Below are 55812 nucleotides of genomic sequence, written 5' to 3'. Positions count from 1 at the left end.
GGAAGCTATCACGGCCCTGACTCATCTGGCTGCAGTGCTATGTAAAGAGTACTCCTTTAGTTGGTTGGGAACTTGGAAGGAGCATCGAGCTGAGCTAAAAGTTAAAAAATATTTGAAATGAGGGTGCGCTTTGGAAAGAGAACAATTGGTCGCTGAGGCAAGAGAAGCGGGTCAGCATGCAGCTCATAACCTACAGATGATCCGGAAGAATCCGGATGTGATGCTACCAGGAAGGATTGAGGATGCTGAAGACTATCTGAAAAATATGATCCGCATCGCTGAAGTAGAAATGAAAAATGACCGCCTGGCAGGGCAGTCACTTGGTTTGAAATCTCGGTTAGAGAATCTCTTGATGTCCATTCTAAACCCGAAGCGTGAAAAGCACAAGGTTACCCTTTGAGATTCAAATGCATTAATAAACTCTTAAAAATCATCTTACGGAGGCTAATAATATGAAATCAACTGGAATTGTACGTAAATTGGACGAGCTTGGACGGATCGTTATTCCTATTGAATTACGTCGCACTATGAATTTGGAGATCAAAGACCCTGTAGAGATCTTCGTTGACGACGACAAGATCATCTTCCGCAAGTATGCGCCTGGCTGTGCGATCACTGGTAGCCAGGAAGATTTGGTTCCGTTTGAAGGGAAACTGTACAGCCGTTCAGTTATTCAAAAAATGGCAGCAGCAGCAAAGATTTAAGAAGGACGGGCACGGGCTTCGGCCCCTGTCTTGGGATGTCGGACCTTAGAAATAACCTTTCCTCCGTCCGGGATTCCAAGATGCGGCTGACGCATCCAAGGTGGTGGCGGATCACATAGGTCAAGGGAGCTGAAAAGGCCGTCTTTATTGGTGCAGTTACTCCCTCGCTCACCTTGCAAATACATAGAAAGGAGGCAGCTTATGCAAATCATTCAAAAGTTAACAGTGGTTAGTAATCCTACACGAGTATTTGAAGTTGGAACCGAGATTGATAGCCATGAAGTAATTGAGATTAAGCAGGTTGGTTCTGAGTATGAGGACCATGTTCATTCTGAGTATGTCGTTCTGGACGAAGATGGCCACATGATAGCCAGTGTCGAGAACGCTCCTGTAATCGTGGAATACAAAGAAATTGCTGAACACGATAACGAAAAATAGCCCACTGGCATGGGCTATCTCAGTTCATTGAAAATCAAATTTTCTTGCCCCCACTATATCATGCTGGGGGCGCACTACACAAGAGGGGGAGTTCATCCATGCGTGGAACGCACACATTTCTCTTACATGAGGGAATCGTTGACTTCATCATCGATGCGGAGACCTACTTTAATCCTCCGGTTCTAAATATCCAGCAAGGCGGGGAATCCATTCAGCATCATTTTAGCAATGAGCAATTGGCTGAGCTGGAATACAAAATCCGGACTTATTTGGATGGTATCCGCTATCCAGAAACACCTGATCAACAATTACTGCTGCACGATGAATGCATTGCAGCCATCGAGGAGGGAATCGCTTGAAACGTATCGTTTTGGAGCGCCTAACGCTCCGTAATTTCAAAGGTATTAAAGAACTTGTCCTCGCCGCTAATGGCGGGGATGCTGATGTCTATGGTGACAATGCTACTGGGAAGACCACTATGTTCGACGGCTTTGTCTGGCTCTTGTTCGGTAAGGACAGCCAGAACAAGGCTGACTTCGAGATTAAAGGTTTGGATGGAGTGGGAAAGGTTCTTCAGCACAAGTTGGAGCACGAGGTGGAGGGAATTTTCTTGATCGATGGCCGCCGTCGTACTTTCCGCCGAGTATTTACTGAAAAGTGGACTAAGAAACGTGGTTCCGCGACGGATGCGTTCGAAGGACATGAAACAAATTACTTCATTGATGGTGTTCCTGTGAAAAAAGGAGAGTACACCGCCGAAGTTGATTCCATCATCAAAGAGGATTTATTCAAGCTCCTGACTTCACCTTCTTACTTCAATGAACAGCTAAAGAAAGAAGAACGCCGGAAGACGTTACTGGAAGTATGCGGTGATCTTACAGACGCCGAGGTCATTTACGGTAACAAGGAACTTGTTTCATTACCAGGTATCCTGGGAGATCGCGACCTTGAGTCACATAAAAAGGTTATTTCTTCCCGATGCGCTGTGATTAACAAGGAGATCAAGGAACTGCCGGTGCGGATCAGTGAAGTGCAGCGCCAAATGCCGGATGTTGCGGAGCTGGATGAAGAGCTCCTCAAGGAAGATATCGCAATGCTTCGCCGCCGGGTTGAATCCAGCGAGGCAGAATTGTCCCGCATCCTTTCTGGCGGGGAAGTGGCAGTTCAGGAGAAGCGGCTTCGTGAAATTGAAGGCGAGCTTATCGATATCAAGAGTCGGATGCAGTCCAATGTGTTGGATAAGTTGGCTCTCAAACGTGATGAAGTGAACCGGATGCATAACGAGCTGGATAAGTACCGCCGTACAGTAGAGGACAAAGAGCAACGTATCAAGCAGAATGAGCGCTTAGTTTCTGATCGTCGGCAAGAAGCAGATCGCTTGAGAACAGAATTTGCTGAGCTGAAGAGTCTTACCTTCGAACATCCTGAAGGTCATGATGCAAATTGCCCAGCCTGCGGTCAGTCACTCCCAGAAGACCAAATTAAGGCAGCTCACGACAAAGCAGAGGCTGAATTTAATCGTCGGCTAGCAGAGCGTAAGGAGCGTATCAATAATTCCGGTAAAGCAGCGGTGGCAGAAGCTCAGAAATTCGAGGAGGAAATCATTCGGCTACGGGAAGAAATTGAAGGTTTAACCAGTACCCTGAAAACCCTGCAGGCTGAGGTCACATCCGCTGATGATCAGCTAACCGTCCTTCGAGCAGGTGTAAAAGATCCTGCCTCAGATCCGGAATATGCGAGCAAGCAGGCTGAAGCTACTCAAGTTAAACAGCAGATTGAAGTATTGAGAACTTCAGGTGAGGATGCTGCTGCAATAGCTCGTTCCGAAATTCGCCGGCAACGTGCTGAGATCGAAGAAATGGAACGCGATCTAGTCAAATTCGATAGTGTCCGCCGGGCGCAAATGCGGGTGATGGAGCTAGAGAAACAAGAGCGGGAACTTGCATCAGAGTACGAACGCCTGCAGCATGAATTGTTCCTCTGCGAGGAGTTCACTAAGACCAAGGTCAGCATGCTGGATACCAAGATCAACAGCAAATTCAATCTCGCACGGTTTCGACTATTTGAGGATCAAATCAACGGCGGGATCAAGGAAGTCTGCGACACGCTTTATAGAGGAGTTCCTTATGATGGTGGGCTCAACAATGCGGCTCGAATTAATGTTGGTTTGGACATCATCAACACATTAGGTGAGCATTACGGATTCTCGGCTCCAATCTTCGTAGATAATGCCGAGGCCGTGACGCAGCTGATCGCAACTGACGCTCAGGTGATCCGACTGGTAGTAAGTGAAGCAGATAAACGGCTGCGCATTGAGACGGCAGCTATACAGGAGGCGATTTGAATGTACGACGTTCAGGAAAGCATTAAGGCACAGAAAAATTACTGTGAGGAGCATCAAGATCCTCACTTCGCGCCAAACGATGGCCGCTGTTGGTCTTGTAATCAAAATATATATGCACTTGGTCATCATGTGTGGAAGGGAAAGTCCGATGGACGTGAGTCATCGGGGATTACTGTTGAAAAAGCAGGTCGGGAGCTTGTTACCGGATGCCCGCACTGCTTCCGATCTTACTGCGATTAAATTTAGGAGGCGATTTAATGAGTACCACTGATCAAACAAAGCAACATATGACACTTGCAGAGATTGAAAAGAAAGAACCGACACAATCAGAACGCTTTATGACCAAAGTCATTTCTGAGTTTGGTTCCAGCGTTGGAGAAGTAGCCCTTACCAACTTTCAGAAACGTCTCGCTCAGAATTACTTTGTCGCTCTGGATGCCATTCTTAAGACAACTGAAGAAAAGCGGTTGAAGAAGTCTGAGAAGTTCCGTGATGCTGTGCCGGTAACTTGGCAACACGTAAACATGGAGAAGCTTGCTCGTGATGTGGTGGCTATGGCAAGGGTTGGATTTGACCCTTCTCAACCTAACCATATTAATCCAATCCCCTATAAAAATAAGCATACTGGAAAATATGATATCACCTTTATTGAAGGGTACCGTGGGATTGAGCTTAAGGCTACGAAATACGGTCTTGAAGTTCCAGATCACGTAACCGTTGAACTGGTTTATTCGAGCGATAAGTTCAAACCGATCAAGAAGGATTCAAAGAATCAGTTTGAAGGCTATGAGTTCGAGATCGTAAATGCATTTGACCGTGGAAATATCATTGGGGGCTTTTATTATCATAGTTTTTCCAAGGTTCCGGAAAAAAACAAACTTGTCGTCATGACAAAAAAAGATATCGAAAAGAGAAAGCCTGATCATGCTTCTGCGGAATTCTGGGGCGGAGAAAAGGACAAATGGGAAAATAACAAAAAGGTTGGCACGGAAACAGTTGAAGGCTGGTATGACAAGATGGCCTGGAAGACTATTTACCGCGCCGCCTATGGCGACATTACTATCGACTCTCAGAAGATTGACGACGACTACCTGCGCCTTAAGCAAATGGAAAGTGATTTTGCAGAGGCGGAAGTCGAAGAGGAAATTCGGGCGAATGCAAACGGACCGATTATTGATATTACTCCGAATGGTTCACCGGCGGATGCAGCTAATAGCTCGCCTGCGAATGATAATTCCACAGGTGAAACTGATCCTGATAATTTCTCTGGTGATGTACCTCCTGTGGAACAAGAGATGGAATTTTAATGATTGACATCCAATGTCTCGGCTCTAGCAGCGCTGGTAACGCCTATCGCATATCTGACGGGCATACCGTGCTTCTGCTGGAAGCCGGTTTTCCTTATAAGTCGATACAACGGGCGCTTAATTTTAGAATGTCGGACATTGCCGGTTGCCTCATTACACACGAGCACCTGGACCATAGCAAGGCTGCTCCTGACATTATGCGAGCAGGTATAAACATTTATACCAGTCAAGGAACGGCGGATGCCAGAGGGTTGTCAGGACATCGCCTGAAGGTCATTAAGGCGCTGGAGCAATTCACGATAGGCACATGGACAATCCTACCATTTGATATTCAGCACGATGTCGAGGAGCCGCTAGGCTTCCTGCTTGCCAATACAGTGGGAGATAAACTAGTCTTCCTGACTGATACCTACTATTGCCGTCATCGTTTCAAAGACCTTACTCACATCATGGTGGAGTGCAATTATTCCTTAGATATCGTTAACAAGCGGGTGGCTGCGGGGCACTTGCATCCTGCCCAAAAGAAACGGCTGCTTCGTTCTCACTTCGGATTGGAGAACGTGAAAGAATTCTTGAAAGCCAATGATACCCGTAATGTTGAGGAGATTTGGTTACTGCATCTGTCTGACGGTAATAGTGACGCAGAGCGCTTTAAGAGAGAGATTCAGGAGACTACTGGCGCACTTGTGAGGGTGGCAGATCGATGATCAACGATAAACCTGTGATGCAGAGCATGATGGGGGAGCGGATCTGGAAGTTGATGAAGGTAGATCAAGAAGAGTTTAAGCGGGAGACACGAGAATACTTCGCGCGAGTTTACCCGGGCTGGACGGTGAAGCGGGTGAGATATCCGATCGTTTACCTCCAGGATGATAGAGATTGATATGAATGATTTATAGGGGATGATTGAATGCCCGAAGGCAGTTACCCGTTTCCGACATACTCAGGGCTTTTGAAGCCACAACATTACAAACAAATAGGCAGCGCGATATGGCTTTTCCTGTGGTGTATCAGCTCCACGACATCGGAGAAGGAAAGAGAGGGAACTGTCTGGGGTATCGTCCTCGGGAACAAGCCGATCCGCAGCAGTGAGTTGGAGGAAACTTTCGGAGTGACCGGAAGAACAATCCGCGATTGGATTAAAAGATTAGAGGAGCATGGTTACATACGAGTGACCCGCGCTCCATATGGACTTATTTTCAGTGTTCGGAACTCAAAAAAGTATCAAAATAGACCGGAAGTAAACTTCCACTCTGACGATGGAGATAGGAAAAAAACTTCCGATCTGGAGGATGGAGATAGGAAGAAAACTTCCGATCACCCGGAAGAAAACTTCCGATCTAATAAAGATATTATAAAGATTTTGATTGATAGATGGATTAATGGTTTGGAAGAAGATGATCAAAAAGAGTTGAGTTCAAGATCCGGGGTGCTGACCGCCGCTGTGGGTGCCGTCTCCACAGGCCAAATAGATCTTGATAAACCGTCAGTCGAACAGCGTGTCCTTAAAATCGAACAGTATTACATGCAACGTAATGGGCTACTCAGTTCCGTTACTGCCGATTGGGAACATGTTCGTGAGATTGCGAACGAGGCCATGCCGCTGGATCTCGTATACTTTTTCATCGATCTGGCAATTGCCCGGAAGAAAGCTAAACGGAGGAGACCTTCGGACAAGATTCGGACGTTCTCGTATTGCAAAACCGTGATTTATGGCTGCTGGGATGAATTGTCCTCATTTCTTGAGCGGTACCTAACTCCCCCTGCATCTTTAAAGCAGGGAACAGTCGCCCTGGGAGCCTCAAGAGAGCGTCGGAAAAGCCAACGACAACAAGAAATTGACGAGCTTGAACAGTTCATCGAGGAGGAGAGGAAGCGTGGAAGTGGTTGAAGTTGCTCAGCTTTATCGAGAGATTAAGAAGCATTTCCCGTTTTTTGATGCTTCCGTCGAAAAGGTAAAGGCAGATTATAAATATCTCAAAGATTTTCCGGCGGAAACAGCCCAAGAGAATATTGATCGCTATATTCTGACTGAAACGGTAGAGCCAAAGATTGCAAACATCCGTGGCCGCCTGGGCGATTTGCAAGATAGCCAGCGCAGCAAGGAAGCTGCTGCAGAACATTTTGCCAATCTCGATGAGTGGGTGTCTAGTCATAAACCACCACCTGAAGGTTACTGGGAAACAGTAATGCGGAAGCTTCGAGGTGAAACGAATGCTTGATCGTGAGGTTTTTTTAGCAGCAGTGGGAATTGAAATGCCAGTTGACCTTCAAGCCGAGCAAGCGGTACTAGGTGCGTCCTTGATAGATCAGTCGGCTTATGAAGCTTCGGCAGATATATTGCAAGGCGGGGAATTTAGCGACGAAGGACATGCACGGATATACAGAGCGATGCGTCGTCTCAGCAATGCGGAACAGCCTATAGATTTGATCAGCCTGACTTCACAATTGCAGGACAGCGAGGAAATCGACAAGGTTGGTGGGGTTAGTTACCTGTCGAAGTTGGCTCATGCAGTGCCGACAACAGCGAACGCAGCCTACTATGTTGAGCGAGTACAGGAGATGTTCCTTCGTCGTCAAGCGATTGATACGGCCCTAGATCTGCTTCGCAATGCTGGGGAGGAGCAGGATGTTAAAGGGTTCGTTGCAATGGCTGAGACTGCTGTATCTAAACTCTCAGACCAGACGGTTCCGGTACGTGAGTTTATTGGGATCAAAGATGCATTGATGCAGGTCTGGGAAGAGGCAGAGCAGCGGTACAACGTCCGTGATATAAACCGCGGAATCACAGGGATTGAGTCTGGGTTTACTGATCTCGATAAGATGACTGCCGGATTCCAGAAAAATGACTTAATTATCGTAGCGGCAAGGCCATCGGTCGGTAAAACGGCTTTTGCACTGAACATTGCTCAAAATGTCGGAGTACGAGCGAAGGAGACCGTCGCTATCTTCAGTTTGGAGATGAGTGCCGCGCAGCTTGTACAAAGAATGATCTGTGCTGAAGCCCAAATCGATGCTAGTCGTATGCGAACAGGGAAGTTTGAAGGTGATGATTGGGAACGTATGGCGATGGCCGTTGGGCTATTGTCGGAGGCAGATATTCACATTGACGATACCCCTGGTATAACGGTGAATGAGATTCGTGCCAAGTGCCGGCGGTTGAAGAAAGAAGGCAAGCTGGGAATGATCGTGATCGATTATCTGCAGCTCATCCAGGGTAGAGGGCGCAGCGGTGCGAACCGGCAGGAAGAGGTATCACAGATTAGCCGAACCTTGAAGCAAATAGCCCGGGAACTTGAAGTGCCAGTTATCGCCTTATCCCAACTCAGCCGAGGTGTTGAGCAGCGACAGGACAAGCGTCCAATGATGAGTGACCTTCGCGAATCGGGAGCAATTGAACAGGATGCAGACATTGTAGCGTTCCTTTATCGCGACGATTATTACGACAAAGAAACTGAGAAAAAGAACATCATTGAAATCATTATTGCCAAGCAGCGTAACGGCCCGGTGGGGACCGTCGAACTTGTCTTCATGAAGAATTTCAATAAATTTGCTAATTACGAATATGTGCATGAGGGAAAAACGCCGGCAGGGAATGCGAAGAACATTGAAAAGCGCAAATGGGCGCAGTAAAGGAGCCAATATGGAAGAACAATTTTACGGGTTTTGCTTCCCGGAACCGGGCGGCTGGCATACACCTTCGGTGACACTGAACACTCCGGAGGAAGTTTATCGCTATACACAGCTTCACGGTAAGGCAGGGATGTTCCGCGAGGTACGGGTGACAGATGGCGGTGATTCTATCGTCGTACAGATGATTGACGGGCAGTATGTGTGGCCTGAAGAGTGGAAGCAGCTGAATAAGGGGGATGGAGATTATGAAGCAGGGAAAGCGGCCGACGCGCCGACAGAAGGAATCGATCCGGGCCAGTCGGCTTAATCCGGATAATTGGCTGGTTGAGCGGGAGACGCCAGCGGAACTGGTGTTGATCCCCAAGATCAGCGTCGAAGGGAAGACGAAGAAGCGGACGATCCGCAAGGGTGCCTAATGAGTGGGCGGAATTACTGGCACGTGTATAACCAGATGCGTCGTCATTATATAGATACTGGAGTTGCTCAGGGACATGCGGATCTGCTAGCTGAGTTTTCGGATATGGATCCAGCGGAAGTGGACGAGGGTATTGCTGAGTTTGAGTTAGCAATCGGTATACGAATGAGGGGAGTCGATCTTAATGTTTGTAAAGAAGCGCAAGTCAATTGATCCGTTCTTCCAGCAGCAAAATTACTTCGTTGTTATGGATGAGACTGGGGCGATGGCAGGTATGGTGTATGTGCTTGATACAGCGATGATGCCGGTTAAGCAACGAGGGGGGAAACGTAATGATTCAGTTTACGGTTTACGGAGAACCGGTCGCCCAGGGCCGGCCTAAATTTAGCACTGCCGGTGGATTCCCGAGAGCCTATGATCCCGCTAAATCAAGAGATTATAAGGATTACGTCCGATTGGCTGCTAGTGAACATGCGCCAGCAGCACTGCTGGAAGGACCTCTCGGAATTGCGGTTACTGCCTTCCGCTCAACACCTAAGAGCTTTAGTCAGAAAAAAGCAGCGGCTGCAGAGCGTGGTGATATTCTCCCAGTGACTAAGCCTGATGCGGACAACTATCTGAAGGGTGTTAAGGATGCGCTGAAGGGCATCATCTGGAAGGATGATAGCCAGGTAGTGGACGCTTTTGTCCGTAAGCGATACAGCGCTAGACCGCGCATTGAAGTGAAAATCAAGCAACTCCAATAAAAAACCGAGGGGGAATGATTCGAATGATGAAGGATCACGCGAAATTTACAGGAGAAATTGCTAAGGGCATTAAAATTGGAGAGTCCAGTGTTGAGGTTAAACTACTAATTCCACTGAAGGCAGCACTGCCGCACTTGCTCTTCCTGAGCAGTAATCAAGGGGAAGAAGTTAACGTATTCCTTGGCGACCCACAGGCTGCCTTTGATTTCAGCGAAGAAGATGAGGTCTATCGTGAGGTTACAGGCCGCCGTGTAACCACTGATGCTTCTGGTGTCGTGATGAGCACAGATAAGATCGGTGAAGAAGATCCCGATCAAGGTAATCTCTTCGAGCAGCAAGAAGGTGCATCGAGCGGCGAGCAGAAGGATGAAAATTTTGAAATTGCTGATCCGAATGCAGAAGAAGACACTAATGGTGTTCAATCATCTGAAGAAGATAATAATGATGGCGGTTCTGATAAGCATTCAGAGGGCCCAGAACTCGAACCGAATTGGATGAATGATGGAGCTGGAACTGACAGCCAAGATAACGAGGGTGATCCAGATGAATCAAGGGAACAAGTCTTGAAAGGTGAAAACTCTGATCTTGGTGAAGCTGCTGCAGATGAGACAAGTAAGGAAGAACTGGACGCTTTTATCCTTGCTGAACGCCCAATCTTTCCTGAAGTCGAATATGAAGGACAGCCAATCCCGTTCCCTGTTCTTCTGGAGAAACGTATCAATGAAGATAAGACTTGGCGCGAAATCGCTAATGAGAATGGCATGACCAGTGGGCAATTGTCAACCAGATGGACGGCATATCGCAAGCTGGCAGCAAAGAAAATGAAGGGTGGCGGGGGAGCAGCGTAAGCTGCTTTTCTCTTGCAGGGGCAGATCGGTTAGATGGTAATTACTATGATTAAAAAATAAAAAAAGACACCATAAGGTGTCTTAGTACAGATACTTTTCGCTCGAATTTCACGAGCTCGTCAGTGAACTGAGTTCATAAGCAAGACTGGCTACGGCTAACAGATGAAGAGATAAAGTAATATCAATGTTAAAATGTGCGGTAATATTAATTTTCATAGATAACCACGCTCCTAAAGTATAAATACACATAAAGAAAACTTTATAAAGCGCTTGGCCTGCCATCATCAGTGCCAGGTAGCCATCCTGTACAGACGCCTTAGCGTTTCGACAATAACATTATACTTAATATTTTGTGTTTTGCAAACCAAAGACCCCCATATCCTTGGTCGGGGCGGGGGTTCAATCTAATACCTTCATTCGAATTATACCACGAGTGAGGGGATTATCATGGGGAAAAGCGACAAATTAGCAATCCAACTGGCTTTTGACATCCTCCCGATCGACGAAAAGGAAACCCGTCGTAGAGTGGAGGAATATTTGGAAACGGTTCGTGTGTACCGGCAGATTGGCTTCGTGCGGCGCCAGGCGGCGCTCACGGCCAGCCCGGAGCCGCGATATCATGGATCAACCAATGCAATTAGTCGGACGACTGAGAATATTGCGGTATGGAATACGGATAGGGAAATTGAGCTTGAGCGGCAGTCTAAGCTCTTAGATTTGGCAATGGTGCGACTAAAAAAGGCAGAGCGAGAGATCATACAACTACGTTATCTGGAGCATGAAGATGAGTATGATTCCATTCTGTGTGGAGAACTGGGTATGAGCGATAGGAAATATCGGCGGGTGAAGTCGAGGGCGATTTATGTGCTGGCGTGTGCCCTGAGTTTGGAAGTTTTAGTTGATAGTTGTTCAGTAGCGACTACTATTTAGTAGTCGCTTTTTGAATTTGGTTTAAAAAGGGGAAAGTCGAACTTTAGCGAATATAGATCTATAGAATACTAATTAGGTGGATTGAGAGAGAGGTCTAACATGGTCAAATATGGGAAGGGTTTAAACCTAGAGATAGTAGATGCTGTGAATCGAGGAGAAATACCTGAAATCTTCAATACTTCGAACATCCGAGAATTCATAGAAAAAAAAGGGTGGGAGCCTTCTGATAATTACATAAATGCAACTTTACCAAATGCAGCTACTGATTCACATAGCCCCACAATAAAGAATTACTTTGTCTCTAAAAACAACGGGTATTATGAGTTACTCGATCATTACAAAAGACCAAAGTCTATAGGTGAGCTTACAATCGGCAAGATCATAGACAATACTACATTATGTAATATATTTAAGTGTTCCCCTCAAGGTGGGATGAGAAGATCGCTTAAAACGAATTCTCTTGTATTAGTCTCTGATCATACTACCGGAACGTATGATGATTTTTGGGATGGACCAGTGCTTAACTATACCGGTATGGGGCTTATAGGAGATCAAGATATTAATTTCATGCAAAATAAAACTCTAAATATATCAAGGGGTACTAATGTTGAATTGCATCTTTTTGAAGTTTATATAGAAAAACAATACATATATCGAGGGCGGGTTAAATTAAATAGTGATCCCTTCGAAGATTATCAATATGATCAGGAAGATAATTATAGAAAGGTATGGATCTTCCCTCTTTCTTTATTAGAGAATAGTGAATTTAAATTTGATGAGGGTATCATTGAACAGAATCAATTGGAGAAAGAAAAGAGAGTTAGGAAATTAACTGATGAGCAATTATGGTTAAGAGCTAAGAAAGATAAGTCAAAGAACAGAACTGTCACCAGTGAATCAACGGTTTACTATAGAGATCCTTTGGTCTCGGAGTTGGCAAAACGTCTTGCTAATGGAGTTTGTCAGTTATGCGAGAGCAATGGACCTTTTAAAGATAAGACGGGAAGATATTTCTTGGAAACGCACCATATTGATTGGCTTGCAAGAGGCGGATTAGATTCAATTGAGAATACCGTGGGTTTATGTCCAAACTGTCACAGAAAAATGCACTTGGTAGATGATAAAAGGGATGTTCAAATACTTAAAAGAAAAGCAGTTGGACAAAAATCAACTTCCTGAAGGGGAAATCACCACTTATGATCAATTTAAATAGTATGAGAATTAGAAATTATAAAAGTATAGTGGACTCTGGAACTATAAGCGTAGGATCGAAATTCACTGTTCTTGCAGGGAAAAACAATGCTGGCAAAACTGCGTTTATTGAAGCGTTAAGCAAAGTATTTTTTCATAGTTACCATAATGACTACTCTAGTATATTAGACCAGGGATTTAAACTTGACATGCGTATTAATCTACAAAATTCTCAATCTGTAATCCATAAAATATTTGGACAAACTTCCACAGGTGATTTATTAATCAGTTTTTATATTGAAAGGGGTTTATTGTTGTTTTCTATCGAAGACATTATCTCCGGTTCAAAATGTACACCAATACTTCAAGTAGGAAATGATATGAATTTAAAAGTTGAGAATTGTAAAAATGCTTCAACACATATGGGGCACAGTTCATATGATTTGTTTTTTACAGAACTCTCTCAGTATTTTATATTTATTAGTGGATCTAGAAATACACCAGGACTAGAAGTAATTTCAGATAGCGAGGTTCTTTCTAATAATGCAAGTAATTTAAATAGTCATCTGTTATTTTTACATAATAATAGTGAAAAGATATTCGATTTAATCGCAACGGACTTCTCGAAGGTATTTCCAGATGTATCAGGTCTGAAAACAATTTTTTTTAATAACCAAACCAGAATTGAACTTCAATTTAAAGATTTAGATTATGCTATTCCTCTTAGTGAATGTGGAAGTGGATACACACAAACGCTTATATTATTATCAGTTCTACATTCAGAAGAAAATAAAGTTGTTTTTTATGATGAACCTCAAACCTTTTTACATCCTTCTGCAGAAAAAGCAATTTATGACTTATCATCACTACATCCTATGCACCAGTTTGTATTCACCACTCATTCTTCGATCCTGATTAATTATCCTGTCGAAAAGCAGCTTTTTCTCGTTAAGAAGGAAAACAGACAGTCAACGTATACCTCTTTAAACAAGTACAAAGATGTTTTAAATGAGATAGGCCTATTTAACAGTGATTTTTCTTTTGCTGATAAAATTATTTTTGTTGAAGGAGAAACTGAGGAATTAATATTACCCATTTTGCTAAAAGAATTCGGGATGAGACAACTAGGATATAATTACATTATTTTAAACATGAAGGGTACAGGCAAGGATTTTACAAAAAGAGGAGCTATGAACAATAATGCTGCTAAATTAAAATTAATTATGGAGGGACTGTCGAAAGAAGCACCTATACCTTACCTAATTGTTATTGATAAGGATGAAAGAAACGAGGAGCAAATAAGTGCTCTTCATGATGCTTATGGTGAGCATATATATATCCTAGAAAGACGGGAAATCGAGAATTATTTTTTAGATTGTTATGACGAAATTTGCAGTGTGATAAATGGAATTAAACCAGAACTACAAATAAATAATGAGATAATTGAAGAACATCTAAACGTTATAATGCAGAATAATGAAGACAGAACCCTATACCCAAAAACAAGTGAGTTGCCATTAAGAGATGTAAAGGGTAGCAAAGTCTTGGAATTTCTTTTCGAAAAATATGAATTAGTATATTCTAAAGTTTACCATGGAGAAATCATAGCAACACAAATTCTAAAAAATTCTCCGAAGAAACTGAAACCCATAGCTGATCAGATTTCTCTTTTCTTGTCAAAATAATGTATGGCCGATTTTTGACCGAAAATTGACCGCACAATGGCCGTTCATTTGGCTTTAAACATGATATATTTGTACTGTGGAGATCAGGCGAGAGTGACTCGTACGGCTGCACCCCGGACGTACCTCCTCTCGCTTTTTCTTTAACTGATCATTGGGTTGACTTCTTCGCCATTAATTAAAAGTAGTTCAAATGATTCTTTAGTTCGATCCATGTCCATTGCACACGTCAGATCTACTGTTCTTCCATCTGGATGAACAAATTCCAAGTGGTGCAACTTATAATCATATTGGAGAGCGAGCTGGTAGTACTCTGGAAAATGCTCAGCCCCATGAATGGCATGGCTTTTAGAATTGCAGACTTCTATTGAAGTACTCCATTCTCTGTCTCTAAACATAAAACGAACGTCGAACTGTTCACCTATTGGAATTACAGCAATGCTATAATTAATTCCTTCATAGCGATATAGAACATTTGCCATTTTACTCGCCGCCTCCCTTTATAGGTCTAAAGTTCGACACCAATAGAGGAAAATCCTTCCTTTATAGCGAATGTTGAACTATACGATGATTTTAGCGGAGGGGTTTCAGATGGCAAGAAGAAAGAGTAAGGCAAAACAAGAAGAAGAGTTTTTTCAAGGGGTGGCTGGCTTAGCAGCAATGGGGTTAGCACTTGGAGGATACTATTTAACCAAAACCTTACAGGGGGCTATAATTGGAGCGGTTGTTGGCGTGGCTGTTGTAGTTTCATTAATGATTGTGATAGGGCAAAAGCGTGCTGAACGCTTAAAGAAATCCGGTATCGCTGAAATTGATAAAATGGAAGGTGTTCAGTTCGAGAAATACCTTGGTCATCTCTTTCGATCTCAAGGATACAAAGCTGAAGTTACACAAGCAGCGGGTGACTACGGTGCTGATCTGGTTTTATCCAAAGACGGCAAAAAAATTGTTGTCCAAGCCAAACGCTACAGTAAAAATGTCGGGCTGAAGGCAGTGCAAGAGGTTCGTGGGGCAGTTTCACATTACGGTGCTTCAGCTGCTTGGGTTGTAACGAACAGAGATTATACTGAACAGGCTTATAAGCTAGCAAAGTCAAATAATGTGCGTCTCATCGGCCGTGAAGAGCTTATTGAAATGCTTCTGCAAATGAGAGAGAAGATGACGGCTGCTAAAAAAGTCAATAATGCTAAGACAAGCGCTTAAGCGAAATAGTGAGCAAAAAAAAGAATGATATGTGAATAGACGTGCTCAAGCCTTATTTTCATTGTCGGTGGTTTTGACTCTTATTTCATTGGCTCAGTAAAATGGTCTTGTCCTCCTTTGTAACAAAGTCCGTAAAGATTTTGAGCAAAGAGCGCAGCGCATTTGCTGCGGATGCGGAGCGGACGCCGTTCTTATAAGGAGTGTGAATTTTGCTCAAAGCGTAATTTTATCGCTGAAAAGCGTACATATCAAAGCTGAAGTCGCTCATTAATGGGCGGCTTTTTTTATTGGGGGAATTAATTTGAAGAAGAAGAAGCAACAGCAGCGGCGGTTAAAAGATCCGCCCCAGCAGCCGACTAAGTGTAAAAGCTGCATATGGGGCCGTTGGGAAGGAACAGCACAGTTTTGTGGCAGAATGAAATGTCAGAAGGGAAAACCTTCCTAGCGTCGAAATTATGATGTCGAAGGGAGGTGGAAAAGATGTCGGGGATTGCAATAGATTATTTTGTTAATTCAGCCTATCAATTAAATCAGAAGGCTCAGAAGCTACTATTCGCAGTGAATAAAGAACATTCTAAGGACTCAATAGCTTTCTTTTACCCTAAAAATTTATTTTCTACAGCAGAAGGTGATGAGGAAGAAATAATTATTCTTTCAAAGAATAAGAAAATTTGGAGAGCCTCATGTGTCGAAAACAGCTATATATATAAATTTGAGGTATGGGATATTAAGGAAATAGCTAAATTAGAGCTGTATCCAGATTCAGAGAGGGAAAGTGTTGAGTTGAGGATTATTCTTAGGGATAACACTGAACTTGTACTCAATAGTGAAAAGGATGGAAATATCCATTGGGCGTACCGGTACCGAGAACATATAAAGGAAATGTTTGCTACTTTAAGCACCTGATAATAGGTGCTTTTTTCATGCCTCTATGTAGCCTTCTGTGAGCCGTTCTGAGAGCTTAAATGTGAGAATATATGTTCGCAGTAGTGAGGGCGGAAAAGAGCAGGACGGGCCGTTTCTATTCGTCTCCTGCTGAGTTTCCGTATACCTAAAGATGAAAAACCAACTCAACTCAAAGAGCTACCGATCGGATGATCATTGTTGGGTGATGGAAGATGTTGTATGATCTTGTCAGGAGGGGATTGTACTGATTGACAAGGAGATGTTTATTACAGAACTTCGTACCCAGATTCAACAAGAAATGATGGGAGCTGCTGAAGCTCTTGATCAAAGAAGAAAAGATGCCAGAATGTCAAACGCCTTTATGCTAGTGTTGTCAGCTGCTATAACTATAGTTCTTGGAATAAAGGAACTACCTGGAGCTAACACTATTGCCGTTGTACTTGGCGCAATTTTAACAGCTTCTGGTGGGGTTAGAGCATTCCATAAATATGAGGATCAAATCTCGCATCTTAGCAGAACCTTTTTTGACTTGAGACTTCTTGAGAGTGAAATATTGTTTTATATTAATTCTGTTCCACTCATTAATGTGACCGAAGAATCACTTCTTAATCTTAAAAATAGATTGCAAATAATAATCCGTAATCATGCGGAGAGCGTAATTAACTTTAAAAAATGATAAAACACCGAAAGGTGTTTTTTTATATGAGGAGGCAAAATGGACATCAGAATCATACCGATCGAGCAGCTTAATGCAGCCGTCTATAATCCCCGCGTAGACCTTCAACCAGGCGATCCGGAGTATGAAAAGCTTCGCCACAGCCTGGACGAATTCGGCTACGTTGACCCAATCGTCTGGAATGAGCAGACTGGTAACATGGTCGGGGGCCATCAGCGGTACAAGGTGCTGGTCAATGAGAAAGGTTGTACGGAGCTAGCCGTATCGGTCGTTAACCTTGACCCAGAGAGGGAGCGGCTCCTGAATCTTGCGTTGAACAAGGTATCTGGCCGCTGGGATGATGAAGCGCTGGCGCAGCTGTTGAATGAGCTGCAGGAAGGCGGGGCGGATCTGGCACTGTCCGGTTTTGATTCAGAGGAGATTGGGGAGTTGATAGCTGAGTTTGTCGGTGTTCCTGATACTGAGATCGATCAACCGATTGTTGAAGATGATTTCGACGTCCAGGGAGCTCTCGATCAGATCAAAGAGCCGGAAACATGCCGCGGTGATGTGTGGCAGCTTGGTCGGCATATCCTTATGTGTGGTGACTCTACAGATGCTGAAGATGTTGCCAGGCTGATGGACGGGGTGAAGGCATCACTGGTTGTGACGGACCCGCCTTATAATGTTGCGGTAAAGAGTGATTCGGCTCGGCTGGCTGAAGCAGGTACCAGCTCAATAATGAACGACGATATGCCCGCAGAGGAGTTTGCGGGCTTTTTACATGCTGTTTTTCAACAGTACGCCGTGGCCATGGAACCGACTGCAGCCATCTATGTCTTCCATCCCTCTTCGTATCAGCGTGAATTTGAGGAAGCTATGAACGCTGCAGGGATTACGGTGCGCTGCCAGTGTGTGTGGGTTAAAAACGTGGCCACCTTCGGCTGGGCGCAATACCGTTGGAAGCATGAGCCGGTTTTTTATGGCCACATGAAGGGCAAGGCTCCGGCGTGGTACGGCGATCGCACTCAGACGACAGTTTGGCGGTCCGGCTTACCAGCGGAAGATCCTCTCCCGGAGACGGTCTGGGAGGTTTCGAAAGGGGATGTAACCAAGTATGTTCACCCTACACAGAAGCCATTGGAGCTGCTGGCCATACCGATCAGGAACAGCAGTCGGCGAGGAGACATGATTGCTGATTTCTTTGGAGGCAGCGGCTCTACCATGATGACCTGTGAGCAGCTTGATCGCACTTGCAGGACAATGGAGCTGGACCCGATATTTTGTGATGTTATTAAAATACGTTACCAGACGGTATTTGGTTTTAAGCCAGTATTACTTAATAAAATAGGTTAGAAAGAGATTAAGGTTTCAGACATTTCACTTTTTCAAGTAAGTAGTCTGGTTCTTGGATAAGTGGACTATTGTTCTGAGTGCAGGCTGGTCGATTTCTTTTTTCTCCTTGCTGAAAAGCAATCTTGTCTATTATTATGAATTTAGTAAAATTTATACTATAAGACTGGATGGGTGAAATTGAATAAGTTAGAAGTGGAGAACACAACTTCCAAGCAAGAGCCAAGGGTACATTATTCAAATCGGTTTATTAAAGTGCTTATATTATTAGCTGTACTATGTACTGTTTTAGGTATGATAAGTCCCTTCGTTATTAAGGAGAAGTTTATTAGAGATGTTGTTATTAACGATGTGTATGAGAAAAGTGTCACAGAGGTAGATAACAGTGAAGCAGCAGAGGTTTATCCGTACACACAACTAAGTGACTTAGGGCCTATTGGAGATTGGTTAGGCGGATCTTCAACGCCGCTATTTACGCTTGCAAGTTTTTTTATCCTCGTTGCTGCACTTTTAGCACAGATGGTAGAACTAAGGGCTACTCGTGACGAGTTTAGCAAGCAGAATGAAACTTTTATAGAACAAAATAAACTAATAAGTATTCAGAGATTTGAAAGTACATTCTTTCAAATGACTTCTCTTTACAACGAGATTATTAGTACATTTTCCGATAAAACATCCGAAAATGAAATTTCTGGAAGAGAGATGTTGGGGAAAGTAAATAATTCATTTAACGAAAAATTATTGGAAAATATAAGGAAATATTTGCACCCGAAAAAATATGGACTTGTTACTAATCAGGACTTGATTAATATTGGAAGGGAGACTGAATTATTATATGAAATATTTATAGCTACTTATAACGATTTCTATAATGGGGACGATTATACTACCGGAGCAGAAGAAACAATCGGACATTATTTACGAAATTTGTACAACATTTTAAGATGGGTACATTTCGCTAAGTCATTAAAAACTCATGATGAGAAAATGGATTATATAAGAATCATACGTGCACAACTATCATCCCATGAGCTGAAATTAATATACTACAACTGCATACATCCGTATGGGTACAGAATGAAAGAACTGGCTGACCAATATAACCTGTTTGATAACTTAAATCTGAATTCGTTATTAATACCTGACCTTAAATTGATACATGAAAATATTGAAAAACTAGATTCAAATTATACAGAAATGGTTAAGGATCTGAAATAATTTGTCGATCTTAATTAAAGGCTGTGTTAAATCGTGTTGCTGAAAATTAAAGTTTACGACCTAGAGAAGGCGGTTTTCCTTTAGAGAATAACCAACATCATAATTTAATATAGCCAAAAAGTTAAGAACCGTTCCTTTTATGGACGGCTCTTTTTTTATTAACATACAGTTTTCTTCTTAAAACAGGCATTTATCTATACGCGTTAGCCTTGGGGGGCATATGTTTAATAATCAATTCAATTAACCACAAGGAGTCGATAAAATACAATGTCAGAAGGTAGAAGAAATACCACGGGAACCGTACTTGTCTTGTTCATCTTACTGGTCATCATCACTTCGATGTGTTGCTCCCCTAGTTACATTCAAGCTAAACCGTTACCAAAACCAATGCCTCTGAGCACTTCGGTAGGCAACGGCTTTATGCCAACTAAGGGTGGAGCTGATGCAATGTTTGAAATCTGCAACTCTCCGAGCTGCCCATGGACTGTAATGGGCGTTGAAGGCTGCTATACCCCCGGCACCCAGCATTATCACAGTGGGGTAATGAATACCTGCATAAACGGTAGTTGGAAACCAAACAGATAACTACTCTCATCGTCCCCATCGAGCTTTGAACGTTAGTTCATGAAAAACCGCTCTTTTGCACAAAAATCAACAATCAAGTATAATGCGCCTAATTAAAAAAAGATTTTTTAAACAAATAGATATAATAGGTTAAAAAACCGCCTGATGCGGTTTTTTTATTGCTCAAATTTAAGGGAGGACGCGCTAACGTCCTCCCAACAACTAGGGTATCCCCCGGCTGAGACAGCGGCGCGCCACGCGTGGCATTTTCGGACATCCGCTGTCTCGCATTCCATCATAACGGAAAGTCGAGGGGTACGTAAATGGGAACACAAGATGAAATTTTATTGCAGCATGAACTTGAGGTCATGGCCGGTATCCTGGAAAGCAAGACGCAGTACCGTAAAATTGTTAAGGCCGGCATAGCCAAGTGGGTAAAGGACTTCCAGGACGGCCGAATTGAAATCAAGACGGTGGATGACCTGAAGAAGTTGATCGAGATAGATATTGAGTTACAGAAAGATGAGTTATAGGGTTAGTCTTTCAGTACCAACCAACTTACCCAAGATCCTTTCTCTCCACATTCCTGGCAGTGTCCTGTCACTTTTCGTTCGCCGTGACGGGGTCCTGTGCTATGGATTATGTCAATAACATGCGGGGTGACTTTGCCACAACCTTTGCATTGTTGTTCAACGTCAATCATTATTATTTTCACCTCCCTATTTTCATCTATAAAGTAATATCAAAAAATGCATACGTCTACTATTATTTTTAGAAAATATTTTACACTTCGGAAGTTTATATGTGGGGGTGGTGAAATGTAGCATGGCTAGAGAACGTAGTCCGGAAAGATTCAAAGCAAAACAGATGTGGCTGGAGAGTAGCAGTACGATGAAGCTTAAGGACATCGCCGCTGCTCTTTCTATTACGGATAGCAAAGTCCGAAAGTGGAAGACGATGGATTGTTGGGAAGAAGAGCTCAAAGGGAGCGTTCCATCTGAATCCAAAGGGAACGCTCCACATCGCGGCGCTCCCAAAGGGAACAAAAACGCGTTAGGTAACCGTGGCGGCGCTCCCCCGGGCAATCAAAATGCAAAGGGAAACAGCGGTGGAGCTGGTGGACCGACTGGCAATAAGAAGGCAGTAACCACCGGTGAGCATGAAACCATTTGGTTGGATGCGTTAACCGAAACCGAGCAGCAGCTCATCGATCAGGTGGACACTGACCCGATCATCCAGGCGAATGAATCCCTTTACCTTCTAACGATCCGTGAGCGCCGCATGATGCACCGGATCAAATCCCTGATGGAGGGGTTATCCGAGACCGAGCGCAGCGTGCTCTACGAGATGAAGGCCATCAAGGAAGTCGCGGAGATCCATGATGAGAAGACCGGCATTACGAAGAAAATCCCGCATAGCCGTAATGAAATGATGGAGTCTAAGATTGAGGAGAAGGGCTTCCGCAAACTGGACGACATCGTGAAGTTGGAAGAGGCTCTGACTCGCATACAAGATAAGAAGATCAGAGCTATCGAGCTCAAGAACCGCCTAACTGATGACGAGAAGCGTATTCGCATCGAAACCATGGAGTATGAGTTACAGATGCTTCGTGGCGGGGGTAAGGAAGACTTCGAAGATGATGGCTTTATGGATGCGCTGAAAGGTAGGGCAGCGGAGGTGTGGAACGATGGCGAAGCTTAAACTCAAGCCGCCGGCATTCAAATGGGCTCCATTCTCCAACAAGCAGCTTAAAGTTCTGACTTGGTGGATGCCAGAGAGCCCGCACCACGATAAAGATGCAATCATCTGTGATGGTTCCGTACGGGCCGGCAAGACGGTCTGCATGTCATTCTCCTATATAGCCTGGGCAATGGACACCTTCCGAGGAGAACAGTTCGGCATGTCAGGAAAGACCATTGGTGCGCTACGACGTAACGTGGTCGGTCCGCTGAAACGCATGTTGGCCAGCCGTGGGTATCATGTTCATGACAATCGATCTGAAAATGTTTTGACTGTGACCCGGGGCTTAATAAGCAACCGGTTCTTTTTATTTGGTGGACGAGATGAAAGTTCTCAGGATCTGATTGCCGGGATAACGTTGGCCGGTATGTTTTTCGATGAGGTTGCCTTGATGCCGAAGTCCTTCGTTGACCAAGCGACTGCTCGTTGTTCCGTAGATGGTGCCAAGCTCTGGTTCAACTGCAACCCGGCAGGCCCGTATCACTGGTTCAAAAAGGAGTGGTTGGACCAGCTGCAGAAGAAGCACGCACTGCACCTACACTTTACAATGGAGGATAACCTGTCTCTCTCCGAGCGTGTGCGGGAGCGGTACCGACGGATGTACAGTGGGATATTCTATCAGAGGTACATCCTGGGGCTTTGGGTAATGGCAGAGGGAGTGATTTTCTCTAAGTTTAATGATGCAGTTCATAAGAAACCCAGAGACTGGTTCCCGGCCAAGTTTGATCGCAAGTTCATTTGTATCGACTACGGGGCTAATAACCCGACGGCATTTCTGAAGTATGGAGTCCGAGGGAACGTCTATTATGAACTGGATGAGTATTATCACAATATCCGCCATAAGGGTGAGAAAACGAATGGTGAATATGCGGATGATCTGGAAGCCTTTCTTGATGGCGATGAGTATTCAATCTTCATCGACCCGTCAGCAAAGGCTTTTATTATTGAGCTGAAGAAGCGGGGGATCAACAATATTCGGGCTGCTGTGAATACTGTATTAGATGGTATTCAGACGGTATCTAACCGATTTCAGAATAATGAACTATATATCTGTGATGATAACACCAATTCGCTTCAGGAGTTGGTGTCTTACGTATGGGATGAAAAGGCTGCTGAACGGGGCGAAGACAAGCCTATTAAGCAAAACGACCATACCTGTGATGCACGCCGATACGGTATCCATACGGATTATCTGCTACAGCGTGTGAAGCAGCGTAAAAAAGAGAGAGAGGAGCGATCTGATCATGATGTGGGGTGGGTGTAAGGCATGAGTGGCGAGGCACAGTGGTTTCAAATATCAAAAGCAGAGGAAAGGCATATCCCATCGAGTGCACAGCTACCGGATAGCTTTGAAAACCTATATGATCAGCACGGGCTGCTGCCGTTTCCACCAGGCAATGACCCTGCCTCCTGTAAACTTCTGGTTAAGAACAGTAACATCATTCCGCAGTGCATCGAGGCGTACAAGCGAAACATTGCTGGATATGGTATTGCTTTGGAGTACCTCCCTGGTGAGAGTGATCAGACCGCGCAGGAGGAGTGGAACAAGGCTGATAAGTTCTTGGAGACCTGTAACCTGGAGGATACGCCGGATGAGATTATCGGCTCCTTGATTGAGGACATCGAGAGCAGCGGGAATGCAAATGTGGAGGTCGCCTGGCCTGCCGGCAGTGAGTTCCCGACACTCTACCGAATCAATCCGAAATTCGTTCGTTGTACCCGGGAGACGGATAAGGTGACGATCAAACGTAAGCGACTGATCCGCTCAACAAAGAAGATCGAGGAATTCTCCCAAGATATCTATGCCCGGAAGTATGCCATGAAGAGAGGGCAGTCCGTTGTATGGTTCCGTCCATTTGGAGCTGAGGGTCGAGGCAATCAAATCATTCCCTTAAAACTTGGTAATGATGGTCCTTATGGTGAACCGCGCTGGTTTGGAAATGCACCAGGAGTGGTCGGTAGTCGAGAGGCGGAGGAACTCAACGTTTCTTATTTCAGCAATGGTCGAATGCTCTCCATGTTGTTGACTGTGACTAACGGCCGACTGACCAAGCAATCGATGGAGCTGCTGAAGAATGTAAAAGGTTCACAGTCCCAAGGAGGCATTCTTTATCTGGAAGCCATCGGGGAAGAGACTGGTGGACCACTAGATGAGAAAGTCGAGAAGGTATCTATTAAGCTGGACAAACTGAATGATCTATTGCAGCAGGATGCCTTGTTTCTAGAATACGGGAAGGACAAGAAAGCAGATATCCTCTCCGCTTTTCGGCTGCCACCTATACTGGTTGGCCAGAGTTCTGATTACAACAGGGCGACTGCGCAAGCCGCGCTGCGATTTGCAGAAGAACAGGTCTTTGAACCATACCGCAAGTGGATCATGGATGAGATCTTTAATAAACGCTTATTCCCGGCCATGGGCATCTTTCGCGTACGGGCGACTTTACGTGGACCGCGTATTATTGATCCGGAAGACCGGAAGTCATTGCTGGACTTTATCGCAGACCGCGGCATTATGTTGGTCCGTGATCTGATTCCAATTGCTGAGGAAGTGCTGGACACTACTATCGATGAGTCTAAGTACAGCACAGAATATCTGGATACCCCGATCGCGCAGCTCGTGAGTAGTCAGCCGGCTTTAACCGTACCTGAACCTGACTCCGATGTGAACGATCTGCAAGAGCAGGTATCCACCATTGCCAAGCGTCTGCTGCGTCAGAGTCATGATGAGGTAGTTGACCATGTGTAAGGAATGCTGGGAGCGCATCGCAAAAGCAGATGATACAGAGTTTCTGGATAGTTTGGAGCTGACCCATGCGGAGCGGGCAGTGCTGGAAGAGTTGTACAAGCAGGGTGAAACCCGAATAGTTGAAATCCTTGAGCTGCAAGGGAAGGCATTGCATGATGCCATTGAGGAGCTCAGCGAGGAGCTGCTAATTGATATCGGGGAACTGGGCAAGGTTATACAGTCCGTACAGTCCGGTGATTTGTTCACTGTCCAGTTTGAACAGGCGGTATATGATTCCTTCACGCCGCTGTTTCACTTGGCAGGTGAATCTGAGCTGACAGTGCTGAACAACGACAAGACCTGGTCCACCAAGAACAAAGCTGCATCCCGTTTTGCGAAGAACCTGCAGAAACTTGTTCCGGATATGAATGGTACCAGTGCGGATGTTATGACCCGAGCCTTTCAGAAAGCTATTAAGGAGGGAAAAACACCCTCCGAGCGGGCGTTGCTAGTACGTGAGATTAGCGCGGCAGCCCCCAAAGGTGATGCTGGTCCATTCAATATGGAAAGGGCCATTACCGTTTCTCGAACCATGAGCACGGCAGCGGCCAATGGCGGTAAGCTTGAAGGCTGGAAGCAATCCGAGGTGGTCACCGGCAAGAAATGGCGTTCTTCTAAAGGCGACAGGACCCGAAAGACACATAAGAAGGCCAACGGCCAGGAGCAACCATTGGACAAGCCCTTTGAAGTCGGTAAAAGCAAGCTGATGTTCCCCGGAGATCCATCTGGACGTGCCGAGGAAATTATCAAATGTCGATGCACGATGCAATCTGTATTGGCATGAAAAGGTGATTTCCTGACTAATCTTCTTCTTTTAGTTAATATGAATAACAAAAAAAGTGGAGGGGATTATTTTGAATGAGGAATAGAAGAGTGAGTAAATCGAGTGATAGACTGATAATGATCATTAAGCTCCCGGGCAGTTTTGTTTAGAAAGTCCCTGATTGTATTTATCTATGCTTAATGTTAATCTAGGCAATAGAGATGCAAACAAAGGAGCATAACCTTATCATGTGGATTACTCTGTAAAGATTAACAATCGAAATGATGCCTGTAATAGTGACTACACTATTCTATTAGGCATGCTTTTCTTTAATCTTACAGGGTATGCAGGGAAAGGTGTATCATAAACCCATGCTGCGGATACCTGATGGTATCCGCTTTTATTCGTGGGAAACCGCGTCTCTATTGATTCCTACCTGCTTATCCTCCTACTAGCGAATGGAGGAACTTTATTATGAGATCGAAGTTAGTCTTGATTGAGGGATTGCCAGGATTCGGGAAAACAACAACTGCTCAACTCGTTCATGAAATTCTTACGGAAATGAACATTACATCCCAGCTGTTTTTAGAAGGAAATCTGGAACATCCTGTTGATTATGATGGAGTCGCTTTCTTTAAGAAAAATGAATGCGATGAATTATTGAGTACCCATGAAAAGTTTAAAGATTTGTTGAGTAATCTCATGATTAAACAAGGTAACGATTACTTCCTAGAATATCGGAAAATAAAAAATGAATACGGGTCAGGTTTTCCAGATGAATTGCTTCATGCAGTTTTCAAACATGATATTTATGAATTGTCGCTAGATCAAAACAGGAAACTGATAACAGAACGATGGAAGAAGTTTGCGGATCGTGTTTTGAATGGCGCAGACACATTTGTTTTTGATGGTTGTTTTATACAAAACCCTGTAACCATGGGGATGATTAAACATGGTGCGAAGAAAGAAGACGTTATAAGTTACGTTATTGAACTAGCAACAATTGTGGAGCGACTGAATCCCTTGCTGATTTACGTAGAACAGAACGATCTTGATCATTCTTTCAGAAAAGCTGTAAAGGAAAGACCTCAGGAATGGTCAGAGGGATTTATTGAATATTATACGAACCAAGGTTATGGAAAAAAACAAAATTACAAAGGGTTAGAAGGAACGCTGCAGGTTCTTAAAGCAAGATGGGAACTAGAAGAAGAAATTTTTAACCGCTTAAACATAACCAAGATAAAAGTTGATAACTCTTCTTATAATAAAAACGATTATAAGCAAGTTTTAGAGGGCATTTTATCAAAATACTTTAAATCAACAAACTAATGAGAAATTGAATTGAATTCTAAATGATTGCAGGCTGAAAAAGATGGAAAACTATTACGCTAACGGGACACGTTAGTTCAATGAAACAGCGACAGTCTAGGACATTATTTTCTCGTCCTTTGCTGTCGCTGTTTCAATTTCTAGGGTCAGTCTATTATTTATTTAACGAATTTTGACGCCATTACAATTCAGAATATGCAAGGAGTCATCTAATAATAGCTGCTTTTTTATTGAAAGGAGGTGAGAACAGAATATGAGTTATAAACTGAAAGATGCTAAAATCACGCATATCTCTCTGGTAGACAAGGGAGCCAACGGCATACCGTTCGCAATTATCAAAGCGCAGAAAGCCAATCAAGCCAGTACTATTCAGAAGCAAGTCCAGATCGCCAAAATCGACGACGATAAGCGGATTGTCAAAGGAGTGGTATATCAGCCAGATGTGGCAGACGCACATGATGATCAAATGGATGAAGTTGAGATCGAGAAGGCAGCCCATCTCTTCATGCAGCAACAGCACACCTACAACATCGACAAGCAGCATGATCTCGAAGTCGATAAGGGTTTTGTTATTGAGTCATACATTGCTCCTTGTGACATGACGCTTGGTGAGCAGCAGATTGTGAAGGGCTCCTGGGTGGCAGCTGTGAAAGTGACTGAAGACGATACTTGGGAGGCAATCAAGAAAGGCGAGATAACTGGCTTTTCAATGTGGGGTGTAGGTAAGCGGGAAGAGATCGAGGAGGAAGAGGAGGTATCCAAGGGAATCTTGAGCCGAATAGCCAAAGCGCTGGGCCTGATCGAAAAGGGGGCGGTCGCTGATAAATACCATAAAAACCGTAAGAACCGAGAATTTTGGGCGGCGCAGGATGCCCTCAACTCGGTTCTTTTTAATTGGGACAGTTATAACAGCGGGATGGAAACCGATGCGGAGACCATTCGGGAGGCGTTGCAGGATTTTGTGGACATTGCTGAGGACGTGTTGACCAAGGAGGATATCGTGAAAGCTATCGGCGCGCCGCCTGAAACCATTGCAAAAGCTGGTAAGAAAATTTCCGCTGGCAACCTGAAGCACGTAGATGATGCGATCGCTGCATTGACCGAACTTAAAAATAAAACGGCTCCTGTAGAGCAAGAGCCTGAGGAGGATGACGATTTGAAAGCTGAAGATATTGCCAAGGCTGTAACAGCCGCACTGGCTCCGATCGCCAAGCAGGTAGAAGGCCTGACAGCAGAAATTGCGGATCTTAAGAAAGAAGAAGGTGTCGAAGGTGACCAAGCTGCAGGCGGTGCTGCTCCGTCAGCGATCGCGGAAGAAACTGCAATTACTGATGCCATTGCCATGGCCCTAGCGCCGCTGAGTCAGCAGATGCAGACGCTGGCAGTTGACGTGCAGTTGGTAAAGAATAGCCGTGGTGCTTCCGCGCAAGGTGATGAAGAAGAAATCAGCAAATCAGAAGGCGCCGTTAGTTTCGGACGCTTCCTGTAATTCGAAGGAGGAATGTAAATCATGAGAACAAACGGTAACATCGCTAGTACGAGCATTCGTAAATCAACCATCGTTACACCAATGGACCAAAACGCCTTGAACTATGAGGAAGTGGAAGCCTTCACTGATATGGCGTACGAAGCTAACGGCTTTCTAAAAGGTATTCGCCATGAGAATAGAAAGAGTTCCAAAGGGACCATTGACAAAGTCGGTGTACGTGGCCGTAACATGCGTAGTAAGAAAGAGAATATAATGGCTTCCAACACGCCTGGTCTGACCTTTCCACAGATCCCTTATTCAGTGGAGCCGGTAATTGTTCCATTTGATATTACCGAGGAATTTATTCGCCAGACTCAGCGGGTACGTGGCCAAAACGCAGAGGATATTATTATGCGGGCTATGGCTAACAACTACGGTGAAAATATGCAAGACATCGGTTTTAATGGTGATACTGCAACCCCGAACACTGATCCGGATTATGAGTTTCTGAGCATAAATGATGGCTGGTTGAAGAAGGCACGTACCACCGGTCATTACTTAGATTGGAAGACACTTTCGGCTAAAGAGAAAACAGGGATTTTGTTTGAGGTTGAGCGTGCGATACCAACCCGGTATCGCGCCGGTGGGGTGTTCAAATATTTCATGCATCCAAATACCTTCAGCGAGCGACTTCAAATGTTGGCTGAGAAGGACACCAGCGCATCTATTCAATTGCAGATCATGGGGGGCACGAAGAAAGTCAACGCTTATGATGTTGAAGAGGTTTGGAGTATGCCGGAAGGAGCGATTCTCTTCACATATCAGCCGAACTTTGCAATGGTTCACACCTACGATATGCAGATTCGGAAGACGACTGAGGGTAAGGAGGCAATCTGGACTGATAAGCGTTTCTATGCGATTCATTCCGATTTTGACGCCATTTTTGAAGAACCTCAGGCACTGGCCTATGTGGAAGGGGTGGAATTCTAATGCCATACGTAACCTATCGAGGAAAGAACGCCTCACTTCGGTTGTATAGTATTCGTTTTGAGCCGGCTAAGCCGGTACTGGTGGAAGATTCGGTTGTGCTGGAGAAATTGCGTGATCGTTCTGATTTTGAAATCAAAACAGAAAAGATAATTCCACTGGAGGACTTGTCTCTACCGCAACTGAAGGACAAAGCGAAGAAAGCAGGCATTGAAGGTTTCACGGATATGAAGAAGCCGGATTTGATCGCCGCCCTGAAGGCACTGGAAGGCGGCGGTGTGCCGGATGCTGACAACGACACTCCTTAAGAACCGCAGCCGTGTTAGTGCTGTACAAGAGGCTACTGATGATCAGCTTGAGCAGTACATTGATGACGCACAGACCCGGATCGAGTTGTACTTACCTGTTCCTTTTCCGGAGGTGGTAGAGAAGCAGCTCATGCTGGCCTGGGTGAAGCTTGCGGAGTCGCTGGCTCTACAGGATAGCGAAGAATACCTGGCTTCCGTTGCCCGCGGTTATTCAGCGGAAAGTGACGGCGCTTGGACATATACCCGGCAGGCAGTTGAAGGGAAGACCACAGGCAATGCTGATGTGGACTCTATCCTCTTCCTGTGGGTCAAGAAGCAGCAGTCCGGGCCGAATGATGGGAACATCACGGCCTATTTGCTATGAATCACCGCATGAATACACCGCTGGAGGTATACCGGGTCGGACGCCAGAAGGATGCGGACAACTTGTTCAGCGATCGGAAGGCAGGAAAGATCGCAGATCTGAAATGTTTCGTTGTTAAGACGCAGACTGATGCCAAGGCAGAATCCACTCCTGTCATATACATTGTCAAAAAGACAATTGGTGTTCCAAAGGTAGCAGACGTCCGGATCAGCGACGAAGTGTTGCTGTTCGGACGCAAATATCTGGTGATTGACTCTAACCCACGCCGTTACTGGCGTGAGTTATTGGTGACTTGTGAGGTGAAGGGCAGTGAACATGCATGACTTTGATAATTTATCGAAGAAATTCAAGAAGCTGAGCGACGAAGGGGTTAGTCAGATCCTTAAGAACATTGCTGAGGCCGTGGGCGAAACACTTTTGAATCTGGTCATTGATGAGATTGATAAACAGGAACTGATTGACACTGGATTGATGTGGAACTCCTTTACTCGTGGAGAGAACAATAACATTTGGGAATGGGATATTGACCGCAATTCTATTACTATCGAAGTCGGTTCAAATCTTCCTTACGCACGTCATCTCAATGATGGCTACACCATCCGTAAAGCACATTATGTTCCTGGATTCTGGAAGGCAAATGGTCAGTTTGTATATGATCCGGCTGCAAAGACTGGCTTTATGGCAAAGCCGCGGTCGTTCATTGGCCGTCATTACTTTGACATCGCTGTGAAGGAACTGGAAGGCGGTATGAACGCACTGATTATGAAGCGGTTGGAGAAAGAGTTGGGGAGGATGCTGTCATGATGGATTTAGGATTGAAAGCCTGGGCAGAACTCGTGAAGCGAATATACCCGGAGTTGCCGATTCTTCGAGATCGTTCCCTTTGGCTGGCAGGGCAGTTTGATCGACCTAGTGTATTTATCGAGACGGACCTGGTATCCGATAAGGCACACACGCCGCAGGCAGACAGGATCATTGAAGATGTGGGCCTCGTATTTCATTACAACAGCCATCGTAGTGGGGCAGAAGATGCAGGGGAACCCGTCCCAATAGATATATCGCCCTTTTTCCTGTACCTTCGCCAGCGGCGGTTCTGCGTGGTTTCGCAGCGCTTTGGAATCATGATGGTTATTGAAGCCCCGCGTACTCGGCCAATGAATGATAGGATGGAAGTTACGTTTAGGTATTCATATCTGCTTCACGTTACGAAACTCATGATCAAAGATGAAGGGCAGTATGTTCAGAAGATTAACGAATTTTTTATTGATCCAAGTTGTTTTAAGGTTTGATTCTGTTGTTAAGCTAACGGGCAGTTTACGATAATAAGAATGTGCAGCCTATACTTTACAGGAAAACGAACATTCGGTAGTCTATGTATAAGTAAATACCATATAGTGGTGGCGATGATTCGTGCTACCGACGGAGAAGGAGTGCTTCACATTGGAGTTTAATAATCCAATTCTTTGGATGGGTGGTTCCCCCGACTCGGGGAAAAGCACGATAGCAAGGTACATCGTTCAAAAATACAACCTATCATACTATGATTATGATGGTAATGAAGATAGGCATCATGAGGAGATCTCCGCTCATTCAGTTGGTGTGGAAGAAATCCTTTCTTCGACCATGGAAGACAATTGGGTGTATATCACACCAGACGAATTACTTCATAGGGCAAATGCGTCATTTCGTGGTCGACTTCCTATGGTGATCCGTGATTTATCTGCAATGAATGCCAATAATCCAATTTTAGCAGAAGGCTTCGGACTTACGCCGCAACTGGTAGCCCCTTTTTTAGGCAATTCAAACCAAGCAATTTGGCTTGTGTCGGATGCACACTTTAAGATGACCTCTGCAAAGAAACGCAGGAAATTGTCAGGAGAATTTATGACAAGTGATATGGAAGACGTAGCACTGGAGAACCTGCATAAACGCGATATGCTAATTGACGCCCAAATAAGAGAAGAAGCAAGCCAGCTCGGTCTAGAAGTTATCGAAGTAAAATCCTCAGAACCTTTTGAAGTTGCTGTTAAATTAGTTGAAAAGCATTTTGATGAATATCTAAATTGTTGGAGACGTCATTCTTGACCTGTAATTGTAACGGTGATGCTGAACTAACGGTGAATGATAGTACGGCACTAACCGCCTAAGGAAAGGCGGTTTTTCTTTTGCTCAGAAAAGAGAGGAGATCATAAAGTATGAACTTAAAAAAACAGATTCGCCAGCCTACTAATGCTGTTCCGGATACCCTGAACAAGAGAACTAAGCAGGAATGGATTGAGAGCGCAGTGGTTTTGAAGCGGGAACGCTTTGAGATTGCAGGCGCTCTTTTTGATTGTGACGAAGATACTCTGCTTTCTCAGCAGGAAGTTATTCAAAAGGTACAGGCCTATTTGGGACTGACAAAAAAGGAGGAAACAGTGAATGTCGATACAGCGGAATAGACCGGGCGCGTATGTGGAGCTTCAGGCGGTTGCGAAGTCTCGTGTCTTATCGGTATCCGGCCGTGTGCTGGTGCCGTACCAAGCCGAATGGGGACAGCCAAACAAAGCAGTGGATATGGCGGATCAGTCCGAGCGATTTAAGGAATCTGGTTTACTTGTAGATGAGTTAGAACTGGCTGCAGAAAATGGCGCGACGGTAGTGGGTTATAGGGTTACCAATGGAAATGAGGTAGCTGCCTCGGTTGTTGTAGCTAGTAGCTACACAATTGAGGCACGTTATCCAGGTACTCGCGGAAATGATTTTGAGTACCTAATTCGGGCGAGTCTGGTGGATGCAACAAAGAAAGAGATTGTCATTCGGGATACGAAAGGTATTTATGATACTGAGACGTTCTTGGTCGCTGATAAAACTGAAGCTATCAATGCTCTGAAAAAGTCCAACATGGTGCGTTTTAAGGACACAGGTGCAACGACGCTGGCTGATGTTGCCTATACAAAGTTGGCCGGCGGAGTTACGGGTACTGCAGCGATTACGGCAGCCAATTGGAGCGGTATTTTTAATCGGATTGATGGTTTAGTGTTTGATGTCGTGTACTTGCCTTCTTCTGAAGCTTCGGTTCAGGCAGCCGCGAAACAATGGTTGCTGGATCGCCGCACCAAGGCTCGCAAGCTTGCACAGCTGGTCATTGCAGGGGCATTGGAAACTGATGATGACATTGAAGATCATAATACGCGCAGTCGCGCGGCCAATGCCCGGTTTATCATCAATTGCTCTTTGGCTGGTGAACACACCAATGGTAAGACCTATGGTTCTCTTCACTGGGCAGCATGGGTGGCTGGACTTGTAGCTGGAACACCGGCGAATAAATCATTTACGGGTGTTAAGGTACCAATGACTGAAGCTCTAGTGGACTGGAGTCATAGCGAAGTTTTGAAGGGGTTGGCCGAAGGCACACTGATGGCTACCCGCGACGGTTACGACTATATTATTGAGTCGGCAGTGAACACATTGACCACACTTGGGGCAGGGGAACGGGAGGACTTCGGTAAGATTCGAGTTTCCATGACGATTGACCAAATCCTGAATGACATCTACGCTGCTGGCAAAGCAAACAAGGCAAAGTTGGACAACGACAAGGATGGTCGGGGGATGTTTATCGCAGCGGTAGTCAGTTATCTGAAGACACGTGCTGAACAAAAGGCGATTGGCTCAGAATTTACATTTACCGAGCATCCAACGAAGATCAGTGACATGGATTATGCTTACTTCTCCCTGTCGGCAAAACCGCTGGACGCGATTGAAATCTTCAATATTGATTGGGAGGTGGCGTAATAGATGGAACGCGAACTTATTGGCCGTAATTTATCCGTGCAGGATGACAATGGCGACTCGATTCAGACCATTAAAGAAGTAGAGGTTATTCTGAAGCCAGAAACATTGGATATTATCCGTGCTCGGAAGATGTCTAAGACGAAACAGATTGTCGGGTATGAGATCACCGTAAAGCTGGTTATGTCAAAACTGGAGTCCTCTCTTCGTTACCGGCTCTTGGCTGATTTCAAGGCAGGTAAGACGATGTTCCTAGACCGGATCACAGGCTCTCTTGAGGACATGCAGACTGGCAACGTAGAACGGGTAATGATCAGCGGTGTGCATATTCATGATGAAATGGATTTGCTGGTTGCCAAGATTGACGACAACAATGGCATCGATATCACGCTTTCTGGTACGGCGAATGATTTTGATTTTATTGAACAGTTTCCGGATTATATGGCATAGGGACGGGTAACCGTCTCTTTTTCTTTATTTCATATCGATAAAAAAATTGGAGGAAGAATCACTATGAGCGATAAACTAGAAAAATACCTATCCAAAGGCAAATCAGGTCGTAAAGACGATACCATTACTGTGCAGGCAGACGGAGAAGAATGGTCTGTGCGCCGCCTGACCACTATTGAGGTACGCCGAGCCTATGAGCTGGCCTATGAGGAAAATGGTGATCCGAAAGATTCCTATAACGAGATCGACGTCATGATCATTAAGGCAACCGAACATGAATTTGATTGGAACAATAAAGATTTACTACTCGCCTTCAATTGCACCAGTAAATATGAGCTGCCACCGCGTATTCTAGACAATCCTGCTGATTATTCGGAGCTTAGCAAAGCTGTGCGTAATTTCCAAGAAACAAAGGACGAACTTATGAAAGAAGCAAAAAACTCATCAAGCAAGACGGAGAAGCAAGCTGGGTAGCATCCTTTTGGATTAACCAGAAGCGGCTGCCGGCTGAAATTCTACCTTATGAGGTGGATAAACAGCGGCAGTATTTTTTCTGTCTTGCGGCTGGTATGGTAGCCGAAGAAGAAGCCAAGAGAGCTCTTAGAAAATAATATGGATTTTTATTTATCTAACTTGAATTTTGAAACAACAGAACCTTGGTCTAGATCCACAGTTAACCAATCAATTGTATCTGTCCCCCCAGATCCTGGATTATAAATTTGAAAAACAAAATTTTCATTTTCCATATGAGAAAATTCAACATACGTCAGTTTATCGACGTAGCCGTACTGAACTAAATTATCAGTTGCAAATGATTTAGCAAGTTCTAAGGCTTGTTGTTGTTCCAAGGAAAGTTCATTTTTATCATCTGTAACCAGGGGAGTGTTGTGATCAAGACAGGTGCCTCCAAGTATCTCGCAACTAATCTCTTGTGTAATTAGATTCACGTGGTACCACTCCATCACTTCAGTTGTAGCTTTACTCGATTGTTTAACTATGTAATTCCCTTTATCATCAGTTCCAACTATTTTTATAGACGAAATCCTTAATTGCTCTTGATTCAGCTTAGTATTCACTAATTTTAGTGCTTCGTCTTCACTTAAATTAGAATGGCTTTCTAAGGTGCTATTAGAGTTGCTTGGATTTACGTCAGAGCTATCCTGATTAAACGTTTCTGATCCATCAATAGTCCCTGGGAGTTCACTTGATTCTGCCTTTGTTTCAACAATTGTCCCAATTTCTATTGTTTCATTTAGGTTTGTATTTAATGAGTCGTTTGTAGAAACTTTACTTCTTTCATTATGAGAACAACCAATAAGAACCAAAAAAAATAATAATATCATTACTTTTTTCATAATACTTCTCCTCAATATAAAATTTATTAATAATTTTTTTGCGTTATATCTGATTAAATCCTTATACGAACTTAACGATATGTTCATCCACAGATATTCGTGAATTTGTTTAACAATCCTGCTTCGTAGATTTTTATTACGAGTACTTAGAGACCCATATCTATATCTATAAATGCAAGGGGGTGAACAACTATAGCAGCGACAACAAAAGTGACGGTTCCGTTCGAAGCGCGGGATCTTATTTCCGGTGCTGTCCAGAATATGCGGAAAGCCATTCTTGGGGCGACTAATGATTTACTAGATTTTCGTCGAGCTTCTGGACAACTGGGAGACAACCTTGTATCTGATCTTCGACGATCCAGGAGCGCAGCAGATGAATTAGGAAGTCACATTGGTGGCGCAGCGGACGAGACGCGTCGACTAGGGCGTACTAGCGTGGATGATATTTTCCGTCGTGCTCGTTCAGGTGCGGATGATTTGCGACGTTCGGCATCTCGGGCAGATTCGGAGATTCGCGGAATGAGTGATTCCCGGGTGCACTTAAGAGCACAAGATGAGGTTAGCCCAGTCCTTGATGGTATATCTTCCAAAATTACAACGATTGCAGCAACTGCAGGAGCTCTAGTTCTAGGCGGTGGAATCAAAGACGCATTATTCGGGAATGTCATGGATTACTATTCTGAAGCTTCCCGAAGCGCGGCCTTATTGCCTACAGCTGCACGTGATCAAGGTCTTCAGACCGTGAAAGATCTAAATATTCAGGGCATTATTCCTTCACAGACGGAAGGGGCCAGACAATTAGCAGATATTGCCCCACTAGTCCGGGATAAATCGCAAACTAGCGAGTTTCTGAGAGCTTCAGCAATGATGAAATATCTCCTGCCAGATGCAGGGTTCGAAGAGATCAATCGCGCACTGGCGCAGTCAGCTGACACGTTCGGTGAAACTTATGCTTCTGTAACTGACAGCATGATATATGCCTATGAAAAAGTGGGAGATCGACAGAAAGATCTGTTCGACACATTTTGGGAGTACAGCGGTTATTTCAAAAACACCGGTGCAAACTCTGGTCAAATGGCCAACTTCTTGACACAGAGCGTGAAGGAGGGAGCCTTCAATTTCGATAAGCCTGCCGATTTTATCAAAGAGACATTCGGCGTGAAGGCTCTCGATGCGGGGGACATGGAGAAGTATTTCACTCTGCGCGGAGCTGGTAAGAACGACGCAGCAAAGCAAGCTGCCTCATTTACTAGTGACATTAACTCCGGTGAGGAGCAACGTGCAAAAGGAGCGCTAATGGCCCTAGTTGCTGATTTAGCCAGTCAGTCACAGAGTGAGTTGAAAGCTTCTCTAGTATCCCTTGGATCGGCTACAGCGGAAGACAACGGAAGTGCTGTACTTAAGACCTTTCAAGTACCTTTTCAACCTGCGCCTTCTGGTATTGCAGGGACGACGGAAAGAATGGTCCAAACTCAACAGGCCGCGAATCCGATGCAGGATATTATTCAGACTCGTGCGCAGATCGATCAGCAAATGCAGGAGTTGGGAGCGAATCTATCAACAGCAGTTCTTCCAGCGCTTAAAGAATTCAATACTCTGATCACGGAAAACAAAGATGAAATACAAGAGCTAGGAACGAAAGTTGTTGGTTTTATAAGCAAACTTACCAGCCTATATAGTGATCATTTCGATTCAATAAATGGTGCTTTAGGAGTTGTTGCTGGAGGGTTAGTAGCAGTGAAAGGAGGGAAACTACTCCAAAATGGTTATAAAAGTGTTAAAACGGCAACAGACTGGATTGGTCAGAGAAGAGGACAAACAACAACCCCAATCGATGAAGTAGGCACTCCTACCCGCCGTAGGTTCACTCTCAGACGTGGTACCACTGGTGGATCAAGTGGAGGTTTGGGTGGCAGCCTGAGTTCTTTATCATCCATGACTGTAAATGCCAGCGTTGTTTATCTTAATGAGGCTGGTGGTTTGGGTGGCTCAATTGGCGGGCAAGGTAGTCGCTCAGGAGGTAGGTCAACCCGCCGTGGGCGTACTGGTCGCTCAAGTTCTAGCACCCGAACAACGACCGGAGGCAATGGTACAGGTGGCTCGATCAGAGCACGTCGGGGCACTCGAACTACTAATATTCCTGATATCGATGCAATTCCAGACGTTGCTGCAAGAAGAGGACGAGTTACCTATCGTAATACCGATCGGCTTCGTGGGACATCAGCAATCCCGGATATCATATCAGATGTTTCAGATGTACCAGCTAGGCGGGGAGTATTAAAAGGCTTGGCCAAAGGTGGAACAAAGGCTGTAAAGGCATTGGGGGTTGTAGGTACCGTTGCTGGTATTGGCATGTCCGGGTATAGCTTGTATCAGGCGTCCAAGGACGAGGGATTAAAGGCTGGAGCTTCCAATAACGGAGGATCAATAGTCGGAGGCTTGGCAGGGGGCACAATCGGTGGAATAGTCGGATCATTAGCTGGTCCATTCGGTACCGCTGCAGGAGCAGCAGCTGGTGGCTGGGTTGGAGAAAAGCTTGGTTCCATGGCTGATAATGCTGGATGGACGAAAAAGGCAGTAGATGGTATCTATTCGATCGGTGATTGGATTACAGGTAAAGGAAAGAAGAAGGAAGAGCCTGCAGTTACCGCTAAAGTAGCGCCTGAAGCTAAGGTCACCTTTGGAAACTTAACGCCAGAGCGTGAAAAGCAACTGCAGGAGACCTTCAACGTTTTCCGGGCCAATGTGGCCAAGGATGGATTAAAGACCGCATTGACCAGCGCCGTTAACGAGAGCGGTGTAAAAGAAACGGTCGATAAGATTAAGAATACATTTGTTGGCGCGTGGAAAAGCACAGAATCGGGCAAGGCTCAGCAAAATGTGCAGGCTGTTGGAGCAGCTGCACAGAAAACAGCTGGACAGACTCAACAGTTGGGTGTAACAACGAAAACCAGCACATCTGGAATTGTTCAGGGTGCTGGTTCAGCGGGAGCGAGTATGCTCGGAATCGGGACCGCAGTAAAGACGGCCACAGATGAGACAAAGCAGCAGCTGCTATCGATACAAACGGTTACGAGTCAGAGTGAAAGCTGGGGCAGTACCATTATTACGAGGATTTCCAAGGGGATGCAAAGTAAATTCCCTGAACTTAAGTCGACAGCAATCGGTGCTATGGGTATTCTGAACACCCTGACTGGAGCAGGTGCGGCGAAATCTTTTGTTACCTCGAGTCTTCCGAATTCCAGTGGTGGTGCCGCTTATGCGAACGGCGATATTATTACTCGACCTCATATCGGTTTGGTCGGTGAGGCGGGGCCGGAAGCTATTATTCCTCTCTCAGCTGGGCGCCGGCAGCGCGGGGTGGAACTGTGGGAACGAGCTGGCGCGATGCTGGGTGTACGGGCTTACGCAAACGGAGGAATTGTTGGTGCGCAGCCTTTCCGAACTCAAGCTTACAAGGCTAAAGCCTACATTGATGATAACAACGATAATATAGGTTACGGAGCTGGATATGCCGAAGGGATTCACGGATCTCTTGAAATGGTGAAAAGGCAAGGTCTGAAGCGTTACACAAAGGCGATGAGTAAAGCGAGCAGCCTCACTGATGCTTATAAGATACGGGCAACCGGTCATGAGTTGCGCAGACAAGCCGCTAAGATGAAGAATTTCGCCAGGGGAACAAAGCTCATGGGCAAAGTGGTTCGACCTGTTGGCTACGCCATGGATGCTTGGGATATCCTCTTTGCAGGCAAAGGAAACCGCGGGCGACAGACTGCTAAGGTAGCTGGTGGAATCGGAGGCGGGATCTTAGGTGGTGCTGCAACGGGTGCAATGCTTGGAACCTTCCTCATGCCTGGTGTCGGTACCGCGGTTGGCGGAGCTATTGGTGGTTTGCTAGGGACTATTGGCGGTGAGAAACTGGCCACAAAAATGTATGATGGCATTTCTGGATTCTTTGGCCGTCGGAAAAAGCGCAAGAAAAAGTACGCCGATGGTGGGCTTATCAGTGCTCCACATATGGGACTGGTCGGTGAAGCCGGTCCGGAGATGATCATTCCACTTTCGCGGCAGCGGAGTAAACGAGGAAGAGCATTGTGGGAACAGGCAGGAAGCTTACTTGGAGTTCGTCCTTACGCAGATGGTGGTGCGGTAGGTATGAGATCGTCCAGTATCCCGGTAGCGAAGACACTGGCGAAGGCACCTGCAGCGATCCGCGATATCGTAATTGAGAACATCAACATCGATTTTGGTGAACTGGCCAAGGGAATTACCAACTTTGCTGAATTCGCCAAGATGCTGACCAGTCCACAGGGACGAGCGTTGTTCCGCAAGGTTTTCGGCGAGGAGTTGTACAATGCTCTGGAAAGTGGGGGATAAATCATGCTGACTATGATACGTGATAAGAATCGCTTCACATTTCCAATTACACCGGCAGAGATCCAGATCACCAGCAGCAATGAGATAGATTCCTTTGTTGTAATCACAGGTGAAGAGAAGACAAGTAAGAGACTCACTTCGAAGCTGAAGCGAGTCTCTTTTTCTGTGATCTTCCCACGAGCTTGGGAAGAGCTTTGGGAGACTGGAAAAGAGACGGTCGCTTACCAGTCTCCTGAACAGGCTTGGAAGTTGATGGAGGAATGGAAGCTCAAGCCGGTTGTTATTAACTTCGAATCACTGTTCTCGCAGACTATGTGGTTTGAGAGTTTCGAGGCTACGTATAAAGATGGCCAAGCGAATCTGCATATCAGTTTTAATTTCGTTGAGTTCAACCCAGTTAAAATTGTTTCATATTCCAATACAAAGCAACTCTTAAAGCCTGGTGTAATCATAACCAAGTCATCCAAAAGTCGGCCAAATACAACGGGGAAAAAAGATAGTAAAAATAAAACTAAGAAGAGCGATAAGCAGAAGAAAGCTGAAGCAAAAATAGCCGCCGACAATAAAAAGGGAAACTTTAATTATTTGGCTCAAAAGGAACGAATTCTGGACAAGAACTCTAGTGTTAAATAAAGGGCGGGATTAAAATGGACAATTTTGCAATTCTTTACGGAAAGGAGAGTAATCGACAGCTGTTGACGGATGCGGCAGTTGAATTGTCCTGGTCTTCAGCACGAGATGAAATCGCACGTAGCGCAACTATTCGACTCCGCAACGCTGCTGATCTGAAGGTAGCCGGCATGCTGATGTGCTTTTCATCACGGCTGAAAGGCATGGGAGTGCTTCATCACAAGAATCAGTTCTTCCATGGACCCATCATCAAGTATGAACAAAATGAGTTCACAGATGAATGGGAGGTTGAAGCTCGGGAGATGAGCTGGTATTTAGCGAAGAACAAAGGCACACGACCATACCTGAAGGGAGAGGCCGGTGCAGAGCTTCAGCGTTATATCAAGACTACTGGAATTGATTTTCGTTGTCCTTCGTTAGGGTTTAACCTGGATGAACGCTATGGCACGATGTTCCATTCAGAAGTTATCTTGGATGTGCTGCAAAAGGCATATGAGCGGAGCGGCTACCGTTATCATGTAGATGTAGTCCGGACGGATTCGAGTTTCTACTTACAGGTGGTTCGGGAAGGGACGAACACACTTGTTCCGGTCTTCATTCCAGAACAGATGGAAGCCAGTACCGCCGGCTATAGCATTGAGGAGACTTATACAGTCGTCACCGCGCAGAAGTATAAGGACGATAAGCTTGCTTCATCAGTAACTAAGATAGCAGCCGGTGCAGTTCAAGCCATGGGTCGAATGGAAGAGATTATCGAGGTTGAGGAAGATGAGGACCCGGCCACGATCGCTACGCAACGCCTGAAGGCTTTGTCGCAGGCGAAGCAGATTAAAAAAATTACTGTAAAGCATGAAGACCACACGCTGACAGGGCTTCGGGCTGGCTGGATGGTGTTGATCAAAACGGACCATACCTCCAAGTGGATTGTAGAGTCCGCTGAGAGCAGTTTTAAGAATGGGTTATACACTGTGAAGCTTGAGCTAGAAAGAAGGGAGTAACGTTGCTAAATGACGCTTTGAATTTGTTGAAGGAAAAGACGAAAGGTCATATTGACGCCCGAGATACCGAACGAGCGACATTATTGAGTTGGCCTGGTAATCCGAAAATTCAGGTAGAAGGTGACCCGGAACCTTATCCTGCAGATAAACTGGTCTTTGCAGAATATCTTCAGGAACGCCGTATCGATGCAGTCTTTGAGGTTGAGCAACTTGAGGTTTCAAAGTTAACCGGTGTCCTAACGATCCCCAGCCCACTGAAGGTTGGAAATCAGCTTATTGTTTCTCGTATGACAGGCCAGCGGTACTATGTGCTCGGAAAGGATGTGGGCAGTAGTGGCGGATAGTTTGTTTCCTGATTTGGACATATCGGACATCGGAGAAGTCGAGCTGACAGAATCGGTTGTCTCGGCCAGCAAATGGACCTATGTTATCGATTATCGTGACCGGCGCGCCGTTCTTACTGAAGATGGCCACCCGAAGAAGACAGGTTCTTATGCTGAGTATTTGGTTCAGACAGCGCTCAAAATCCTTAATACGGAACGCTTTCGTTATGTCTTGTATGGGGAAGAGGTTGGTGTGGAGAGATCAGAGTGGTCTACTTGGGAAGATGTAGAGATCAAACGAGATATGGAGGAAGCTTTGACTGCTCATACCGAGATTGTGCGTGCTGAGGTGCGATCGATGATGCGAGAAGGACAGGAGATGCATCTTAGAATATTGATAACTGGCTTAGCGGGTCAAGTGGAACTGGAGGAGGCGATTAGTGTATGACCATAAAACTGAGTGATTTACCGTCACTCCCCTACATGCCTATCCTAGAAGAAGAGCCAGAGGAAATCTATCAACGTTGGGTGAACCGTGCCATAGCCCTGGCGCTTGATCGAGGGTTACCACCGCCACCAACTGGAGAAGGGGAGTACTTTTATGATTTGTGGTATCCTCTTGCGTTGGAGCTTGCCGAACAGCAGATGCTATGGACTTATGGATTCCTTCAGGGCTTTCCCATCTGGGCGGACTCTGAGTATCTCGATGGTCACGGATGGGCTGCAGGTCTTACCCGCAAGGAAGGTGAGAGTGATGATACATTTCGCTTGCGTATGCTTGAACGCGCTGCTACCGAAATTGGGAGCGGACGTCGCAAAGATTATGAAACCTGGGCCACGGATATGGCAGGTGTGGGTGGAGCCATTGCCCGTGAAAAAGAACGGCATGATAATTCCATTGATCTTTACTTGACCAACCTGAACGGACAGCCGATTACTGAGGAATTTGCTGAGACGGTCAAAGCATGGATGTGGGAGGAGCGTCGGATCGCTGGGCATGACTTATTGGTACATCCGGCTCCGGTCTTTAATGTACGCTTAGAGACACGCTTGCTAACGTCTAGCGGTACAGATCTGACTGTGCTGGCGGCAACCATTCAGCAGCGTGTATTGGATTACGCAAGCGGACGTTCCAAACTAATATACAATTATGTGGCTGCCTTGCTACTGCTGCCTGGCGTGGATGATTATGAGAGTTTAACCCTCAATGGGGATGTAGAGGATATTGTTCTCCCCTTGTCATCTGTTTTGAGAGTGGAAGTGATCTTGTTATGATCCCACTGAGATATCGCGAAATGCTGCCCCCTTATTGGTATGAGATTGATATGGCAGACCGGCATTTTTCAGTTTTTGAGAAAGAAATGGATGAACGCCTGCAGACGATAGATGATCTGAGCAATCAGTTTATCCTTAGGAGATCTACCTGGTCATTGTGGATTTGGGAGTGGATGTACTTTCGGAAGACACAAGAGGGAAGTGACGATGAACGTAGAGAGGCGATACGTCGGAAGCGCTGGGGCGATCGCCCTTTTAAGTTACCTCTGCTGCGGGAACTGGGGAATCAACATGGTAAGTTGATAAGTGTTTCAGAGGATTTTTTAGCAAAAGAGATCCATTTTGAATTTTCCTTAGTTCAACCGTTTAACATGGCAGGTCTACAGGCTGATTTTGAATACGTTCGTCCGGTTCATATTCGTCGAGCAGTATTTAGTTCAGTAGTTCCAACGCAAATCATTAATATTAAAGGTATTGGATACTCGCATGGAGTGGACTTTCCTATTTGTGGGTTTGAGATACCGTTTGGGGGAGGGTAGAAATGGCAGACGTAATTAAGCAATTGCTTCTGGATAAGTTGATTACAGATTTGAATGGTTATATCGTTAGCGCTCGAGTGAATATAGGAGGCGTTCAGACGACGTATCCTATTTACAACACAATTGTGTCTGGTATGTCTGTTCGAAAGTACATTTATATAACAGAGACGCAAGCCGTCGGCAAACAGCTTTTAGGCGCAGCCTTGCTGGATGCTGAAGGTAATATACTGGCAGACCAACCCCTTACCGTTACAAAAAACGATAAGGGGTTTTTGATTGCCTTTGAAATAGTTTTGAGATTGGAGGCGAATGTTGGTGGCGTATAACAAGCAGCAATGGAGGGACGAGATTCCCGATCTGACCAAGCCGATTAAGGATGCCTCAGGAAAGCAAAAGACTGATCCACAGACAGGACGCCCGCTTTATGAATTAGTCCAGGAGGGTACGAGGATTACATCGGTACGCTTGAATCATATTGAGGATGGTATTGAGACCGTCAATGAATTGGCGAATCTGAACACTACGGATATTGATGCTCATAAAAAAGATACAGTCACGCACATAACGGCTGCTGAAAGGGCGGAATGGAAGGCAAAGGAGACACCTGCAGGTGCTCAGACTAAAGCAGATGCTGCCCTATCAGCTGCCAAAACCTATGCAGATACCGCGCTGCTTGCAAAGGCAGATAAGTCATCTACTTACAGCAAAACGGAGACTGACCAGCGTATTCAAGCTGTGGTCGGGGCCGCGCCGGATGCTCTGGATACACTAAAGGAAATCGGAGATGCACTGAATAATGATCCAAACTTTGCGGCCACAGTCACCAATCAGCTCTCGGGAAAAGTGGACAAGGTATCAGGCAAACAACTTTCAACAGAGGATTATTCTTCTGCAGAGAAGGCGAAGTTGGCCGGGCTCATTCCTGGAGCTGGTGCTGCGGGATCGGCTACAGATACAACGATAGGTAATCGTACTGCGGATCCTTCGATTGCTACTCCCTATAGCTTAACGGGTTCTATCACTCAATGGTTTTCATGGCTTACTAAATATCTTAAAGCTATCACAGGTAAGGCTAATCCATTCGACACACCTGACATTACACTAGCTGCAACCAAGACTCACGTAGATAACACCACAGTACACGTTACAGCCGCAGAACGAACTGCTTGGAACGCAGCAGAGAGTAACGCCAAGAATGCATCTATTCCTAAGACAGAAAAGGGTTCTGCAAGTGGTGTTCCCGCCATGGATGCAGCGAAGCTTATTCTTGGAAATGGTATTCGGTTAGGCGCTACACCTTTCTATGGGCAACAGGCATTTCTGCTGACGTTGGCAGCAGTCAGTAACCAGAAAGCAGATATCATCATCTCTGGTCCTGTACACGGCAGAATAAAAGTCACTATAGCTGGAGCTTATGCAGGTACTGATGCCAAAGGTGTGCTCGTTAAGACTTATGCTGTAATCCTCAGCCCACCTAACGTAGTTAACAGTGCTCCATCGAGATACCTAGAAGCTACGGACGATCTGCCTAACCATATTTCTATTGGTGAAATTGCTTACGATGCTACCAATGCGCGCTACTTCATTCCAATCGAAGCACGCTCTGCTTACATCAATACTTTTTCTATCACTGTAGAGACTTGGTCTTCTGTTAGAGATGCAACTGTCTCTTTGTCACCTGTGTACACAGGCGCTGTTACTACACTTCCAAAAGCAGCACAGGTATTAGAAAACAACGTACAGCTTCTAAACGGAAAAGAGTTCCAAAAACACCAGCTGACGCAGAATGATGGTCTAGCATTTGTCTATTCGACAGGTTCACTGGACACACTTACAACCCCTGGTGACTACTACATTGGAGGAGCTGTAACAGGTAAGCATGCTGACTTTGGGTCTGGTCTAGTTGAAGTTCGTAGAATAGTTGGAGGTAACGCAGGTGTATTCCAGCGAGCAACTGACTTCTCATCTCTACGTTCCTTTATTCGATATCTCAGCGCTGCTGGTACTTGGTTGAGTTGGTACGAGTTTGAACACAGTGGTAGAAGGAATGTAGCTAATGGGTATGCAGGTCTAGACCCCGGTGGTGACGTATACGATGCTCAGATTCCTCCTAATATTGCACGTAAGGGCGTTGTGGTAGCTGATGGTACTGATTTGAATTCTATTGCAGAAGGAGAGTATTACTGCTATGGAAATGTTAACGCAGCTACTATGACGAATATGCCAGCAGCTGTAGCTGGTCAAGCGTTTTCTTTATCAGTAACTAAGCATGCAGGTTATAATCAAAGGCTTACTACTTACATTGCAGGAGTAACCATGCGTGTGTTTACACGGAACATCTATAACGGCGTATTCTCTGAATGGTACGAACTAGAGCACTCCGGCAAAAAGAACGCCGCTAATGGTTACGCAGGGCTAGACAGTAGCGCCAAGGTGCCAAGAGCTAATGCTTACAGCTCACTAGGTGGTGGGGCTACAACAATCACCAATATGGACACCTTGTATACAGCGGGAGTTTTCCCTATTGGAAATTCTGCTACTGGTGCTCCTGAAACAGGGTACGGGCAAGCTGTAGTGCACGTCAGTACAGGCGAAGTGCATGACAACTTAGGTAACTGGGTCTGGCAGATGTGGTTTGGCGTTACTGGAGGCACATGGGTAAGGCAGAAAGTTAATAATGGTATATGGCAGCCGTGGGCTAAGCTGTGGACTGAGAAGAATGACCAGCTGTTAATACGTCAACGAAGTAATGTAGCTGCAGGTACCGATCTGAACACCGTAACCACTTCGGGCGTTTACCACCTAAGCTCTGCATCAAGTTACACGAATAGCCCGGGCATTGACTGGTGTGCTTTGAATGTGTACGTAACCAGTACCGCCTATGTAGTACAAGAGGTTTATTCTGTTAATCTAATGAACAGGTCATTTAGGACAAGAACAGAGCTTGGCGTGTGGTCGCCATGGACTCCTGTCATTACAGGCGCTGGAGGAACCATGACTGCCGCTCTTGTTAGGAACTATGATGGTACTTTCTATAGTTACCGTAACTTAGTAGGGTATAATGCTACTGGTACTGCTACAGGGACTATTAAAATCACACTACCTAAAACATGGAGCAATACCATGATGAGTATCAAAATAAAAGGGTATGATTATACCCCAGGCAAAGGTGCTTGGGAATTGATTCTAGGTGGCTACAACTACTCTACTACTCCTGCTTGGGCTAACGTCAGTGCTGTGTTAAATGGTAGAGTTCCATTTGATCGAGTTCGTTTAGCTCATGATGGTACGAACAACTGCATTCTATTAGGAAGCCTCACTACTGTATGGGGTATTACACATATAGAGGTATCTGAATTTACGGCCGCTTTTGGTGCTATAACAGGCTGGGAGAAAGGCTGGCAGATGGGTTTGATTACCTCTGAAACAGGTATCTTCAATGCTGTAACACCAGCATTGACTCCGCAATATGGAAAAGCTAGTGCGACAAATTACTTCGTTACGACTACTTCTGAGTTTGCCTTTCTGGCACGTACGCCTGCGGAAAGTGGTAACTTCGAGGCGAGAGTGTACTTACGACTGACTGCTGCCTCTAGTGTAAAGGTAACAGCTACTTACAAAGATCATGCCTCTACAGTACAGAGCACGGTAATCGTAGACGATGTATTCCCTATAGGAAGCTACTCTCTACCCGTTGCTTTCTTCGCTGCTACTTCAGATAGCCCAATAAGCCTTTTGATTAAGTGTAGTGCAGCAAACGCAGTCTATGCGTCAGGCTCGATTATTGACTGCTAATAACAGATGGAGGTGTTACAATGGCTATTATATATACGCCCGGGAATGCCAAGGCATCACAAGTACTTGAAGGAGTCGGTTTCAGCGCTGGAGCGATTTACAATGGCGTAGGAACGATGGTGAGTAAGGCTGGCCAGTATCTCCCTGCAACGTTAGATGAATCATCATTTGGAGAAATTGCGGTAGTAGTTAAATCATCTGATGCAGGCTACCACGACGGAAGCACAAGATATGTCGTAGAAGAACCTAACCTCCAGCCATATAACATACCGCAAGGACTGATTATGTTTGGAATTCAGGGATCTATGGTTGTAAGATCGCCATCTACATTTAAAGAATTGTCAGCGTTTAAGGTGTCAATAAGTCCCGTAGCAGTTCCAGCAGATTTAGCCTACGATATCGTAGACTTTTCTACTGACATTCGACAGCTCATAATACACCTACATCCCAATACAGCAGCGCAAAATAGAATTATACGATCAGACCCTTCGTCTACCTTGACTTATACCGCAAGCATTGGTTTGTACAATGTCCGAACAGGGTTTTACGCGTCCCTTGGCTCAGCATGGCAAAATGATTCAGCCAACGCGACACAAACGTTACCCAATGTGTACTCAGTCACAAGGGACACTGGAAGAGGTTCTCTTGTAAGTCGTCAATCCTCCATAACTAGTAATATATCCACCGCTAATTTTCTGGTAAATGACCCCATAAAATTGCAATACCGTGTGGTTCCACGCGCTGGATATACTCCGACATCAGATATGACGAATGATCTGCTTTTGAATGGTCTCATTACTCTTGTAAGGTAGTGTAACCTTCCTAACTGTTAATCACTTATATAAATATTCCAATCTATATTACCCTTTTATATACTTAACAGGGCAATTAGATATAGAGGTGCCAGAGATTATCTTGAAGCATGGCTTGAAGAATTGATAGAGCAGAATGCGCCCTGTTTAGGCGTTTTTTATTTTGCCCTCGTAGCAGTTACGGGGGCTATTTATATTGTGAGGATTAGAGAGGGGGAGTAGGGATGTCAGGAGGAGGCGGAGTCTTGGGAACAGAGGATAAACTTGTGGAAATTCAGATACAGTTGGCCAGAATCGAAAAGACACTTGAAGCAGTACCTGCCTTAACAACGACTATTGAAGCAACGCGAGATTTAGCGCGTGAAGCTATGCAATCTACTAAATCAGCACATCATAGGCTAGACAGGATTGAGGACGCACAGCGTTGGCTTTGGAGGACTGTTGGCGGGGCAATCATTACAGTGATTATAGGGGCCATTGTGGTGGCTATCAGAATGGGAGGGAACTAAGTGATTAAAGATAAATACCCGATTGAACGGCGTTATATCAATAAGCGTCAAAATGTACGACCCGGCACCCGTTTAACATCGGGAACGCCGGGTTTTTTAGTTGCTCATGATACAGGTAATCCAGGGGCAACGGCGGATAACCACTTTACTTATTTTCAAAATCTTAAAGAACGCTCAGCCTCGGCTCAGACATTCATTGATGATAAAAAGATATTAGAGATCATCCCAACAGGTACGGGGCCAGATCCAGCAGAAAAGGCTTGGCATGTCCTATACAGTGTTACAACTGACAATAAACTTTATGGAGATGATGCTAATGATATCGCATTAGGTGTGGAGCTATGCTATGGAGGTAAGATAAATACCCTTGAGTCGTACAAGCGTTTTGTGTGGTATATGGCTTATTGCTGTGACAAGTGGGAACTTAACTCACTGACACACATCCCAAGTCATAAGCAGTTAGATCCTGCGCGTAAACGCGACATTGATCAGGCATTAGCGACTGTAGGTAAAACACTTAAAGATTTGCTTTATGATGTGGTAGCAGAAATTAAAGAACAGCCAGTGTCCGTTATACCGCCTGTTGCTGTGCAAATGCCTGCCAGTGTAGCTCAAAGGTTAATCGATGATTATGTATCCCCAGCATGGTTTGTGGCTCATAGGGAAAAGGATCAGGTGGGCTTAACACATTTTCACAACCTTGCTGATAATCTGAGGACGGCTGCGGGTATCCCGTTACAGCCAGGATCAACGGCGCCTTTTAAACAGTTATTCAAGAGTAATGCTCAGGAGATTATCTTTAGATGGCTCTCTCCTGGATGGTTTGCCGCTCAACTCAAGGGAGATAAATCAGGAATGGCTTATTTTAAAAATATAGCTGATCACCTGCGGCGTGCTGCAGGGATACCAACCGAATAAAAGGGGAATTAATTTATGAATAATGAAGTGTTAAATAACGTTCTAGCTTTTGCTTCTGTTCTGGCAGTGTTTGTGTTGGCGGGGGTACAGTTTGTAAAGACCTCAGTTAACGTGCCTAAAAACATATTGCCGTTGATTGGGTTGGTTATCGGCTTACTGGTTGGCGCTGCTACTTATCCGTTTACCGAGCTAGAACTTGTGCTTCGACTGTGGGCTGGAGGCTTGGCTGGACTATCTGCTACTGGATTGTTTGAATTGGCGTTTAGTAAGAGGGATGGGAATACAAAAGAATAAAGAAATTAGCCCACTGGCTTCGGCTGGTGGGCTTTTTTTGTTTTTGTAAATATATAATTTACATCATATTCCTTATTGTAATATAGTTATTTGGAGGACCTTATCAATTCATTAAATTCATTCGCTGGAGGAAATTCGATGAAATACATGTTTTTAACCATTCTTCATAATTTAAAAATAGAATCTATATTAAATAAAGGAATCAATATATATAGTGGCACTAGAATTTCAAACGGAAATGGTGTTCTTCAAAGAACAATATTTTCAAATTTGCTAAGGAGTACAGCCGGGGTACATTCTACTGATGAATTTATTAATAAAGTTTATTACTATAAAATCGGTGAATTTACTGATGTTGTGACGAAAGAGGAAATGGACACAAGAGGGTCGATGACAACTTTTCATTTCTTAAGAGAAGCTGAACAATTCGTTCATTCACTTTGGATGACAAAAGACAACAACGTTTATATTAGAGATGGATTTCTAATTGTTTATGAAGATGATTTGGAACAAGGCTTTACTTATAAAGCGTCTCTTACGACAATCTATTCTGCATCTTCAGGCAGCGAACTTGAATCCAGTTTTTCAAAAGAAGAAGTAATTGATGCAATTTCTTATTTCACTCCATTTACTTTAGAAGAAATGAAGGCGGAAAATTTCGGGGGAAAGTACCTTACTAATAACCACTTCTATAAAAGCTCACAACAAACCCGATTTGATAGAGCGCTGTACTTTGTTGCTGCAGCAAGAGCTGCTGGTGCTCCTCCCATGAAGATTGTATCTTACTGTACTGCCCTAGAATGTTTATTTACTACTGATAAATCTGAGGTTGTACATAAAATTGCCGAAAGGACTGCTACCTTGCTGGGGAATTCGGGAGAAAATAAAAGAGAGATATTTAATTTTGTGAAAAAAGCATATGGACTAAGATCTACAGTTATTCATGGCGCGCTAATTAAAGGGAATGACCATGATTTGATAAGTGTTACAACAGGACTTGATGATATCTTAAGAAGAATTATTAAGCATGAAGACCATGAAGTTTTTTCAATTGAAGAGAAGGAACTTGATAATTATTTTTTGAGTATGCTGTTTAATTATGGAGGGGGACTTTAATGCAATGGAGTGATCGTTTTGAGTAATATTTTTAAAGTCCTGAAGACAGATGCAGAATTTCTAACGGCTGCTTTGTCGCAGTCTCAAGTGGATATACTCGAACTCCGCGGTGATCTATCTGGTTGTATAATTGATTGTGAGGGTCCAGTCCAAAAATGGAGTCCAGTGAGCGTTAAGGTTGCGGATGCTTACTACATGAGAAGTGAATTTGAATTTAGGATGGTTTTGGCATAAGCGTGTATAACAAATACCCCGTCAACCTTAAGTGGTCGGCGGGGTATTTTTTTACTTTGTTGTGTATTCACTTACCTCAAAGGTTAGGATCTTATCATGTATTACGTACTCTGTACGTTTACTGAATGGACCTTTGTTGTTATTGTGCTTGTCTATCCCATAACGGGCAGATCCGGAACCTGTATCATACCAGTTAAGGAATGCATTAACTTCAGTCATTGTTAGGTCAAATTCTTTATCAATACCTGTAGTTAAAGTAAGGACCAGTATTGCTCGATCACCTGATGGAACTTCAGGTGTCGGTGTCGGAATTACTGTTGGTTCTGGTGTTGATATTGGTGTTGGTTCGACAGTAGGTTGAGGCGTTGGAGCTACTGGTAAGGCACCGTTTTTAACTAAGGTTATTTTATTCCCAGCACTATTTCTAGCATAGGCCATGGATTCTGGATTTCCAGAAAAATAGGCAATGATATAGCGGAAGTCTAAGGTGTTGACTTCTAATCCATCACTGAACCCAGGATTGGTGAAAGTTTTTAATAATACATTATTTTTATCATATACTTCAACTCGTTTAGCAGCAACACCGCTATAGTTTGCTGTGAAATATAACTGAGTTATTGTATTTTTAGAATCGTAACCAATATCGCCTACATAATAATCTTCTTCAGCAGCAAATACTCCAGTTAATGGTATACCAGCAAATACTAATAATAATACAATGACTATCATTATTTTTTTCATATCATTCACTCCTCAAATTGTTTTGAAAAACATTACTCTTTAATCGCGCCTTTCTTTGGATTTCAATACAAATTTTATAATTAAAATAATAATTTGCATAAACATTTTTTTATAATTATGTAAAAAGATATATGTTTTTGTTTAAATAGATAATAAACCCATTGCGGAGAGAGCGTTTTAATTGATTTGCGAACAAATGTTCCGTTATGATACAAACGAATGTTCCTATTATGGAGGCGTAAATTATGAAGATGATTACCGGGCAGACGGTGGAAATCGTCTATCAAGATAAATCAGGTAAGATCACTCAACGGAAAATTGAAGTAAACGGCATTCGTGCCAGCCGTATTAGGGCTACTTGCCTGACCACTGGGGCACCGCGTGTGTTCTTGGTAGCGAGTGTCCTCTCGTGGCAGCCTGTAGTGGAGAAGCGTCATGCTTGATGATACTTCGCGCAAGCTGCTGCGGATTATATCGCAGTTTAGATATCATTTTAGGCGGATGCCCAACATCAAAGAGTTGGGACGATTGAGCGGACGTCGCCCGGCGGAGATAATTAAGGGGTTTAAGGTGTTGTCTGCGGAGCATTATATAGTTTGGGATGTGTCTACGCCTATCGAGACAACAATTATTATCGATGGTTGGGAACGAAACGTACCGTACGAAAAAACGCCACAACAAGGCACAGAGAACGGAAGAGGCGGTACTAATATTGATTACTGGCTTTATCATTAGGAGGGGTCACTGTGACCAAATTGGACGGTAATGAACGCTGGAAAACGAAAATGATCATGACCGAGCATGTTGAGCAGTACGAGGAACAGCAGCGTGAGAACCCAGATAAAATGATAACTATGGAGGAACGTACGATGGTTCGAGACCTCATTTTGCTTCCTTATATAGATACTATGGTTAGCAAGAGCCTGAAAGAGATCGAGCCCTCCAGCAACATTCTTAAACGTGCCTATTTGATGGCTGGTGAAGCCATACAACGCCGGATCATGCAGGATACCTATCGACTGCAGAAAGAGCTGAAGCAGCGGAATATCAAAATGCTGGCGGATGAGCAGGATGATTATATCACGTATTACAAAATCTTTTGCCGAGGATATCAGGAACGCTTTGGATTAACTCGTGATGTTATGCGGACAGAAATCAGCCTACGGCTAACCAAATACACATCAGAACTTGGAAGCATCTTAAAAGACTACCTGAAATAACAAATCCCCCGTCAACCGTAATTGGTCGTTGGGGGATTACGGTGGAATCGTAGAGGGATATACACCTAAGCTCGCTGGAGCTCATTTTGTTCGGGGACGGTTTGAGTTTAGAACATACATAAAATAACCCGCCGGGCTTATGCCTGACGGGTTTTCCTGTTTTTCTAATCTTGAATACAAATTACATGTTGTATCATGGGCTGTACTCCGCATTACGCACAAGGAAACTTTGAGATATGCTTTCTGTATCTTAATAGTCTTTTAGCCGAATAACCTTGAGAGCAGAATAATCTCCGCCAATCGTATGATGCGTCTTCTTCTACGCCCTCTAATAATGGAACTTAGAATAAGAAAATCTGTGCCAACTGATGAGAGAGTTCCGGTAAAAACACTTCCAGTGGTTATCACCTGTACGCTTTTGCCCTGTAGTAATTTGGCTTGTTTGCGAAAGTTCATGGTTTATTCCCCCTTTCTCTTACTGATAAGGAACGTATAGTAGGGTATTCCTGAACAGTAATGTTTGATAGATATAAACGTGGAGAAAGTAACCTGATTTCCACTGCTTGTGGTTGGGGTGAACGCTAATTTCCATTTACCCCAAGCACCGATACAAATCCCGCATATCTTAGTTTTGTATCCAATTAAAAAGGAGGAATTGACAAATGGGCGAAGTACGTGGAGAACGTTGTTGCGGCGTTGGTGAACGTGAACGTGAACGTGAACCTGAACGTTTTGTTGGTGGAGCCTTTACGTCCACAGGTGCAATCTTGGTGCTCTTTATCCTGCTGGTCATCATTACAAAAGCTTGTATATTCTAAATTGTATTCATTTACAAAGGAGGAATTATGATGGGTGATTTTGCTGGAGGATTTACTTCTACCGCTGCAATTCTGGTTCTATTTATCTTGTTGGTAATCATCTCTAAGACTTTCTTTATCTAAGTTTCAAACCTCCCAATATAGCTGCACCTAATTAAATCCGCCAGTACTCATGCTGGCGGATTTTTTAAACACATAATCAAAGACATATCCCCGTCAACCTTAACTGGTCGGCGGGGATTTTTCTGTTTATGTAACTTGATATTCAACGAATGTTCATTTCTTAATTCGCAAAGACCAATACGAAAGCTAAGGTCGGGATTCCAAGAATACCAATTAATGTCCATACTAACCGAACTGGAATTGTGACCGTCAATTTAACCACCTCCCATGTATTTCTTTATTCGTTCAACATTGGCTCAGTAAATCGTTCGCACTCATTGTCCTATCATTTTATATAAGGCTAGTATCATATCGGAACAAACATCCAATCACTAAGCTCTATCAACACATAATCTACATGGTATTAACAACGATGGAGGTGAATTGAATAATGCACACTAGCTCTGCTACGATTCTGGTGCTATTCATTTTATTGGTAATTATCGCTTGTAGCTGCGGCGTCTTCCCACGCGAAGAGAGACGTGAAGAAAGATGTGAAAGACGAGGAGAAAGACGAAGCGAAAGACGAGAAGAAAGACGAAGCGATAGACGAGAAGAAAGACGAGAAGAAAGACGAGAAGAAATACCCTTTTTATTTCCCTTTATTATTTAATTGCGTAACCTCAGTTCGTTAATTCCTAAAATAACATTAATGAGAAGGCCCATTCTATGGGCTTTCTTTTTCCAATGAAACTTAATATTCATTTTGTATCATCAGGAATATAATAATATGTATCTTCTAGCTGACTCAAAATCCTAATTTTCACTGGTTCAGAAAGTGTCCATAATTCTAGAAGTGAGGCAGCCATTTTTTCAAGATATGCTTTATAATGTTGAAGCTGTTTTTCAATAAATTTATTTTCCATCCAACACACATTCCTTGTTCTTTGACTCCCGAAGGTGGGGGATTTTTGTTTTATAAGCTATCTTCCATAATAGGTCGATGATACATATCCTCGCCAGCTTTTCTTGCAGATACAGCATCCTCGAACAAATGGAATATGACAATGATTGGATTAAGATCGACGATGTTATTCAGGTGACTACATAAAAAAAATGCCCCGGAAGCTATCGTCGGGGCATAACTATTATTCCTCGAATAACTCATCCATTAAACTATCCATTTCTTCTTTCCGCGAGGCTGTACCCTCAGTATCAATTATGACCTTGTCTTCTTCGAAAATAAGCGTGTCTCCAGGCTTAACCTCCGCCGGTAGTTCTGATCTAAGGACATCTTCGGTTTTACCATCAAATTCAATGACTGCATATTCACCCTCGAAGCGATCAATGATTCCTTTCTGCATTTACTTGGCCCCCTTAGTCGATGTAAAGGTAATTTTATTGCCATCACTTATTGCAGTAATTGTACCTTTTTGATCAGTTCGTAACACTGAAGTATTCGCATTTTTTAACCTTGTAAGTATTCCGGAATCTGGATGCCCATAATTGTTTTTACCTACGCTTATTACTGCGTACTGTGGTTTAACGGCGTCGACGAATGCTTTGCTAGTTGAACTACTGGAGCCGTGATGTCCGACTTTTAATACGTCAGCTTTTAAATTCATGCCATCGGCTAACATATCGTTCTCTGATA

The 55812-nt window shown here is 44.4% G+C and carries 73 protein-coding genes (2 of these 73 only partly in view); 66 read left to right on the top strand and 7 right to left on the bottom strand.

Going from position 1 to position 55812, the window contains the following annotated elements:
- The 22 genes from MKX41_RS09880 to MKX41_RS09775 form a co-directional block, all read left to right on the top strand.
- Positions 1–121, top strand: partial view of an XRE family transcriptional regulator gene (locus tag MKX41_RS09880; protein ID WP_340970055.1) — the 3' portion only. Its footprint begins 395 nt before the window's first position; the window shows 121 of its 516 coding nt (coding positions 396–516); its start codon lies beyond the left edge, outside the window; the stop codon is at positions 119–121.
- A gap of 9 nt (positions 122–130) precedes the next feature.
- Positions 131–400, top strand: a complete 270-nt coding sequence (locus tag MKX41_RS09875; protein WP_340970053.1) for a hypothetical protein — start codon at positions 131–133, stop codon at positions 398–400.
- Positions 401–452: 52 nt separating this feature from the next.
- On the top strand, positions 453–704 hold the full coding sequence (locus MKX41_RS09870; protein WP_060622079.1) for an AbrB/MazE/SpoVT family DNA-binding domain-containing protein: 252 nt from the start codon (positions 453–455) through the stop codon (positions 702–704).
- 201 nt (positions 705–905) lie between these two features.
- On the top strand, positions 906–1142 hold the full coding sequence (locus MKX41_RS09865) for a hypothetical protein (RefSeq protein WP_340970051.1): 237 nt from the start codon (positions 906–908) through the stop codon (positions 1140–1142).
- Positions 1143–1240: 98 nt separating this feature from the next.
- Positions 1241–1501: a hypothetical protein gene (locus MKX41_RS09860; RefSeq protein WP_340970048.1), complete on the top strand. Its 261-nt coding sequence runs from the start codon at positions 1241–1243 to the stop codon at positions 1499–1501.
- Positions 1498–3486: a hypothetical protein gene (locus tag MKX41_RS09855; RefSeq protein ID WP_340970046.1), complete on the top strand. Its 1989-nt coding sequence runs from the start codon at positions 1498–1500 to the stop codon at positions 3484–3486. The genes MKX41_RS09860 and MKX41_RS09855 overlap by 4 nt, the downstream gene beginning before the upstream one ends.
- Positions 3487–3726, top strand: a complete 240-nt coding sequence (locus tag MKX41_RS09850; protein ID WP_340970044.1) for a hypothetical protein — start codon at positions 3487–3489, stop codon at positions 3724–3726.
- A gap of 17 nt (positions 3727–3743) precedes the next feature.
- Positions 3744–4793, top strand: coding sequence for a recombinase RecT (locus MKX41_RS09845; protein ID WP_340970042.1), 1050 nt, complete (start codon positions 3744–3746; stop codon positions 4791–4793).
- The gene (locus MKX41_RS09840; protein WP_340970039.1) at positions 4793–5500 is read left to right on the top strand and encodes an MBL fold metallo-hydrolase; all 708 of its coding nucleotides are present in this window, start codon (positions 4793–4795) and stop codon (positions 5498–5500) included. Before MKX41_RS09845 ends, MKX41_RS09840 begins: the two co-directional genes overlap by 1 nt.
- A complete protein-coding gene (locus tag MKX41_RS09835) occupies positions 5497–5676 on the top strand; it encodes a hypothetical protein (RefSeq protein WP_340970037.1) in 180 nt (59 codons plus the stop codon). The genes MKX41_RS09840 and MKX41_RS09835 overlap by 4 nt, the downstream gene beginning before the upstream one ends.
- Positions 5677–5703: 27 nt before the next feature.
- Positions 5704–6684, top strand: a complete 981-nt coding sequence (locus MKX41_RS09830; protein WP_340970034.1) for a hypothetical protein — start codon at positions 5704–5706, stop codon at positions 6682–6684.
- Positions 6671–7015: a hypothetical protein gene (locus MKX41_RS09825; RefSeq protein WP_326046267.1), complete on the top strand. Its 345-nt coding sequence runs from the start codon at positions 6671–6673 to the stop codon at positions 7013–7015. The genes MKX41_RS09830 and MKX41_RS09825 overlap by 14 nt, the downstream gene beginning before the upstream one ends.
- Positions 7008–8426, top strand: a complete 1419-nt coding sequence (dnaB, locus tag MKX41_RS09820; RefSeq protein WP_340974865.1) for a replicative DNA helicase — start codon at positions 7008–7010, stop codon at positions 8424–8426. Before MKX41_RS09825 ends, dnaB begins: the two co-directional genes overlap by 8 nt.
- Positions 8427–8436: 10 nt before the next feature.
- Positions 8437–8733 carry a hypothetical protein gene (locus MKX41_RS09815; protein WP_340970032.1) on the top strand — a complete coding sequence of 99 codons (297 nt, stop codon included), beginning with the start codon at positions 8437–8439 and terminating at the stop codon, positions 8731–8733.
- Complete coding sequence (locus MKX41_RS09810; RefSeq protein WP_340970030.1) at positions 8672–8842, top strand: DUF6906 family protein; 171 nt, start codon at positions 8672–8674, stop codon at positions 8840–8842. Before MKX41_RS09815 ends, MKX41_RS09810 begins: the two co-directional genes overlap by 62 nt.
- Positions 8843–8865: 23 nt before the next feature.
- Complete coding sequence (locus MKX41_RS09805; RefSeq protein WP_340970028.1) at positions 8866–9054, top strand: hypothetical protein; 189 nt, start codon at positions 8866–8868, stop codon at positions 9052–9054.
- Positions 9026–9223 (top strand): hypothetical protein, encoded by a 198-nt coding sequence (locus MKX41_RS09800; RefSeq protein WP_340970026.1) that lies wholly within the window; start codon positions 9026–9028, stop codon positions 9221–9223. Before MKX41_RS09805 ends, MKX41_RS09800 begins: the two co-directional genes overlap by 29 nt.
- The gene (locus MKX41_RS09795) at positions 9174–9587 is read left to right on the top strand and encodes a RusA family crossover junction endodeoxyribonuclease (RefSeq protein ID WP_340970023.1); all 414 of its coding nucleotides are present in this window, start codon (positions 9174–9176) and stop codon (positions 9585–9587) included. Before MKX41_RS09800 ends, MKX41_RS09795 begins: the two co-directional genes overlap by 50 nt.
- A 23-nt stretch (positions 9588–9610) precedes the next feature.
- The gene (locus MKX41_RS09790; protein ID WP_340970021.1) at positions 9611–10435 is read left to right on the top strand and encodes a hypothetical protein; all 825 of its coding nucleotides are present in this window, start codon (positions 9611–9613) and stop codon (positions 10433–10435) included.
- 447 nt (positions 10436–10882) lie between these two features.
- Positions 10883–11365 (top strand): ArpU family phage packaging/lysis transcriptional regulator, encoded by a 483-nt coding sequence (locus MKX41_RS09785; protein WP_340970019.1) that lies wholly within the window; start codon positions 10883–10885, stop codon positions 11363–11365.
- Positions 11366–11464: 99 nt separating this feature from the next.
- Complete coding sequence (locus tag MKX41_RS09780) at positions 11465–12544, top strand: HNH endonuclease (RefSeq protein WP_340970017.1); 1080 nt, start codon at positions 11465–11467, stop codon at positions 12542–12544.
- Positions 12545–12561: 17 nt separating this feature from the next.
- Positions 12562–14241 carry an ATP-dependent nuclease gene (locus MKX41_RS09775; protein ID WP_340970015.1) on the top strand — a complete coding sequence of 560 codons (1680 nt, stop codon included), beginning with the start codon at positions 12562–12564 and terminating at the stop codon, positions 14239–14241.
- A 140-nt stretch (positions 14242–14381) separates the two neighbouring features.
- Here MKX41_RS09775 and MKX41_RS09770 read toward each other — a convergent pair whose 3' ends face one another.
- Entirely contained in the window at positions 14382–14720 is a 339-nt protein-coding gene (locus MKX41_RS09770; RefSeq protein WP_340970013.1) for a hypothetical protein, read from the bottom strand.
- 109 nt (positions 14721–14829) lie between these two features.
- Between MKX41_RS09770 and MKX41_RS09765 the strand changes: the two genes are divergently transcribed.
- The 23 genes from MKX41_RS09765 to MKX41_RS09655 all read left to right on the top strand — a co-directional run bounded on the left by MKX41_RS09765 (position 14830) and on the right by MKX41_RS09655 (position 34576).
- The gene (locus tag MKX41_RS09765) at positions 14830–15441 is read left to right on the top strand and encodes a restriction endonuclease (protein WP_340970010.1); all 612 of its coding nucleotides are present in this window, start codon (positions 14830–14832) and stop codon (positions 15439–15441) included.
- A gap of 480 nt (positions 15442–15921) precedes the next feature.
- Positions 15922–16347: a hypothetical protein gene (locus tag MKX41_RS09760; protein ID WP_340970008.1), complete on the top strand. Its 426-nt coding sequence runs from the start codon at positions 15922–15924 to the stop codon at positions 16345–16347.
- A 259-nt stretch (positions 16348–16606) separates the two neighbouring features.
- Positions 16607–17023 carry an SLATT domain-containing protein gene (locus tag MKX41_RS09755; RefSeq protein ID WP_340970006.1) on the top strand — a complete coding sequence of 139 codons (417 nt, stop codon included), beginning with the start codon at positions 16607–16609 and terminating at the stop codon, positions 17021–17023.
- 39 nt (positions 17024–17062) lie between these two features.
- Entirely contained in the window at positions 17063–18358 is a 1296-nt protein-coding gene (locus MKX41_RS09750; protein WP_340970004.1) for a site-specific DNA-methyltransferase, read from the top strand.
- Between the two features lie 177 nt (positions 18359–18535).
- Positions 18536–19573, top strand: a complete 1038-nt coding sequence (locus MKX41_RS09745) for a putative phage abortive infection protein (protein WP_340970001.1) — start codon at positions 18536–18538, stop codon at positions 19571–19573.
- A gap of 887 nt (positions 19574–20460) precedes the next feature.
- Positions 20461–20670, top strand: a complete 210-nt coding sequence (locus tag MKX41_RS09740) for a hypothetical protein (RefSeq protein ID WP_340969998.1) — start codon at positions 20461–20463, stop codon at positions 20668–20670.
- Positions 20671–20962: 292 nt separating this feature from the next.
- Positions 20963–21838 (top strand): phage terminase small subunit, encoded by an 876-nt coding sequence (gene terS / locus MKX41_RS09735; RefSeq protein ID WP_340969995.1) that lies wholly within the window; start codon positions 20963–20965, stop codon positions 21836–21838.
- Positions 21825–23141 carry a PBSX family phage terminase large subunit gene (locus tag MKX41_RS09730; protein ID WP_340969993.1) on the top strand — a complete coding sequence of 439 codons (1317 nt, stop codon included), beginning with the start codon at positions 21825–21827 and terminating at the stop codon, positions 23139–23141. Before terS ends, MKX41_RS09730 begins: the two co-directional genes overlap by 14 nt.
- A gap of 3 nt (positions 23142–23144) precedes the next feature.
- Positions 23145–24623 (top strand): phage portal protein, encoded by a 1479-nt coding sequence (locus MKX41_RS09725; protein ID WP_340969990.1) that lies wholly within the window; start codon positions 23145–23147, stop codon positions 24621–24623.
- Entirely contained in the window at positions 24616–25446 is an 831-nt protein-coding gene (locus MKX41_RS09720; protein WP_340969987.1) for a phage minor head protein, read from the top strand. The genes MKX41_RS09725 and MKX41_RS09720 overlap by 8 nt, the downstream gene beginning before the upstream one ends.
- A 453-nt stretch (positions 25447–25899) precedes the next feature.
- Positions 25900–26754 (top strand): hypothetical protein, encoded by an 855-nt coding sequence (locus tag MKX41_RS09715; protein WP_340969986.1) that lies wholly within the window; start codon positions 25900–25902, stop codon positions 26752–26754.
- Positions 26755–27007: 253 nt separating this feature from the next.
- The gene (locus tag MKX41_RS09710) at positions 27008–28243 is read left to right on the top strand and encodes an XkdF-like putative serine protease domain-containing protein (RefSeq protein ID WP_340969983.1); all 1236 of its coding nucleotides are present in this window, start codon (positions 27008–27010) and stop codon (positions 28241–28243) included.
- Between the two features lie 21 nt (positions 28244–28264).
- Positions 28265–29212, top strand: coding sequence for a major capsid protein (locus tag MKX41_RS09705; protein ID WP_340969981.1), 948 nt, complete (start codon positions 28265–28267; stop codon positions 29210–29212).
- Complete coding sequence (locus MKX41_RS09700; protein ID WP_340969978.1) at positions 29212–29517, top strand: Rho termination factor N-terminal domain-containing protein; 306 nt, start codon at positions 29212–29214, stop codon at positions 29515–29517. The genes MKX41_RS09705 and MKX41_RS09700 overlap by 1 nt, the downstream gene beginning before the upstream one ends.
- Positions 29495–29881: a hypothetical protein gene (locus MKX41_RS09695; protein ID WP_340969976.1), complete on the top strand. Its 387-nt coding sequence runs from the start codon at positions 29495–29497 to the stop codon at positions 29879–29881. The genes MKX41_RS09700 and MKX41_RS09695 overlap by 23 nt, the downstream gene beginning before the upstream one ends.
- Before the next feature lie 8 nt (positions 29882–29889).
- Entirely contained in the window at positions 29890–30204 is a 315-nt protein-coding gene (locus tag MKX41_RS09690) for a hypothetical protein (protein ID WP_340969973.1), read from the top strand.
- Positions 30197–30685, top strand: a complete 489-nt coding sequence (locus MKX41_RS09685; protein ID WP_340974863.1) for an HK97 gp10 family phage protein — start codon at positions 30197–30199, stop codon at positions 30683–30685. The genes MKX41_RS09690 and MKX41_RS09685 overlap by 8 nt, the downstream gene beginning before the upstream one ends.
- Complete coding sequence (locus MKX41_RS09680) at positions 30682–31170, top strand: hypothetical protein (protein WP_340969971.1); 489 nt, start codon at positions 30682–30684, stop codon at positions 31168–31170. The genes MKX41_RS09685 and MKX41_RS09680 overlap by 4 nt, the downstream gene beginning before the upstream one ends.
- A gap of 151 nt (positions 31171–31321) precedes the next feature.
- Complete coding sequence (locus MKX41_RS09675; protein ID WP_340969968.1) at positions 31322–31966, top strand: hypothetical protein; 645 nt, start codon at positions 31322–31324, stop codon at positions 31964–31966.
- Positions 31967–32076: 110 nt separating this feature from the next.
- A complete protein-coding gene (locus MKX41_RS09670; RefSeq protein WP_340969966.1) occupies positions 32077–32322 on the top strand; it encodes a hypothetical protein in 246 nt (81 codons plus the stop codon).
- Positions 32303–33655 carry a phage tail sheath subtilisin-like domain-containing protein gene (locus MKX41_RS09665; RefSeq protein ID WP_340969963.1) on the top strand — a complete coding sequence of 451 codons (1353 nt, stop codon included), beginning with the start codon at positions 32303–32305 and terminating at the stop codon, positions 33653–33655. Before MKX41_RS09670 ends, MKX41_RS09665 begins: the two co-directional genes overlap by 20 nt.
- A gap of 3 nt (positions 33656–33658) precedes the next feature.
- On the top strand, positions 33659–34102 hold the full coding sequence (locus tag MKX41_RS09660) for a phage tail tube protein (protein WP_060622117.1): 444 nt from the start codon (positions 33659–33661) through the stop codon (positions 34100–34102).
- 63 nt (positions 34103–34165) lie between these two features.
- Entirely contained in the window at positions 34166–34576 is a 411-nt protein-coding gene (locus MKX41_RS09655; RefSeq protein ID WP_340969960.1) for a hypothetical protein, read from the top strand.
- A gap of 146 nt (positions 34577–34722) precedes the next feature.
- Here MKX41_RS09655 and MKX41_RS09650 read toward each other — a convergent pair whose 3' ends face one another.
- Positions 34723–35457 carry a hypothetical protein gene (locus tag MKX41_RS09650; protein WP_340969958.1) on the bottom strand — a complete coding sequence of 245 codons (735 nt, stop codon included), beginning with the start codon at positions 35455–35457 and terminating at the stop codon, positions 34723–34725.
- Positions 35458–35667: 210 nt separating this feature from the next.
- Here MKX41_RS09650 and MKX41_RS09645 point away from each other — a divergent pair, with 210 nt between their 5' ends.
- The 15 genes from MKX41_RS09645 to MKX41_RS09575 all read left to right on the top strand — a co-directional run bounded on the left by MKX41_RS09645 (position 35668) and on the right by MKX41_RS09575 (position 51277).
- A complete protein-coding gene (locus MKX41_RS09645; protein ID WP_340969955.1) occupies positions 35668–39834 on the top strand; it encodes a hypothetical protein in 4167 nt (1388 codons plus the stop codon).
- A 3-nt stretch (positions 39835–39837) separates the two neighbouring features.
- Positions 39838–40467 (top strand): hypothetical protein, encoded by a 630-nt coding sequence (locus MKX41_RS09640; protein ID WP_340969953.1) that lies wholly within the window; start codon positions 39838–39840, stop codon positions 40465–40467.
- Between the two features lie 14 nt (positions 40468–40481).
- The gene (locus tag MKX41_RS09635) at positions 40482–41462 is read left to right on the top strand and encodes an XkdQ/YqbQ family protein (RefSeq protein ID WP_340969950.1); all 981 of its coding nucleotides are present in this window, start codon (positions 40482–40484) and stop codon (positions 41460–41462) included.
- A 2-nt stretch (positions 41463–41464) separates the two neighbouring features.
- The gene (locus MKX41_RS09630) at positions 41465–41806 is read left to right on the top strand and encodes a hypothetical protein (protein WP_340969946.1); all 342 of its coding nucleotides are present in this window, start codon (positions 41465–41467) and stop codon (positions 41804–41806) included.
- Complete coding sequence (locus MKX41_RS09625; protein ID WP_340969944.1) at positions 41796–42233, top strand: DUF2634 domain-containing protein; 438 nt, start codon at positions 41796–41798, stop codon at positions 42231–42233. The genes MKX41_RS09630 and MKX41_RS09625 overlap by 11 nt, the downstream gene beginning before the upstream one ends.
- Positions 42230–43060 (top strand): baseplate J/gp47 family protein, encoded by an 831-nt coding sequence (locus tag MKX41_RS09620; protein ID WP_340969943.1) that lies wholly within the window; start codon positions 42230–42232, stop codon positions 43058–43060. Before MKX41_RS09625 ends, MKX41_RS09620 begins: the two co-directional genes overlap by 4 nt.
- The gene (locus MKX41_RS09615) at positions 43057–43599 is read left to right on the top strand and encodes a hypothetical protein (protein WP_340969941.1); all 543 of its coding nucleotides are present in this window, start codon (positions 43057–43059) and stop codon (positions 43597–43599) included. Before MKX41_RS09620 ends, MKX41_RS09615 begins: the two co-directional genes overlap by 4 nt.
- A gap of 2 nt (positions 43600–43601) precedes the next feature.
- Entirely contained in the window at positions 43602–43925 is a 324-nt protein-coding gene (locus tag MKX41_RS09610; RefSeq protein WP_340969939.1) for a hypothetical protein, read from the top strand.
- Positions 43915–47394: a pyocin knob domain-containing protein gene (locus tag MKX41_RS09605; RefSeq protein ID WP_340969937.1), complete on the top strand. Its 3480-nt coding sequence runs from the start codon at positions 43915–43917 to the stop codon at positions 47392–47394. The genes MKX41_RS09610 and MKX41_RS09605 overlap by 11 nt, the downstream gene beginning before the upstream one ends.
- A 20-nt stretch (positions 47395–47414) precedes the next feature.
- Entirely contained in the window at positions 47415–48206 is a 792-nt protein-coding gene (locus tag MKX41_RS09600) for a hypothetical protein (RefSeq protein WP_340969934.1), read from the top strand.
- Positions 48207–48430: 224 nt separating this feature from the next.
- Positions 48431–48715 (top strand): hemolysin XhlA family protein, encoded by a 285-nt coding sequence (locus MKX41_RS09595; protein WP_149647245.1) that lies wholly within the window; start codon positions 48431–48433, stop codon positions 48713–48715.
- Positions 48716–49633: a peptidoglycan recognition protein family protein gene (locus MKX41_RS09590; RefSeq protein ID WP_340969928.1), complete on the top strand. Its 918-nt coding sequence runs from the start codon at positions 48716–48718 to the stop codon at positions 49631–49633.
- Positions 49634–49648: 15 nt separating this feature from the next.
- Positions 49649–49927: a holin gene (locus MKX41_RS09585; RefSeq protein WP_340969924.1), complete on the top strand. Its 279-nt coding sequence runs from the start codon at positions 49649–49651 to the stop codon at positions 49925–49927.
- Between the two features lie 138 nt (positions 49928–50065).
- A complete protein-coding gene (locus MKX41_RS09580) occupies positions 50066–51043 on the top strand; it encodes a hypothetical protein (RefSeq protein WP_340969922.1) in 978 nt (325 codons plus the stop codon).
- An 18-nt stretch (positions 51044–51061) separates the two neighbouring features.
- A complete protein-coding gene (locus tag MKX41_RS09575; RefSeq protein WP_340969920.1) occupies positions 51062–51277 on the top strand; it encodes a hypothetical protein in 216 nt (71 codons plus the stop codon).
- Positions 51278–51328: 51 nt separating this feature from the next.
- Here the strand turns inward: MKX41_RS09575 and MKX41_RS09570 are convergent, their stop codons facing one another.
- Positions 51329–52018 carry a hypothetical protein gene (locus tag MKX41_RS09570; protein ID WP_340969917.1) on the bottom strand — a complete coding sequence of 230 codons (690 nt, stop codon included), beginning with the start codon at positions 52016–52018 and terminating at the stop codon, positions 51329–51331.
- Positions 52019–52263: 245 nt separating this feature from the next.
- On the opposite strand from MKX41_RS09570, the gene MKX41_RS09565 reads away from it, so the two are divergent.
- Genes MKX41_RS09565 through MKX41_RS09555 form a run of 3 tightly spaced genes read left to right on the top strand, consistent with a single transcriptional unit; the run spans position 52264 to position 53238 of the window.
- Positions 52264–52461 (top strand): hypothetical protein, encoded by a 198-nt coding sequence (locus MKX41_RS09565; RefSeq protein WP_340969915.1) that lies wholly within the window; start codon positions 52264–52266, stop codon positions 52459–52461.
- Positions 52454–52753, top strand: a complete 300-nt coding sequence (locus MKX41_RS09560; RefSeq protein ID WP_340969913.1) for a hypothetical protein — start codon at positions 52454–52456, stop codon at positions 52751–52753. Before MKX41_RS09565 ends, MKX41_RS09560 begins: the two co-directional genes overlap by 8 nt.
- Positions 52754–52764: 11 nt before the next feature.
- Entirely contained in the window at positions 52765–53238 is a 474-nt protein-coding gene (locus tag MKX41_RS09555; protein ID WP_340969911.1) for a hypothetical protein, read from the top strand.
- 261 nt (positions 53239–53499) lie between these two features.
- Here the strand turns inward: MKX41_RS09555 and MKX41_RS09550 are convergent, their stop codons facing one another.
- Complete coding sequence (locus tag MKX41_RS09550; RefSeq protein ID WP_339241463.1) at positions 53500–53694, bottom strand: hypothetical protein; 195 nt, start codon at positions 53692–53694, stop codon at positions 53500–53502.
- 206 nt (positions 53695–53900) lie between these two features.
- On the opposite strand from MKX41_RS09550, the gene MKX41_RS09545 reads away from it, so the two are divergent.
- From MKX41_RS09545 to MKX41_RS09535, 3 genes are all read left to right on the top strand, one after another.
- Positions 53901–54056 (top strand): hypothetical protein, encoded by a 156-nt coding sequence (locus MKX41_RS09545; RefSeq protein WP_197071257.1) that lies wholly within the window; start codon positions 53901–53903, stop codon positions 54054–54056.
- Positions 54057–54083: 27 nt separating this feature from the next.
- A complete protein-coding gene (locus tag MKX41_RS09540) occupies positions 54084–54179 on the top strand; it encodes a sporulation protein YjcZ (protein WP_427472411.1) in 96 nt (31 codons plus the stop codon).
- Positions 54180–54700: 521 nt separating this feature from the next.
- Positions 54701–54853: a hypothetical protein gene (locus MKX41_RS09535; RefSeq protein ID WP_340969906.1), complete on the top strand. Its 153-nt coding sequence runs from the start codon at positions 54701–54703 to the stop codon at positions 54851–54853.
- 66 nt (positions 54854–54919) lie between these two features.
- Here MKX41_RS09535 and MKX41_RS09530 read toward each other — a convergent pair whose 3' ends face one another.
- From MKX41_RS09530 to MKX41_RS09520, 3 genes are all read right to left on the bottom strand, one after another.
- Entirely contained in the window at positions 54920–55084 is a 165-nt protein-coding gene (locus MKX41_RS09530; RefSeq protein WP_340969904.1) for a hypothetical protein, read from the bottom strand.
- Positions 55085–55306: 222 nt separating this feature from the next.
- A complete protein-coding gene (locus MKX41_RS09525) occupies positions 55307–55522 on the bottom strand; it encodes a DUF3006 domain-containing protein (protein WP_340969901.1) in 216 nt (71 codons plus the stop codon).
- A protein-coding gene (locus MKX41_RS09520) for an MBL fold metallo-hydrolase (RefSeq protein ID WP_340969898.1) crosses the window boundary here: on the bottom strand, positions 55523–55812 show its end. The gene runs 769 nt beyond the window's last position; only the last 290 of its 1059 coding nucleotides appear in the window; its start codon lies off the right edge, out of view; the stop codon is at positions 55523–55525.

The sequence above is a fragment of the Paenibacillus sp. FSL R5-0475 genome (genome assembly GCF_038004585.1).
Classification (GTDB): Bacteria; Bacillota; Bacilli; order Paenibacillales; family Paenibacillaceae; genus Paenibacillus_AQ.
This window is presented reverse-complemented; position numbering and strand designations above follow the sequence as displayed.

Bases quoted from the DNA above. Each gene is read 5' to 3' on its own strand.
- MKX41_RS09870 (WP_060622079.1), top strand. From the start codon at position 453: ATGAAATCAACTGGAATTGTACGTAAATTGGACGAGCTTGGACGGATC.
- MKX41_RS09865 (WP_340970051.1), top strand. From the start codon at position 906: ATGCAAATCATTCAAAAGTTAACAGTGGTTAGTAATCCTACACGAGTA.
- MKX41_RS09860 (WP_340970048.1), top strand. From the start codon at position 1,241: ATGCGTGGAACGCACACATTTCTCTTACATGAGGGAATCGTTGACTTC.
- MKX41_RS09850 (WP_340970044.1), top strand. From the start codon at position 3,487: ATGTACGACGTTCAGGAAAGCATTAAGGCACAGAAAAATTACTGTGAG.
- MKX41_RS09845 (WP_340970042.1), top strand. From the start codon at position 3,744: ATGAGTACCACTGATCAAACAAAGCAACATATGACACTTGCAGAGATT.
- MKX41_RS09840 (WP_340970039.1), top strand. From the start codon at position 4,793: ATGATTGACATCCAATGTCTCGGCTCTAGCAGCGCTGGTAACGCCTAT.
- MKX41_RS09835 (WP_340970037.1), top strand. From the start codon at position 5,497: ATGATCAACGATAAACCTGTGATGCAGAGCATGATGGGGGAGCGGATC.
- MKX41_RS09830 (WP_340970034.1), top strand. From the start codon at position 5,704: ATGCCCGAAGGCAGTTACCCGTTTCCGACATACTCAGGGCTTTTGAAG.
- dnaB (WP_340974865.1), top strand. From the start codon at position 7,008: ATGCTTGATCGTGAGGTTTTTTTAGCAGCAGTGGGAATTGAAATGCCA.
- MKX41_RS09815 (WP_340970032.1), top strand. From the start codon at position 8,437: ATGGAAGAACAATTTTACGGGTTTTGCTTCCCGGAACCGGGCGGCTGG.
- MKX41_RS09810 (WP_340970030.1), top strand. From the start codon at position 8,672: ATGAAGCAGGGAAAGCGGCCGACGCGCCGACAGAAGGAATCGATCCGG.
- MKX41_RS09800 (WP_340970026.1), top strand. From the start codon at position 9,026: ATGTTTGTAAAGAAGCGCAAGTCAATTGATCCGTTCTTCCAGCAGCAA.
- MKX41_RS09795 (WP_340970023.1), top strand. From the start codon at position 9,174: ATGATTCAGTTTACGGTTTACGGAGAACCGGTCGCCCAGGGCCGGCCT.
- MKX41_RS09790 (WP_340970021.1), top strand. From the start codon at position 9,611: ATGATGAAGGATCACGCGAAATTTACAGGAGAAATTGCTAAGGGCATT.
- MKX41_RS09785 (WP_340970019.1), top strand. From the start codon at position 10,883: ATGGGGAAAAGCGACAAATTAGCAATCCAACTGGCTTTTGACATCCTC.
- MKX41_RS09780 (WP_340970017.1), top strand. From the start codon at position 11,465: ATGGTCAAATATGGGAAGGGTTTAAACCTAGAGATAGTAGATGCTGTG.
- MKX41_RS09775 (WP_340970015.1), top strand. From the start codon at position 12,562: ATGATCAATTTAAATAGTATGAGAATTAGAAATTATAAAAGTATAGTG.
- MKX41_RS09770 (WP_340970013.1), bottom strand. From the start codon at position 14,720: ATGGCAAATGTTCTATATCGCTATGAAGGAATTAATTATAGCATTGCT.
- MKX41_RS09765 (WP_340970010.1), top strand. From the start codon at position 14,830: ATGGCAAGAAGAAAGAGTAAGGCAAAACAAGAAGAAGAGTTTTTTCAA.
- MKX41_RS09760 (WP_340970008.1), top strand. From the start codon at position 15,922: ATGTCGGGGATTGCAATAGATTATTTTGTTAATTCAGCCTATCAATTA.
- MKX41_RS09755 (WP_340970006.1), top strand. From the start codon at position 16,607: ATGTTTATTACAGAACTTCGTACCCAGATTCAACAAGAAATGATGGGA.
- MKX41_RS09750 (WP_340970004.1), top strand. From the start codon at position 17,063: ATGGACATCAGAATCATACCGATCGAGCAGCTTAATGCAGCCGTCTAT.
- MKX41_RS09740 (WP_340969998.1), top strand. From the start codon at position 20,461: ATGGGAACACAAGATGAAATTTTATTGCAGCATGAACTTGAGGTCATG.
- terS (WP_340969995.1), top strand. From the start codon at position 20,963: ATGGCTAGAGAACGTAGTCCGGAAAGATTCAAAGCAAAACAGATGTGG.
- MKX41_RS09730 (WP_340969993.1), top strand. From the start codon at position 21,825: ATGGCGAAGCTTAAACTCAAGCCGCCGGCATTCAAATGGGCTCCATTC.
- MKX41_RS09725 (WP_340969990.1), top strand. From the start codon at position 23,145: ATGAGTGGCGAGGCACAGTGGTTTCAAATATCAAAAGCAGAGGAAAGG.
- MKX41_RS09720 (WP_340969987.1), top strand. From the start codon at position 24,616: ATGTGTAAGGAATGCTGGGAGCGCATCGCAAAAGCAGATGATACAGAG.
- MKX41_RS09715 (WP_340969986.1), top strand. From the start codon at position 25,900: ATGAGATCGAAGTTAGTCTTGATTGAGGGATTGCCAGGATTCGGGAAA.
- MKX41_RS09710 (WP_340969983.1), top strand. From the start codon at position 27,008: ATGAGTTATAAACTGAAAGATGCTAAAATCACGCATATCTCTCTGGTA.
- MKX41_RS09705 (WP_340969981.1), top strand. From the start codon at position 28,265: ATGAGAACAAACGGTAACATCGCTAGTACGAGCATTCGTAAATCAACC.
- MKX41_RS09700 (WP_340969978.1), top strand. From the start codon at position 29,212: ATGCCATACGTAACCTATCGAGGAAAGAACGCCTCACTTCGGTTGTAT.
- MKX41_RS09695 (WP_340969976.1), top strand. From the start codon at position 29,495: ATGCTGACAACGACACTCCTTAAGAACCGCAGCCGTGTTAGTGCTGTA.
- MKX41_RS09690 (WP_340969973.1), top strand. From the start codon at position 29,890: ATGAATACACCGCTGGAGGTATACCGGGTCGGACGCCAGAAGGATGCG.
- MKX41_RS09685 (WP_340974863.1), top strand. From the start codon at position 30,197: ATGCATGACTTTGATAATTTATCGAAGAAATTCAAGAAGCTGAGCGAC.
- MKX41_RS09680 (WP_340969971.1), top strand. From the start codon at position 30,682: ATGATGGATTTAGGATTGAAAGCCTGGGCAGAACTCGTGAAGCGAATA.
- MKX41_RS09670 (WP_340969966.1), top strand. From the start codon at position 32,077: ATGAACTTAAAAAAACAGATTCGCCAGCCTACTAATGCTGTTCCGGAT.
- MKX41_RS09665 (WP_340969963.1), top strand. From the start codon at position 32,303: ATGTCGATACAGCGGAATAGACCGGGCGCGTATGTGGAGCTTCAGGCG.
- MKX41_RS09660 (WP_060622117.1), top strand. From the start codon at position 33,659: ATGGAACGCGAACTTATTGGCCGTAATTTATCCGTGCAGGATGACAAT.
- MKX41_RS09655 (WP_340969960.1), top strand. From the start codon at position 34,166: ATGAGCGATAAACTAGAAAAATACCTATCCAAAGGCAAATCAGGTCGT.
- MKX41_RS09650 (WP_340969958.1), bottom strand. From the start codon at position 35,457: ATGAAAAAAGTAATGATATTATTATTTTTTTTGGTTCTTATTGGTTGT.
- MKX41_RS09640 (WP_340969953.1), top strand. From the start codon at position 39,838: ATGCTGACTATGATACGTGATAAGAATCGCTTCACATTTCCAATTACA.
- MKX41_RS09635 (WP_340969950.1), top strand. From the start codon at position 40,482: ATGGACAATTTTGCAATTCTTTACGGAAAGGAGAGTAATCGACAGCTG.
- MKX41_RS09620 (WP_340969943.1), top strand. From the start codon at position 42,230: ATGACCATAAAACTGAGTGATTTACCGTCACTCCCCTACATGCCTATC.
- MKX41_RS09615 (WP_340969941.1), top strand. From the start codon at position 43,057: ATGATCCCACTGAGATATCGCGAAATGCTGCCCCCTTATTGGTATGAG.
- MKX41_RS09610 (WP_340969939.1), top strand. From the start codon at position 43,602: ATGGCAGACGTAATTAAGCAATTGCTTCTGGATAAGTTGATTACAGAT.
- MKX41_RS09600 (WP_340969934.1), top strand. From the start codon at position 47,415: ATGGCTATTATATATACGCCCGGGAATGCCAAGGCATCACAAGTACTT.
- MKX41_RS09595 (WP_149647245.1), top strand. From the start codon at position 48,431: ATGTCAGGAGGAGGCGGAGTCTTGGGAACAGAGGATAAACTTGTGGAA.
- MKX41_RS09585 (WP_340969924.1), top strand. From the start codon at position 49,649: ATGAATAATGAAGTGTTAAATAACGTTCTAGCTTTTGCTTCTGTTCTG.
- MKX41_RS09580 (WP_340969922.1), top strand. From the start codon at position 50,066: ATGAAATACATGTTTTTAACCATTCTTCATAATTTAAAAATAGAATCT.
- MKX41_RS09570 (WP_340969917.1), bottom strand. From the start codon at position 52,018: ATGAAAAAAATAATGATAGTCATTGTATTATTATTAGTATTTGCTGGT.
- MKX41_RS09565 (WP_340969915.1), top strand. From the start codon at position 52,264: ATGAAGATGATTACCGGGCAGACGGTGGAAATCGTCTATCAAGATAAA.
- MKX41_RS09560 (WP_340969913.1), top strand. From the start codon at position 52,454: ATGCTTGATGATACTTCGCGCAAGCTGCTGCGGATTATATCGCAGTTT.
- MKX41_RS09550 (WP_339241463.1), bottom strand. From the start codon at position 53,694: ATGAACTTTCGCAAACAAGCCAAATTACTACAGGGCAAAAGCGTACAG.
- MKX41_RS09545 (WP_197071257.1), top strand. From the start codon at position 53,901: ATGGGCGAAGTACGTGGAGAACGTTGTTGCGGCGTTGGTGAACGTGAA.
- MKX41_RS09540 (WP_427472411.1), top strand. From the start codon at position 54,084: ATGATGGGTGATTTTGCTGGAGGATTTACTTCTACCGCTGCAATTCTG.
- MKX41_RS09530 (WP_340969904.1), bottom strand. From the start codon at position 55,084: ATGGAAAATAAATTTATTGAAAAACAGCTTCAACATTATAAAGCATAT.
- MKX41_RS09525 (WP_340969901.1), bottom strand. From the start codon at position 55,522: ATGCAGAAAGGAATCATTGATCGCTTCGAGGGTGAATATGCAGTCATT.